The 57,671-nt window shown below is 57.7% G+C and carries 55 protein-coding genes and 1 tRNA gene (1 of these 56 running past the window's edge); 17 read left to right on the forward strand and 39 right to left on the reverse strand.

Features of this window, described 5'->3' with window-relative positions:
• The coding region (locus AKL27_RS28100) for a hypothetical protein (RefSeq protein WP_198155882.1) at positions 1 to 222 on the forward strand (222 nt) is incomplete at its 5' end.
• Positions 223 to 651: 429 nt separating this feature from the next.
• On the opposite strand, the gene AKL27_RS03900 is transcribed toward AKL27_RS28100, so the two are convergent.
• The 8 genes from AKL27_RS03900 to AKL27_RS03935 all read right to left on the reverse strand — a co-directional run bounded on the left by AKL27_RS03900 (position 652) and on the right by AKL27_RS03935 (position 9,632).
• Positions 652 to 1,833, reverse strand: a complete 1,182-nt coding sequence (locus AKL27_RS03900) for a ribonucleotide-diphosphate reductase subunit beta (RefSeq protein ID WP_050461483.1) — start codon at positions 1,831 to 1,833, stop codon at positions 652 to 654.
• A 122-nt stretch (positions 1,834 to 1,955) separates the two neighbouring features.
• Complete coding sequence (locus tag AKL27_RS03905; RefSeq protein WP_050461484.1) at positions 1,956 to 4,865, reverse strand: ribonucleoside-diphosphate reductase subunit alpha; 2,910 nt, start codon at positions 4,863 to 4,865, stop codon at positions 1,956 to 1,958.
• 304 nt (positions 4,866 to 5,169) lie between these two features.
• A complete protein-coding gene (gene ampD / locus AKL27_RS03910; protein ID WP_050461485.1) occupies positions 5,170 to 5,838 on the reverse strand; it encodes a 1,6-anhydro-N-acetylmuramyl-L-alanine amidase AmpD in 669 nt (222 codons plus the stop codon).
• A gap of 1 nt (position 5,839) precedes the next feature.
• Positions 5,840 to 6,100: a PP0621 family protein gene (locus tag AKL27_RS03915; protein ID WP_050461486.1), complete on the reverse strand. Its 261-nt coding sequence runs from the start codon at positions 6,098 to 6,100 to the stop codon at positions 5,840 to 5,842.
• Positions 6,097 to 6,906: a cytochrome C assembly family protein gene (locus tag AKL27_RS03920; protein WP_050461487.1), complete on the reverse strand. Its 810-nt coding sequence runs from the start codon at positions 6,904 to 6,906 to the stop codon at positions 6,097 to 6,099. The genes AKL27_RS03915 and AKL27_RS03920 overlap by 4 nt, the downstream gene beginning before the upstream one ends.
• Before the next feature lie 134 nt (positions 6,907 to 7,040).
• Entirely contained in the window at positions 7,041 to 7,844 is an 804-nt protein-coding gene (locus AKL27_RS03925; RefSeq protein WP_050461488.1) for an ABC transporter ATP-binding protein, read from the reverse strand.
• Between the two features lies 1 nt (position 7,845).
• Entirely contained in the window at positions 7,846 to 8,661 is an 816-nt protein-coding gene (locus AKL27_RS03930) for an ABC transporter permease (RefSeq protein WP_050461489.1), read from the reverse strand.
• Between the two features lie 11 nt (positions 8,662 to 8,672).
• On the reverse strand, positions 8,673 to 9,632 hold the full coding sequence (locus tag AKL27_RS03935; protein WP_050461490.1) for an ABC transporter substrate-binding protein: 960 nt from the start codon (positions 9,630 to 9,632) through the stop codon (positions 8,673 to 8,675).
• Positions 9,633 to 9,964: 332 nt separating this feature from the next.
• Here AKL27_RS03935 and ffh point away from each other — a divergent pair, with 332 nt between their 5' ends.
• From ffh to AKL27_RS03950, 3 genes are all read left to right on the forward strand, one after another.
• Positions 9,965 to 11,332 (forward strand): signal recognition particle protein, encoded by a 1,368-nt coding sequence (ffh, locus tag AKL27_RS03940; RefSeq protein WP_050461491.1) that lies wholly within the window; start codon positions 9,965 to 9,967, stop codon positions 11,330 to 11,332.
• A gap of 177 nt (positions 11,333 to 11,509) precedes the next feature.
• A complete protein-coding gene (locus tag AKL27_RS03945) occupies positions 11,510 to 11,887 on the forward strand; it encodes an SWIB/MDM2 domain-containing protein (protein WP_050461492.1) in 378 nt (125 codons plus the stop codon).
• Positions 11,888 to 12,044: 157 nt separating this feature from the next.
• A complete protein-coding gene (locus AKL27_RS03950; protein ID WP_050461493.1) occupies positions 12,045 to 12,470 on the forward strand; it encodes a hypothetical protein in 426 nt (141 codons plus the stop codon).
• A gap of 14 nt (positions 12,471 to 12,484) precedes the next feature.
• Here AKL27_RS03950 and AKL27_RS03955 read toward each other — a convergent pair whose 3' ends face one another.
• Positions 12,485 to 13,180 (reverse strand): lytic transglycosylase domain-containing protein, encoded by a 696-nt coding sequence (locus tag AKL27_RS03955; RefSeq protein ID WP_157056788.1) that lies wholly within the window; start codon positions 13,178 to 13,180, stop codon positions 12,485 to 12,487.
• Positions 13,146 to 14,870: a proline--tRNA ligase gene (locus AKL27_RS03960; RefSeq protein WP_050461495.1), complete on the reverse strand. Its 1,725-nt coding sequence runs from the start codon at positions 14,868 to 14,870 to the stop codon at positions 13,146 to 13,148. The genes AKL27_RS03955 and AKL27_RS03960 overlap by 35 nt, the downstream gene beginning before the upstream one ends.
• Positions 14,871 to 15,102: 232 nt before the next feature.
• Here AKL27_RS03960 and AKL27_RS03965 point away from each other — a divergent pair, with 232 nt between their 5' ends.
• The gene (locus AKL27_RS03965) at positions 15,103 to 15,672 is read left to right on the forward strand and encodes an RNA pyrophosphohydrolase (protein WP_050461496.1); all 570 of its coding nucleotides are present in this window, start codon (positions 15,103 to 15,105) and stop codon (positions 15,670 to 15,672) included.
• Positions 15,673 to 15,678: 6 nt separating this feature from the next.
• Positions 15,679 to 16,272 (forward strand): CNP1-like family protein, encoded by a 594-nt coding sequence (locus AKL27_RS03970; RefSeq protein ID WP_050461497.1) that lies wholly within the window; start codon positions 15,679 to 15,681, stop codon positions 16,270 to 16,272.
• 50 nt (positions 16,273 to 16,322) lie between these two features.
• On the opposite strand, the gene proB is transcribed toward AKL27_RS03970, so the two are convergent.
• From proB to rplU, 4 genes are all read right to left on the reverse strand, one after another.
• Positions 16,323 to 17,441 carry a glutamate 5-kinase gene (proB, locus tag AKL27_RS03975; RefSeq protein ID WP_050461498.1) on the reverse strand — a complete coding sequence of 373 codons (1,119 nt, stop codon included), beginning with the start codon at positions 17,439 to 17,441 and terminating at the stop codon, positions 16,323 to 16,325.
• A gap of 74 nt (positions 17,442 to 17,515) precedes the next feature.
• Positions 17,516 to 18,625: an Obg family GTPase CgtA gene (gene obgE, locus AKL27_RS03980; protein ID WP_050461499.1), complete on the reverse strand. Its 1,110-nt coding sequence runs from the start codon at positions 18,623 to 18,625 to the stop codon at positions 17,516 to 17,518.
• 100 nt (positions 18,626 to 18,725) lie between these two features.
• Complete coding sequence (gene rpmA / locus AKL27_RS03985) at positions 18,726 to 18,983, reverse strand: 50S ribosomal protein L27 (RefSeq protein WP_050461500.1); 258 nt, start codon at positions 18,981 to 18,983, stop codon at positions 18,726 to 18,728.
• A 33-nt stretch (positions 18,984 to 19,016) separates the two neighbouring features.
• Positions 19,017 to 19,328 carry a 50S ribosomal protein L21 gene (gene rplU / locus AKL27_RS03990; RefSeq protein WP_050461501.1) on the reverse strand — a complete coding sequence of 104 codons (312 nt, stop codon included), beginning with the start codon at positions 19,326 to 19,328 and terminating at the stop codon, positions 19,017 to 19,019.
• Positions 19,329 to 19,576: 248 nt separating this feature from the next.
• Between rplU and ispB the strand changes: the two genes are divergently transcribed.
• From ispB to yacG, 9 genes are all read left to right on the forward strand, one after another.
• Entirely contained in the window at positions 19,577 to 20,566 is a 990-nt protein-coding gene (gene ispB / locus AKL27_RS03995) for an octaprenyl diphosphate synthase (RefSeq protein WP_050461502.1), read from the forward strand.
• A gap of 31 nt (positions 20,567 to 20,597) precedes the next feature.
• Positions 20,598 to 20,674: transfer RNA gene (locus AKL27_RS04000), tRNA-Pro, on the forward strand.
• 29 nt (positions 20,675 to 20,703) lie between these two features.
• Positions 20,704 to 21,990: an HlyC/CorC family transporter gene (locus AKL27_RS04005; protein WP_050461503.1), complete on the forward strand. Its 1,287-nt coding sequence runs from the start codon at positions 20,704 to 20,706 to the stop codon at positions 21,988 to 21,990.
• Positions 21,991 to 22,215: 225 nt separating this feature from the next.
• Positions 22,216 to 23,895 carry a type IV-A pilus assembly ATPase PilB gene (gene pilB / locus AKL27_RS04010; RefSeq protein WP_157056789.1) on the forward strand — a complete coding sequence of 560 codons (1,680 nt, stop codon included), beginning with the start codon at positions 22,216 to 22,218 and terminating at the stop codon, positions 23,893 to 23,895.
• A 19-nt stretch (positions 23,896 to 23,914) separates the two neighbouring features.
• Positions 23,915 to 25,147, forward strand: a complete 1,233-nt coding sequence (locus AKL27_RS04015; protein WP_050461505.1) for a type II secretion system F family protein — start codon at positions 23,915 to 23,917, stop codon at positions 25,145 to 25,147.
• On the forward strand, positions 25,147 to 25,995 hold the full coding sequence (locus tag AKL27_RS04020) for a prepilin peptidase (protein WP_050461506.1): 849 nt from the start codon (positions 25,147 to 25,149) through the stop codon (positions 25,993 to 25,995). The genes AKL27_RS04015 and AKL27_RS04020 overlap by 1 nt, the downstream gene beginning before the upstream one ends.
• On the forward strand, positions 25,996 to 26,664 hold the full coding sequence (gene coaE, locus AKL27_RS04025) for a dephospho-CoA kinase (protein ID WP_083438861.1): 669 nt from the start codon (positions 25,996 to 25,998) through the stop codon (positions 26,662 to 26,664).
• Between the two features lie 116 nt (positions 26,665 to 26,780).
• Complete coding sequence (zapD, locus tag AKL27_RS04030) at positions 26,781 to 27,536, forward strand: cell division protein ZapD (RefSeq protein WP_050461507.1); 756 nt, start codon at positions 26,781 to 26,783, stop codon at positions 27,534 to 27,536.
• Positions 27,537 to 27,548: 12 nt separating this feature from the next.
• Entirely contained in the window at positions 27,549 to 27,737 is a 189-nt protein-coding gene (gene yacG / locus AKL27_RS04035; RefSeq protein WP_050461508.1) for a DNA gyrase inhibitor YacG, read from the forward strand.
• Positions 27,738 to 27,792: 55 nt separating this feature from the next.
• Here yacG and AKL27_RS04040 read toward each other — a convergent pair whose 3' ends face one another.
• The 7 genes from AKL27_RS04040 to AKL27_RS04070 form a co-directional block, all read right to left on the reverse strand.
• Complete coding sequence (locus tag AKL27_RS04040; protein ID WP_050461509.1) at positions 27,793 to 28,194, reverse strand: NUDIX domain-containing protein; 402 nt, start codon at positions 28,192 to 28,194, stop codon at positions 27,793 to 27,795.
• A complete protein-coding gene (locus AKL27_RS04045) occupies positions 28,194 to 29,066 on the reverse strand; it encodes an ATP-binding protein (RefSeq protein WP_050461510.1) in 873 nt (290 codons plus the stop codon). Before AKL27_RS04045 ends, AKL27_RS04040 begins: the two co-directional genes overlap by 1 nt.
• Positions 29,067 to 29,297: 231 nt before the next feature.
• Positions 29,298 to 30,533: a bifunctional glutamate N-acetyltransferase/amino-acid acetyltransferase ArgJ gene (gene argJ, locus AKL27_RS04050; protein ID WP_050461511.1), complete on the reverse strand. Its 1,236-nt coding sequence runs from the start codon at positions 30,531 to 30,533 to the stop codon at positions 29,298 to 29,300.
• Positions 30,534 to 30,587: 54 nt separating this feature from the next.
• On the reverse strand, positions 30,588 to 31,355 hold the full coding sequence (locus tag AKL27_RS04055) for a DUF2272 domain-containing protein (RefSeq protein ID WP_050461512.1): 768 nt from the start codon (positions 31,353 to 31,355) through the stop codon (positions 30,588 to 30,590).
• Positions 31,356 to 31,366: 11 nt separating this feature from the next.
• On the reverse strand, positions 31,367 to 31,687 hold the full coding sequence (gene sugE, locus AKL27_RS04060; RefSeq protein WP_050461513.1) for a quaternary ammonium compound efflux SMR transporter SugE: 321 nt from the start codon (positions 31,685 to 31,687) through the stop codon (positions 31,367 to 31,369).
• 121 nt (positions 31,688 to 31,808) lie between these two features.
• Positions 31,809 to 34,571, reverse strand: coding sequence for a preprotein translocase subunit SecA (gene secA / locus AKL27_RS04065; protein WP_050461514.1), 2,763 nt, complete (start codon positions 34,569 to 34,571; stop codon positions 31,809 to 31,811).
• 241 nt (positions 34,572 to 34,812) lie between these two features.
• Positions 34,813 to 35,793, reverse strand: coding sequence for a M23 family metallopeptidase (locus AKL27_RS04070; RefSeq protein ID WP_050461515.1), 981 nt, complete (start codon positions 35,791 to 35,793; stop codon positions 34,813 to 34,815).
• 53 nt (positions 35,794 to 35,846) lie between these two features.
• On the opposite strand from AKL27_RS04070, the gene AKL27_RS04075 reads away from it, so the two are divergent.
• A complete protein-coding gene (locus tag AKL27_RS04075) occupies positions 35,847 to 36,353 on the forward strand; it encodes a DciA family protein (protein ID WP_050461516.1) in 507 nt (168 codons plus the stop codon).
• A gap of 119 nt (positions 36,354 to 36,472) precedes the next feature.
• On the opposite strand, the gene lpxC is transcribed toward AKL27_RS04075, so the two are convergent.
• The 17 genes from lpxC to mraZ form a co-directional block, all read right to left on the reverse strand.
• Complete coding sequence (gene lpxC / locus AKL27_RS04080; RefSeq protein WP_050461517.1) at positions 36,473 to 37,408, reverse strand: UDP-3-O-acyl-N-acetylglucosamine deacetylase; 936 nt, start codon at positions 37,406 to 37,408, stop codon at positions 36,473 to 36,475.
• A gap of 135 nt (positions 37,409 to 37,543) precedes the next feature.
• Positions 37,544 to 38,050 (reverse strand): peroxiredoxin, encoded by a 507-nt coding sequence (locus AKL27_RS04085; protein ID WP_050461518.1) that lies wholly within the window; start codon positions 38,048 to 38,050, stop codon positions 37,544 to 37,546.
• A 141-nt stretch (positions 38,051 to 38,191) separates the two neighbouring features.
• Positions 38,192 to 39,385 (reverse strand): cell division protein FtsZ, encoded by a 1,194-nt coding sequence (gene ftsZ / locus AKL27_RS04090; RefSeq protein WP_050461519.1) that lies wholly within the window; start codon positions 39,383 to 39,385, stop codon positions 38,192 to 38,194.
• Positions 39,386 to 39,530: 145 nt separating this feature from the next.
• Positions 39,531 to 40,763, reverse strand: coding sequence for a cell division protein FtsA (gene ftsA / locus AKL27_RS04095; protein WP_050461520.1), 1,233 nt, complete (start codon positions 40,761 to 40,763; stop codon positions 39,531 to 39,533).
• 10 nt (positions 40,764 to 40,773) lie between these two features.
• Positions 40,774 to 41,544 carry a cell division protein FtsQ/DivIB gene (locus AKL27_RS04100; RefSeq protein WP_050461521.1) on the reverse strand — a complete coding sequence of 257 codons (771 nt, stop codon included), beginning with the start codon at positions 41,542 to 41,544 and terminating at the stop codon, positions 40,774 to 40,776.
• Between the two features lie 29 nt (positions 41,545 to 41,573).
• Positions 41,574 to 42,572: a D-alanine--D-alanine ligase gene (locus AKL27_RS04105; protein ID WP_050461522.1), complete on the reverse strand. Its 999-nt coding sequence runs from the start codon at positions 42,570 to 42,572 to the stop codon at positions 41,574 to 41,576.
• A complete protein-coding gene (murC, locus tag AKL27_RS04110) occupies positions 42,572 to 43,996 on the reverse strand; it encodes a UDP-N-acetylmuramate--L-alanine ligase (RefSeq protein WP_050461523.1) in 1,425 nt (474 codons plus the stop codon). The genes AKL27_RS04105 and murC overlap by 1 nt, the downstream gene beginning before the upstream one ends.
• Complete coding sequence (murG, locus tag AKL27_RS04115; RefSeq protein ID WP_050461524.1) at positions 43,993 to 45,072, reverse strand: undecaprenyldiphospho-muramoylpentapeptide beta-N-acetylglucosaminyltransferase; 1,080 nt, start codon at positions 45,070 to 45,072, stop codon at positions 43,993 to 43,995. Before murG ends, murC begins: the two co-directional genes overlap by 4 nt.
• Complete coding sequence (gene ftsW, locus AKL27_RS04120; RefSeq protein WP_050461525.1) at positions 45,069 to 46,331, reverse strand: putative lipid II flippase FtsW; 1,263 nt, start codon at positions 46,329 to 46,331, stop codon at positions 45,069 to 45,071. The genes murG and ftsW overlap by 4 nt, the downstream gene beginning before the upstream one ends.
• Positions 46,328 to 48,355, reverse strand: a complete 2,028-nt coding sequence (gene murD, locus AKL27_RS04125; RefSeq protein ID WP_050461526.1) for a UDP-N-acetylmuramoyl-L-alanine--D-glutamate ligase — start codon at positions 48,353 to 48,355, stop codon at positions 46,328 to 46,330. The genes ftsW and murD overlap by 4 nt, the downstream gene beginning before the upstream one ends.
• 37 nt (positions 48,356 to 48,392) lie before the next feature.
• On the reverse strand, positions 48,393 to 49,562 hold the full coding sequence (gene mraY / locus AKL27_RS04130) for a phospho-N-acetylmuramoyl-pentapeptide-transferase (RefSeq protein ID WP_050461527.1): 1,170 nt from the start codon (positions 49,560 to 49,562) through the stop codon (positions 48,393 to 48,395).
• 1 nt (position 49,563) lies between these two features.
• The gene (locus AKL27_RS04135; protein WP_050461528.1) at positions 49,564 to 51,003 is read right to left on the reverse strand and encodes a UDP-N-acetylmuramoyl-tripeptide--D-alanyl-D-alanine ligase; all 1,440 of its coding nucleotides are present in this window, start codon (positions 51,001 to 51,003) and stop codon (positions 49,564 to 49,566) included.
• A complete protein-coding gene (locus AKL27_RS04140; protein WP_050461529.1) occupies positions 51,003 to 52,532 on the reverse strand; it encodes a UDP-N-acetylmuramoyl-L-alanyl-D-glutamate--2,6-diaminopimelate ligase in 1,530 nt (509 codons plus the stop codon). The genes AKL27_RS04135 and AKL27_RS04140 overlap by 1 nt, the downstream gene beginning before the upstream one ends.
• Entirely contained in the window at positions 52,532 to 54,310 is a 1,779-nt protein-coding gene (locus AKL27_RS04145; protein WP_050461530.1) for a peptidoglycan D,D-transpeptidase FtsI family protein, read from the reverse strand. Before AKL27_RS04145 ends, AKL27_RS04140 begins: the two co-directional genes overlap by 1 nt.
• Positions 54,307 to 54,579 (reverse strand): cell division protein FtsL, encoded by a 273-nt coding sequence (gene ftsL, locus AKL27_RS04150; protein ID WP_050461531.1) that lies wholly within the window; start codon positions 54,577 to 54,579, stop codon positions 54,307 to 54,309. Before ftsL ends, AKL27_RS04145 begins: the two co-directional genes overlap by 4 nt.
• Positions 54,576 to 55,538, reverse strand: a complete 963-nt coding sequence (rsmH, locus tag AKL27_RS04155) for a 16S rRNA (cytosine(1402)-N(4))-methyltransferase RsmH (protein ID WP_050461532.1) — start codon at positions 55,536 to 55,538, stop codon at positions 54,576 to 54,578. Before rsmH ends, ftsL begins: the two co-directional genes overlap by 4 nt.
• A gap of 12 nt (positions 55,539 to 55,550) precedes the next feature.
• A complete protein-coding gene (mraZ, locus tag AKL27_RS04160) occupies positions 55,551 to 55,979 on the reverse strand; it encodes a division/cell wall cluster transcriptional repressor MraZ (RefSeq protein ID WP_050461533.1) in 429 nt (142 codons plus the stop codon).
• A gap of 627 nt (positions 55,980 to 56,606) precedes the next feature.
• Here mraZ and AKL27_RS04165 point away from each other — a divergent pair.
• Positions 56,607 to 56,891 carry an HU family DNA-binding protein gene (locus AKL27_RS04165; protein ID WP_050461534.1) on the forward strand — a complete coding sequence of 95 codons (285 nt, stop codon included), beginning with the start codon at positions 56,607 to 56,609 and terminating at the stop codon, positions 56,889 to 56,891.
• 311 nt (positions 56,892 to 57,202) lie between these two features.
• On the opposite strand, the gene AKL27_RS04170 is transcribed toward AKL27_RS04165, so the two are convergent.
• Positions 57,203 to 57,671: the final stretch of an enoyl-CoA hydratase/isomerase family protein gene (locus AKL27_RS04170; RefSeq protein ID WP_050461535.1), read on the reverse strand. It continues 683 nt past the right edge of the window; only the last 469 of its 1,152 coding nucleotides appear in the window; its start codon lies off the right edge, out of view; it ends in the stop codon at positions 57,203 to 57,205.

Here is a 57,671-nt window from a genome sequence, read left to right on the forward strand (position 1 = left end):
GGCTTTGCTGCTGCCTTCGCTACTGGCTTCTTGGCCGCAACTGCTTTTTTAGGAGCTGCTGCCTTGGCTGCTACTGGTTTCTTAGCGGCTGCCGCTGGTTTTTTCGCAGCAGGCTTCTTCGCTGCCGGTTTCTTTGTTGCTGTTGCCATTTTGTTTCTCCTTCTTCACGTGATGGAAAAAATCAAGCTTGATTTAAGAAATCCTCCTGCTCCATCGCGATGACGCAGGCGGATTATTCATCGGCACAAGCAAACCTCTGCTTGCGCTAATGAATTCGGCACCAGCTGAACTGCTGCATCCCCTCACCTATGCAGCACTTCAGCTATCTCGGTTGTGGCTGCGCCCTCACGGGGCTCGAAGCACCGTGCCGCACACGCGGCACGCACAACCAAAAAAAACGCCAGCGGATTACACGCTAGCGTCGGAATAGCACCCTCGAAAAACCTTCAGGTTTTTCAAAGGAAAAGCCGCCTTACCCGACCTGGTCAGGTTAAGCGGCGATAACAGATAAGATCGCAGATAAGATCGATTCGCTCTGTCCATTAATTTGGTGAAAGCCTTTCAGTTTTTGACAGTCCGGGTATCTTGCAAGCTACCCGACTGTTTCTGTGCTTCACGTGTCTCGATGAAGAGCACTTACGAGACTGCACATCATTCCCAGTTCAACGCGCCTCCGGTTTGATATTCGATGACTCGGGTTTCAAAGAAGTTGCGCTCCTTCTTCAAGTCGATCATTTCGCTCATCCACGGAAACGGATTTTCTTCTTGCGCGAACAGCGGGTCAATTCCGATTTGCTGTGCGCGACGATTAGCGATGAACCGTAAGTAACCTTTGAACATCGGCGCATTCAAACCTAGCACGCCTCGCGGCATTGTATCCTCTGCGTAGCGATATTCCAACTCTACCGCGCTTAAAAACAACGATTTAATTTCATCGCGGAATTCAGGCGTCCACAAATGCGGGTTTTCCATCTTCACCGTGTTGATCAAATCGATCCCGAAATTGCAGTGCATCGACTCGTCGCGCAAGATGTACTGATACTGTTCCGCCGCGCCCATCATCTTGTTCTGACGGCCCAGCGCAAGGATTTGCGTGAAGCCAACATAGAAGAACAGACCTTCCATGATGCAGGCAAACACGATCAGCGACTTCAATAATTTCTGATCGTTTTCAGTCGTGCCGGTTTTGAATTCCGGATCGGTCAGCGTGTTGATGAACGGGATCAGGAACTCGTCCTTGTCGCGAATCGACTTCACTTCATGGTACGCGTTGAAGATTTCCGCTTCGTCCAGACCCAGCGATTCGACGATGTACTGGTAGGCGTGCGTATGAATCGCTTCTTCAAACGCCTGACGCAGCAGGTACTGACGGCATTCCGGTGCCGTGATGTGACGGTAGGTGCCGAGCACGATATTGTTGGCGGCCAGCGAGTCGGCCGTCACGAAGAAGCCCAGGTTGCGCTTGACCAGACGACGCTCATCGTCGGTCAGACCATTCGGGTCTTTCCACAATTCGATGTCGCGCTGCATGTTGATTTCCTGCGGCATCCAGTGGTTGGCGCAACCGGCCAGGTACTTGTCCCATGCCCACTTGTACTTGAACGGCACCAGTTGGTTGACGTCAGTATGGCCATTGATGATGCGCTTGTCGGCGGCATTGACGCGGCTGGTGACATCGACCTTCGGCTCGTCCTTGGTGACAAAGGCCGGATTCAGCGCGGTGTCAGTAAACTGCGCACGCTGCTGGCTGGCCTGCTGCAAGTTCGGTTGCGGGGTCGCGCGCGGCGCGGCGGATGCTGGTTTGGCAGCCGCTTCATCATCCCAAGAAAGCATAGTGGATTCCTTTACTCATATCTGTTCGTACCACCCGGCTCTGGCCGGGCAAGAAGCGTTGCCGTCACAACTGACGGCAACGACGGGCGGATCAACCGCCCTGGATCAGCGGGTCGCCGATCTTATTGGCAAGCTTCGCATTCCTCGAAGCCGGCGTCACCCGGACGCAACACGCACGCCGGACCGTCAGTTTCGATTTCAGCAGGTGCTGCCGCCACGGCGGAAATACCGCCGGTGCTGCCGTCAACTGACACGGCGTTGAGCGCGCCGGTCTTGGAGGTCGACTTCTCCATGTGGGTAGCGCCAATGGTGCGGAGGTAATAGGTCGTCTTCAGACCCCGCAGCCATGCCAGCTTGTATGTTTCATCCAGACGCTTGCCGGAAGCACCGGCCATATAGATGTTGAGCGACTGTGCCTGATCGATCCACTTCTGACGACGCGATGCCGCTTCCACCAGCCACGACGGTTCGACTTCGAAGGCGGTAGCGTAGATATCGCGCAAATCTTGCGGAATGCGGTCGATCTTGGCCAGGCTGCCATCGAAATACTTGAGGTCGGAGATCATGACTTCATCCCACAGACCGCGCGACTTCAGATCACGTACCAGGTATTCATTGATTTCTGTAAATTCGCCGGACAGGTTCGACTTCACATACAGGTTCTGATAGGTCGGTTCGATGCAAGCCGAGACGCCGATGATGTTCGAAATCGTCGCTGTCGGGGCAATCGCCACGCAATTCGAGTTGCGCATGCCGAACTCGGCAATGCGGGCCCGCAACGAAGTCCAGTCCAGTGTCGACGACATGTCGGCTTCCAGATAACCGCCACGCTCTTCAGCCAGCAGCTTCAGCGAATCCTGTGGCAGGATGCCGCGATCCCACAGCGAGCCGCGATACGAGCTGTAACGACCACGTTCTTCAGCCAGTTCGGTCGAAGCCAGGTAAGCGAAATAGCAGACGGCTTCCATCGAACGGTCGGCAAACTCAACGGCATCAGTCGACGCATATGGCACGCGCTTGATGTGCAGACAGTCCTGGAAGCCCATGATGCCGAGGCCGACCGGACGGTGACGCAGGTTCGAGTCACGTGCCTTCTTGACTGCATAATAGTTGATGTCGATCACGTTATCCAGCATGCGCATGGCAGTGCGGATGGTTTTTTGCAGTTTGACGTGGTCGATTTCGCCGTTGACCAGGTGGGCCGGCATGTTGACCGAGCCCAGATTGCAGACCGCGATTTCCGATTCGTTGGTGTTGAGCGTGATCTCGGTGCACAGGTTCGAGCTGTGGACGACGCCGACGTGTTGCTGCGGCGAACGGATGTTGCATGGGTCCTTGAAGGTGATCCATGGGTGACCGGTTTCGAACAGCATCGACAGCATCTTGCGCCACAGATCCAGTGCCTGCACCTTCTTGAACAGACGCAGTTCGCCACGGGCAGCCTTGGCTTCGTAGCCCAGATAGGCTTCTTCGAAGGCTTTACCGAACTTGTCGTGCAGGTCAGGCGCATCGGATGGCGAGAACAAGGTCCACTCGCCCTTTTCCATGACGCGCTTCATGAACATGTCAGGAATCCAGTTGGCGGTATTCATGTCATGCGTACGACGGCGGTCATCGCCGGTGTTTTTACGCAGTTCCAGGAATTCCTCGATGTCCATGTGCCAGGTTTCGAGGTAGGCGCAGACTGCACCCTTGCGCTTGCCACCCTGATTCACTGCCACGGCAGTGTCATTGACCACTTTCAGGAATGGCACCACGCCTTGCGACTTGCCGTTGGTACCCTTGATGTGGGCGCCGAGCGAACGCACTGGCGTCCAGTCGTTGCCCAGACCGCCGGCGTACTTGGCCAGCAGGGCGTTTTCCTTGATGGCTTCGTAGATGCCGTCCAGATCATCGGCCACGGTCGTCAGGTAGCACGACGACAGTTGCGAACGCAGCGTGCCGGAGTTGAACAGGGTCGGGGTCGAGCTCATGAAGTCGAACGACGACAGCAAGTCGTAGAACTCGATGGCACGGGCTTCACGGTTGACTTCGTTGAGCGCCAGACCCATCGCCACGCGCATGTAAAACGCTTGCGGCATTTCGATGCGGGTACCGCGGATATGCAGGAAGTAACGGTCGTACAGCGTTTGCAGACCGAGGTAACCGAATTGCAGGTCGCGTTCCGGCTTGAGCGCTTCGGCCAGTTGCTTCAGGTCGAACTGCGCCAGCTTGGTGTCGAGCAATTCTGCATCGATACCCTTCTTGATGAATTTCGGGAAGTAATCCAGGTACTCGGCAGGTGCATCCGCCTGAGCCACCTCCTTGCCGAACACTTCCTTGCGCACGGTATGCATCAGCAGACGGGCAGTAACCTGACTATAAGCAGGGTCTTTTTCCATCAATGCGCGCGCTGCCAGAATCGACGACTTGTGCAATTCTTCCACCGGTACGCCGTCGTACAGGTTCTTGAAGGTTTCGGCCAGAATGGCATCGGCGTCAGCATGCTTTTCCAGACCGACACAAGCGGCCGTGATCAGATTGCGTACTTCGCTGATATCCAGCAGACGGGTCTTGCCGTCTTCCACCACGTGCAGTTGCGGCGCCACGATGTCGGCCTTGCCGGCACCTTGCTGTGCGCGCTCTTCCATCCGCTTGGCGCGATACAGCACATAAGCGCGGGCCACATCATGTTCGCCCGAGCGCATCAGCGCCAGTTCGACCTGGTCCTGGATATCTTCAATATGGAACGTACCGCCGGTTGGCTGACGACGCACCAGCGCCGACACCACGTTGGTCGTCAACTGCTCGACCATTTCGCGCACACGCGCCGAAGCCGCACCCTGGCCGCCGTTGACTGCCAGAAAAGCCTTGGTGACTGCGATCGAGATTTTCGATGGTTCGAAACCGACTACCGCGCCATTGCGGCGGATGATCCGGTATTCGCCCAGACCTGATGACGATTTGACCGTCGCTGAGTCGGCGCTGGCCGAGGTTGGGACAATGCCGTGTTCTGCTGGCGATTTGGCGGAAATTTCTTGTGTAGAGCGCACTGAGCCTCCTGAATCTGTGAATGTCGGGCAGCAGAGCTGCCCACCTTACTAATAAGAGTCCCGATTTCCGGGGGTCTCTGAAATGCCGAGGGGCCGCTGACGCTGGAAAACCTGCGCTGGCGGAACCTGCAATATGAATCGGTGTTGAGAGATACAGTCGGGATGTTGCAGCATTGAATGCAACCATTTACCTTCTTGAAGCACCACCTGTACAAACTGAAGAAGTCTTTCCAAAAACACTACATCTAGTCACTACCCAACGATTTGCACTAATTCTAGTAGCAGCAAGTGGCAGATGCAACCGCTATTTTCGGATATTTTTATTTGCTTCCTGCTTGACTTTCGGCGACCCAGAACGGAAGCGCAGTTGCGCGTGGCGGGGCCGGCGCTGCCAGTCGGCGGCATAGCGGTCCCAGTCGAAAAACGGACCGGGGTCGGTCTTTCTGCCGGGGGCAATATGTTCGTGCCCGGTGACATCGGCGAAGCCGTAGCGATGCTGCAAAGCAATGGTGAGTTGCAGCAGTACCGCATATTGTGCGTCGGTAAAGGGTTCGAAGTCGGTCCCCTCCAGCTCGATGCCAATCGAAAAGTCATTGCAGCGCTCGCGGCCATTGAAGCTGGAAATGCCGGCATGCCATGCCCGTGCACTGGCGGAGACGAACTGCAGCAACTGGCCGTCGCGCTGAATCACGAAATGCGCCGATACCCGCAGACTGCGCAACTGATCAAAATAGGCATGCGCCTCGTAATCGAGCCGGTTGCAAAACAGGTCGCCGATGAACGGCCCGCCGAACTGGCCCGGCGGCAAGCTGATGTTATGAATCACCAGCAACTCGGGCACGGCGTCATCGGGACGTCCATCGCAATTGGGCGAAGCATGCTGCTGCGCCTGCGGGCACCAGCCATCGGCATCAATGGTCAGCGGTGCGGCGTGCAGGTCCGGAACAGAGTGGCGGTCAGGCCGTTGCGACATATCAGGGAGCAGACAAGCGTAGATGTTCGACGCTGCAAAATACCTGGCCGCTGGCATCGGTCACCGCTTCGGATGCCGGGAAGTGGATATTGCAATGGGCGCACTGCACCATATGCTCCACCTCGGGCACCTGCGACTTCGACTGCCGCGACCCGGCGCTGCCGGCGGCACCACCCATGCCGCCCGGCATGATGGTTTTCTTTGCACGTTTGAGCCAGACCACAACGGCCAGGGCCACTACCAACCAAATCAGATATTTCATACCAGTACCCGGTGCAGCACGACTTCAAGCACAAAACGGCTGCCCACATAGGCCAGCAGCAAAATGGCGAAACCGGTCAGCGTAAAACTGAGCGCGGTACGACCGCGCCACCCTTGCCAGCGACGTCCCGCCAGCAATAAACCAAACAAGGCCCACGACAACAACGTAAAGATTGTCTTGTGGTCCCAGCGGAATGCCTTGCCGAACAATTGCTCGGAAAACACCACGCCCGACAATACCGTCAGCGTCAACAGGACAAACCCGAAGGCGATCAGACGAAACAGAATTTTTTCCATTGTCAGCAAGGCCGGCAGCCGGTCCAGCGCCAAACCGAACCAGCCGGCCTTGGCCGGTCCCGGCCGGGTATGCAGACGCGATTCCTGCAACACCATCAAGACCGCATGAAAAGCGGCAATGGTCAGCGTGCTGTAGGCCAGTATCGACACCGCGATATGACCGAGAAACCAATCCGACTTGCCGGTCAGCATCACCATGTTGCCGGGGAAGATGGTCGGCAGGATGACGGCCACGGCCGCCACCGGTAGCACCAGCACGCGCAGACTGTCGAGCGAGAAGTTGCGATTTTCCAGCCAGTAAGCGGCCACCGATACCCACATGGTGGCCGACAGCATCACGCCGAATCCAACCCGCACCGCTTCCGGCGCGAACATGTCGGACAACAGGGCTCCGCCATGCAGCAGCCAGCCGAGCAGTGTCCCCAGAGAAATCGGCAAGCGCCGCTCCGAGGGCAGGAAGGCGCAGGTCAGATACAGCAGCGCGGCCAGGATAAAAAAATAGGTTTGCATCGGCTAGGTTCTGTCAGCAAGATGGTAAGTGCGAACAGGTCCGAGTTTACACTATGTCGCAGCACAACAGACGCCGGCCCCTGATTCCGGGGCCGGTATCTGCCTGCTTCTGTACAGCGCGTCAGTCTCGGGCGTCAGTCGACCGCTGCGGCGCGCATTTCGTCATGATGATGGCGCTGCTGCTCCTCCATCACGAGTTGGCCGAGTTCGCGCTTGAGGGCATTGAACTCGGGATCGGCCGGATCGCGCAGACGCGGCAAGGTAACCGTGATGTCGCGCTTGATGGTGCCGGGACGATAGGTCATCACGACAATGCGGTCGGCCAGATAGATGGCTTCCTCGATGCTGTGCGTCACGAAGACGATGGTTTTCTTGAATTCATCCCAGATGCGCAGCAACTCATCCTGCAAGTTGCGGCGCGTCAGGGCATCGAGGGCGCCAAACGGTTCGTCCATCAGCATGATCGGTGAATCCAGCGCCAGTACCCGGGCAATCGCCACGCGTTGCCGCATGCCGCCCGACAAGTCTTTGGGAAAGCGGCTGCGGAAATCGATCAGCCCCAGTTTCTCCAGCAATTGCGAGACCCGCTCCTGGATCGCCTGCTTGCCCACGCCCTTGATTTCAAGACCGAATGCCACATTTTCCTCGACCGTCATCCACGGAAACAAGGCGTACTCCTGGAACACCATGCCGCGATCCGGCCCCGGTTCCGTCACCGTCTTGCCATTGGTGACGATGCTGCCGGTGCTGGGCAGGGCAAAACCGGCAATCGCGTTGAGCAGGGTCGACTTGCCGCAGCCGGAGGGCCCCAGCAGACAGACGAACTGGCCGTCCGGGATGGTCAGGTTGATGTCCTTGAGCGCCACCACTTCGCGATCACTGCTTTTGAATACCTTGTTGACGCCGGATATGACGATTTGCGATGCAGATGCGCTCATCCTAGCTCTCCAATCCGCGGTGCCACCGCAACATGTAATTGTTCAGACGGCTCATTCCCATATCGATCGCCAGTCCCAGCAAACCGATCGTGATCATGCCGGCAATGATCTTGTCGGACCAAAAGTACTCGCGTGCTTCCATGATCCGGAACCCGAGGCCATTACTGACCGCAATCATTTCGGCCACGATCACCACGATGAACGCGGTGCCGATACCGATCCGCACACCCGACAGGATGTACGGCACCGACGCCGGCAGCATCACCCGCATGAACAGCGTGCGCTGGCTGGCGCCGAGATTGCGCGCTGCCCGCAGATAAATGCTGTCGACCTGCCGCACGCCGGCGATGGTATTCATCAATACCGGGAAAAACGCACCGAGCGAGATCAGGAACAGGGCTGGCGGATTGCCCAGACCGAACCACAGAATCGCCAGCGGGATATACGCAATCGGCGGAATCGGCCGGATCACCTGTACCGTCAGGTTCATCAGCGCGTAAACCCGCTTGCTGGATCCCATCAGCAAACCGAGCGGCAATGCCAGACCGGCACCGATCAGAAAACCGACTACCACGCGATACAGACTGCCGATCGCATCGTGAATCAGCTCCCCCGAAAACAGCCACGCCAGCCAACTGCCGCTGTCGGGACTATAGGGCGTCAGTGGCGACAGATATTCAAACCACTTGCGCACCACTGCCCATGGCGACGGCAACACCAGCGGATTGATCCAGCCCAGCGATGAAGCGGTTTGCCAGATGGCAATCGCCAATACCGGCACCAGCAATCCGCTCATGCCCTCCTTGAACTTGCTCATGTGCGTATTCCTTATTTGATGTTCAGGCTCTTTTTGGCTTGATCCAGCAAATCGGTCTTCACCCAATCCTTGGCGACCGGCGGTTTGGCCATTTTGCCGGTACCGTATTTGGCCATGGTGTCGGTCGTGACCTGAATGTGTTCCGGCGTGATGTCATAGGAGTAAGGCGAATTGCCGATGGCATCGAGGAAGTCTTCCTTGGTGATCTGATTCTTGAAGATCACTTCGCGCACATACTTCTCGGCGACGTCCTTGCTGTCGATGAAGGTCTTGGTCGCCTCGACGAAGCAACGCATGAACTTCTCGGCCAGCGGCCGTTTCTCTTTATAGAATTTTTCGGTCATGACCATGGTCCGTACCGGTTCGCCGATCGGGGTATCGTACGGCTTCATGACTTCGAAACCGAAACCCTTGTTGATGGCCTGCGAGGATTGCGGTTCGCTCTGCATCATGGCGTCGATGTTTTTACCGAGCAATGCCTGATTCAGATCGGCAAAGGCCAGGTAAACAATTTGCACGTCTTTCGGCGTCAGGCCGTTTTGTCCGAGTTCGGCATCCAGCAGTACTTCATGAATACCGCCGCGGGTCACCCCCACTTTTTTACCCTTGAGATCCTTGACCGACTTGATACCGGAATCCTTGGCTGCCACCAGACGTGCACCGCCCTTGGCAAAACCGGCCACGACATAGATCGGCGCGCCATTGGCACGTCCGGAAATAGCCGCTTCGGAGGCAGTCGCACCGACATCGAGTTCACCGGCCAGAATCGCCTGCATGACATCCGGGCCTTTGGCGAAGACATGTTCTTCGACCTTGATGCCACATTTCGGTGCAATTTCCTTGATGTACGACACGGCGCCATAATGCGCGAATTTCAGATTACCCAGACGCACGACTTCTTGTGCCTGAGCGGATGCAGCCAGGGCCGCGCTGGCAGTCAACAGGGTTGCTGCAATCAGTTTTTTATTCATTGATCTCTCTCCTTATGGTTATAAGTACAAAGTATTGCTCTTGTATCTCGCCCCTCTTTTGGAGGAGCAAGTCAGATTAGAACCTATCCGTACGCTCTCTGCTGGCGACGTTACAGAATCCTCGCCACTGTATACACAATTAAACAGGCGAGAACAAGTCAGGAGTTTCCCTTACTCAAGCAACGAGAACAAGCCAGGAGTTTATCCGGCACTTCGCGGCCACTCCGTTTCAGCAAAGCGGCAGGCTGCCTTTGATCAGGTAAAATGACCGATTACCACGCCATCCGGTCGCCGATCGGAGGGCCGCCTCCTTTTGAAGATATCCGCACATCATGCTCGACAATCTGACCCAACGCCTTGCCAAAGTCGTTAAAACCATGCGCGGTGAAGCGCGCCTGACTGAAACCAATACCGCCGAAATGTTGCGCGAAGTGCGGCTGGCCTTGCTGGAGGCCGACGTTGCCTTGCCGGCAGTGCGTGAGTTCATCGCCAAGGTCAAAGAAAAGGCCGTCGGCGAAGAAGTCATCGGTTCGCTCACGCCGGGACAGGCGCTGGTCGGCGTCGTGCAGCGTGAACTGGCGAGCCTGATGGGTGCCGATCTCGGCCCGGAAGCGTCGCAATTGAATTTCGCCACCCAGCCGCCCGCCATCATTTTGATGGCAGGTCTGCAAGGTGCCGGTAAAACCACTACCGTCGGCAAGCTGGCCAAGTATCTGCGCGAAAACAAAAAGAAAAAGGTCCTGACGGTTTCCGCCGACGTCTATCGCCCGGCCGCTATCGGCCAGTTGCAGACCGTCACCGAACAGGTCGGCGCCGATTTCTTCCCGTCGCAGCCGACCGACAAACCGGTCGACATCGCGCTGGCAGCGCTGGATTACGCCAAGCGGCATTTCCATGACGTGCTGATCATCGATACCGCCGGTCGTCTGGGCATTGATGAAGCGATGATGCAGGAAATCCGTGCCGTGCACGCCGCCGTCAAGCCAATCGAAACCCTGTTCGTGGTCGATGCCATGCTGGGTCAGGATGCCATCAACACGGCCAAGGCCTTCAGTGACGCCCTGCCCCTGACCGGTATCGTACTGACCAAGCTCGACGGTGACTCACGTGGCGGTGCTGCATTGTCGGTACGTCATATCACCGGCAAGCCGATCAAATTTGCCGGCGTGGCCGAAAAACTGGATGGCCTGGAAGCCTTCGACCCGAGCCGCATGGCCAACCGTATTCTCGGTATGGGCGACATCCTGGCGCTGGTGGAAGAAGCGAAAAAGGGTGTCGACGTCGCTGCGGCACAGGATCTGGCGCACAAGATCAAGGGCGGCGGCAAATTCGATCTCAACGATTTCAAGGCCCAGCTCGGTCAGATGAAGAAAATGGGCGGCCTGTCCAGCCTGCTCGACAAGCTGCCGGCGCAGATGCAGCAAGCGGCCGGCAATGCCAATATGGATCAGGCCGAAAAACAGGTGCGCCGCATGGAAGGCATCATCAATTCCATGACCATGCAGGAACGCAGCAAACCGGAACTGATCAAGGCTTCCCGCAAGCGCCGTATCGCGACCGGTGCCGGTGTTCAGGTGCAGGAAGTCAACCGCATGCTGGCACAGTTCGAGCAAATGCAATCGATGATGAAGAAGCTCAAGGGCGGCGGCATGATGAAAATGATGCGCGGCATGAAAAACATGATGCCGGGCATGCGCTGACAGCCGCGCAAGCCGCTTTCTACAGGCGAAAAACAAGGATTTGGCAAACGGTGTTGCCTGGCGGAAGTTTTGGGTGTGAAAGCCTCAAAAAACACTTGCATCGCCGGGAAAACCCCACCACTATTAGCGTTGCGTGATTGACGCACCTAACCAATTCCTTGTCAAGGAGGCTTACAGATGGCCACAGCCAAAAAACCAGCAGCCGCAGCGAAGAAGCCCGCAGTAAAAGCCGCTCCAAAAGCAGCACCGAAAGCAGCAGCCAAACCGGCAGCAGTCAAGAAAGTTGCAGCAGCAAAGCCGGCACGTACTCCGAATGCAGCCTTCATGAAGCCCCTGACACCATCCCCGGCACTGGCGGAAGTGGTTGGCGCCAAGCCGCTGCCACGCACCGAAGTGACCAAGAAGGTTTGGGAATACATCAAGAAACACAATCTGCAAAATCCGGAAAACAAACGCAATATCGATGCCGATGACAAACTGAAAGTTGTTTTTGGTGGCAAGAAGCAAGTATCGATGTTTGAAATGACCAAGCTGATTTCCGGCCATCTGAAATAAGCGTTACAGGTTTTGCAAGCTTGATTGCAAAACAAAAACGCCCGCGCAATGCGGGCGTTTTTGTTTTGTCGGACGACTGCCATGGCAGATAGGCCGAACTTAGTGCCTCGCCATGCGGTCTAGTGCTTATCGATACCATGGATGGAAGGATGTAATCATGACATTTCACAATCGACAATCCTCTGCGCACAGTCACCTGCGCAGTCTGGCGCTGGTCGTCATGCTCGGCCTGCTGTCTGCGGGCAGCGCTCAGGCCGCCGGCAGCAAATCGACAGCAGCCGACGCCAGATACCAGAAAGAGCGCGCCGCCTGCCTGAACGGCCAATCCAATGAAGACAAGAAAACCTGCCTGCGCGAAACAGAAGCCGCGTATCTGCAGGAAAAACAAGGCAAGCTCGGTGATGCCGATCAAACCCAATACCGGCAAAACGCACTGGCACGCTGCCGCTCCCTGCCAGAGCAGGATCAGGCCGATTGCCGGCGTCGCATCGACAATCCGACCGCCGTTGAAGGCAACGCCCAGGAAGGTGGCATTCTGAGAAAATCGGTCACCATCATTCAGGAACCCGCCAGCAAGGAATAATGCGGGGTTGGCGCTCAGGAAATATCACGCTGCCGCGAGAGCATCGGTTTAGCCTGATATTCCCAGCGCCGCCATGCCTTCAGCACTGCGTCCGGATAAGCTGATTCGCCGCGACTGCCGTTATAACGCCCCAGCGCCAGAAAGTAATCGCCGGCTTCCTGATCCAGATACATGCGCAAGATGGCGCAGCCATAGCGTAAATTGCTTTGCATATGGAACAGCTTGCTGCGGTCTCCATCACCGACCACACGCGTCCAGAATGGCATCACCTGCATATAGCCGGTAGCCCCTGCCGATGAAATCGCATACTTGCGAAAGGCAGACTCAACTTCAATCACGCCCAGCACCAGTGCCGTATCCAGCCCGGCGCGACGAGATTCATACCAGGTGGTTTCGAGAAATTCGATACGGGTCTGCAGATCGGGAATGATGTCGCGCAAACGCATGGACATGTCACCGAGCCAGTTCAGATAACGGATGCGCTGATCAATATCGGGGAACTGTATTTGCGGCGGACTGCCGTCAGTGACGGCGCGGGCCAGTGCCATACGCACGCCATCGGCAATGGCTTCTTCCTGTTGATTACCGGCATGAGCAGAACCTGTCGCCAGCAACAGCGACAGGCCGCTCAGGCACAACACACGTCGCCGACGCGTGCCGTGCCAGTCGGCACGATCAGGCCAGTTTGCCTTGGATGAAGGCGAGCGCATCTTGCAGCGGCACATTGGTGGCAGCAGCATCACGTCGTCCCTGATATTCAATCTGGCCATCCTTCAGCCCGCGATCACCGATCACGATACGATGCGGTACGCCAATCAGTTCCCAGTCAGCAAACATGGCACCCGGACGTTCGCCGCGATCATCCAGCACGACATCCACGCCGGCCGCCACCAACGCTTCGTACAACTTGTCGATTTCGGTCTTGACCGCTTCGCTGCGGTCATAGCCCATCGGACACAGCACCACTTCAAACGGCGCCAGCGACAATGGCCAGATGATGCCCTTATCATCGAAATTCTGCTCGATGGCGGCACCCAGAATACGGGTGACGCCGATACCGTAACAGCCCATCTGCAGTGGCTGCGGCTTGCCGGTTTCATCCAGATAGGTTGCCTTCATCGATTCCGAGTAAGTGGTACCGAGCTGGAACACGTGGCCGACTTCAATGCCGCGCTGAATGGCCAGCACGCCCTTGCCATCCGGCGACGGATCACCTTCGACCACGTTGCGCAGATCGGCCACGATTGGCTCCGGCAAATCGCGGCCCCAGTTGGCGCCGGTATAGTGGAAATCGACTTCATTGGCGCCACAGACGAAATCACTCATGTTGGCGACGGTACGGTCGGCCACCACCTTGACCGGCTTTTTAGTACCGATCGGGCCAAGATAACCCGGCGGGGTGCCGAACCATTCAACGATTTCCGCTTCGTTGGCAAAGCGATAACCACTCAGGCCGGCAATTTTCGAAGCCTTGATTTCATTGAGTTCATGATCGCCGCGCAACAACAACAGCCAGACTTCCTTCTCGGCCGGCGCCGCTTTTTCCACCGTCAGCACAATCGACTTGATGGTTTGTGCCAGCGGCAGTTGCAACAATTCGGCCACCGCTTCGCACTTGGCTTTGCCCGGTGTCGCGGTTTTGGTCAGCGCCGCCGTTGCCGCCGGACGCGCCGCATTGAGCGGCATGGCTTCTGCGGCTTCCATATTGGCCGCGTAATCCGAGGTCGGGCAATATACCAGAGCATCTTCGCCGGTCGCCGCAATCACGTGGAATTCATGCGAACCGGAACCGCCGATGGCGCCGTTGTCTGCCGCCACGGCACGGAACTGCAAACCGAAACGGGTAAAAATGCGGACATAGGCGTCATACATGATCTGGTACGACTGCTTCAGGCCATTCACATCCTTGTCAAAGGAATAGGCATCCTTCATAGTGAATTCGCGGCCGCGCATCAGTCCGAAACGCGGACGGCGCTCATCCCGGAATTTGGTCTGGATATGATAAAAATTGACCGGCAGTTGCTTGTAGCTGCGCAATTCGGTACGCGCCACATCGGTGACCACTTCCTCAGAGGTCGGCTGGATGGCGAAATCGCGACCGTGACGGTCTTTCACGCGCATCAACTCCGGCCCCATCTTGTCCCAGCGTCCGGTTTCCTGCCACAGCTCGGCCGGCTGCACCACCGGCATCAGCAATTCGACGGCGCCCGAGCGGTTCATTTCCTCGCGCACAATGGCTTCCACCTTGCGGATCACGCGCAATCCCATCGGCATGTAGGTGTAAATGCCGGACCCGAGACGCTTGATCATGCCGGCCCGCATCATCAGCTTGTGACTGACGATCTCGGCATCGGAAGGAGCTTCTTTCAGAGTAGAAATAAAAAAACGGGAGGCGCGCATGACGATGGGTTCTTTTTAAAAGAGGAAGGTTATAATCGACGTAATTTTAAAGGATTAGCTGGCTGATGCGCCCACTCTTTGCACAATTGACCCATGTTTCACCCACATCCAGTATGAGATGTGCCGGCTCCTGATGTGCGCCCACGCAAAACATTAGCAACGCACACAGTAATGATGCGGGCCGGATTGGGCAAAAGAGGACGCCCTGCCGCAGAAAGTTTTGAGGACCCCTATGCTGGATCGAGAAGGCTTTCGCCCGAACGTCGGCATCATCTTGCTCAATGCCCAGAATGAGGTATGGTGGGGCAAGCGAGTAAAAGAGCATTCGTGGCAATTTCCACAAGGCGGCATCAAGCATGGAGAGACGCCGGAACAGGCCATGTTCCGGGAGTTGGAAGAAGAAATCGGTCTGAAGGCGGAGCATGTCAAGATCATCGGTCGCACCCGCGACTGGTTGCGCTATGAGGTTCCCGATCATTTCATCAAGCGCGAAGTGCGTGGCCATTACCGCGGCCAGAAACAGATCTGGTTTTTGCTGCGCATGGTAGGCCGCGATTGCGACGTCAATCTGCGCCTGACGTCGCATCCCGAATTCGATGCCTGGCGCTGGCATGACTACTGGGTACCGCTGGACGTCGTGATTGAATTCAAACGCGAGGTCTACCAACTTGCCCTGAAGGAACTATCCCGTTTCCTGGCACGTCCGCAAGCAGTATTGCGACGTCCTGCATCATTGTTGCCCGGCGCTGCCTGCGACAATGAAAACCACGCCGAGTCACCGACTCCGCACACTGATAAGTGAATACCCATGTTTTTGCCATGCCTGTTTGATCGTGCAAGTGACACCAGCGCAAGCTGGCGTCGTGGTCTGTTGCGCAGTGCCGTCGCCAGCATCTTGCTATGCTCTGCTGCGGCCAGCTTTGCGCAACAACTGGGAAGTTTCGAAGAAGAGTTCGACGACGAAGAAAAGCCGTGGCAGGAAATTGCGGTGCAATTGCCACCGGCACCGCAGGCAGCCAATATGGCTGAGTTCTATGTGAGTCCGACAGCGACCTCCACCTCGGCGGTCGATTTGCATTCGCTGACAGTAGGCAGCGACGGCATCATCCGCTACACCATTGTCACCAAGATGGCGGGCGGTGCCATCAATACCACTTATGAAGGGATTCGCTGCCAGACCGGCGAGAAAAAGCTGTACGCCTTCGGACAGGCAGACGGCACCTGGTCGCGTTCGCGTCAGAACAGCTGGAAGCGGATTGCCGACGTCGGCCCCAACCGGCAGGATGCTGCGTTGTATAAAGATTATTTCTGCCAGGGCTTAATGATCAACGGCACCGAAAAAAGCATCATTGCCCGCTTGCGCGATAAACGTCCCATCGACTACACCCGCAACAGCGACTGACAAAAAATCATGGCCGGCGACAATCAGAATCCTTGCCGCCGGCCATGATTTCAGAGCAACACCAGATTATCGCGATGAATCAATTCTGATTCTTCCACAAACCCCAGTATCGCCAGAATTTCCGATGACGAGTGACGAATGATGCGACGCGCGTCAGAGCTGGCATAGTTGCTCATGCCACGTGCAATCGCACGACCGGCACTATCGACGCAAGTAATCACATCACCGCGGCCGAACTCGCCAATCACTTCGGTAACGCCGATAGGCAGCAGGGACTTGCCGTCGGCCGTCAGCTTTTGCACTGCGCCGGCATCGAGCACTACCCGGCCAGCAGTTTGCAAGTGATCTGCCATCCACTGTTTGCGCGCCGTCAGTTGCGCGGTTTGCGCCGTCAACTGGGTACCGATGGCTTCGCCTCCGGCCAGTCGCGTCAAGACCTGATCTTCCCGCCCCCACGCAATTACGGTGTGAGCGCCTGAAGTAGCGGCACGCTTGGCCGCCAGTATCTTGGTCAGCATGCCGCCACGGCCGATACCGGTACCGGCGCCGCCTGCCATGGCTTCCAGGGACAGATCACCAGCCTTGGCTTCATGCACGAATTGCGCCGCCGGATCCTTGCGCGGATCTGCGGTGTACAAGCCGCGCTGATCGGTCAGAATGATCAAGACGTCGGCCTCGATCAGATTGGCCACCAACGCGCCGAGCGTATCGTTATCACCGAACTTGATTTCATCGGTGACCACGGTATCGTTTTCATTGATGATCGGTACCACGCCGAAGCGCAGCAGCGTGAACAAGGTCGAACGTGCATTGAGGTAACGCTCGCGGTCTGCCAGATCAGCGTGGGTGAGCAAGACCTGCGCCGTGCCCAGACCGAAAGAACGAAAGCTGCTCTCGTAGATTTGCGCCAGCCCCATTTGCCCAACCGCCGCGCAAGCCTGCAATTCATGCACGCCCGTCGGTCGCTTTTCAAAGCGCAAGCGCTGCATGCCTTCGGCAATCGCGCCGGAACTGACCAGTACCACTTCCTTGCCGAGCGCGCGCAATTGCGCAATCTGCTCAGCCCATTTGGCAATCGCTGCGCTGTCCAGACCTTTACCATCATTGGTCACGAGCGACGAGCCGACTTTGATAATGATGCGCTTGGCTTGCTGTATTACGGAATGCATAGGGTTATCTGAAGAAGCGCCACAGAACCTGGCAAAGAAAGACTGCCGTCGGACGACGACAGTCTCAACAGAAATTAATCAAGCACCTTGAAGCGAGGATCATCCGGATCGATGGACGAAATGCCGCGCGCCTCTTCAGTCATCTGCGTCTCTTCTGCACGATGTTCCTTCTGCCGCTTGGCATCCAGATAGGCGTAGATTTCGGTAATCAGATCTTCGCAACCTTCACGCGTCAATGCCGAAATTTCGAATACCGGGCCCTTCCAGCCGAAGCGCTTGACGAAGTCCTTGACGCGCTTTTTGCGCTCTTCTTCCGGCACCATATCAAGCTTGTTCAATACCAGCCAGCGCGGTTTCTCGAACAGGGAATCATCGTACTTCTTCAATTCCTTGACGATTGCCTTGGCTTCCTTGACCGGATCAACCGTGTTTTCAAACGGCGCCAGATCGACGATATGCAACAGCAAACCGGTGCGCTGCAAATGGCGCAGGAACTGCACGCCCAGACCGGCACCGTCAGCCGCGCCTTCGATCAGACCCGGAATGTCGGCGATCACGAAACTCTTTTCGTGGCTCACGCGCACCACACCCAGATTCGGATGCAACGTAGTAAACGGATAATCGGCAATCTTTGGACGCGCATTCGACACTGCCGAAATGAACGTCGATTTACCTGCGTTCGGCATGCCCAGCAAGCCGACATCCGCCAGTACTTTCAATTCGAGACGCATTTCGCGACGTTCGCCTTCCTTGCCTTCGCTCTTCTGACGCGGCGCACGGTTGGTCGATGTCTTGAAATGGATGTTGCCCCAGCCGCCTTCGCCGCCCTTGGCCAGCAACACGACTTGTTCGTGCTCGGTCAGATCGGCAATATGCTCGCCGGTGGCGTTGTCCACGATCAGCGTGCCGACCGGCATGCGCAGGAAAATGTCGTCCGCGCCCTTGCCGTAGCAGTCCGCTCCGCGACCATTTTCACCGTTGCGCGCCTTGTGCAGCTTGGCATAACGGTAGTCAATCAGGGTGTTGACGTTACGGTCAGCGACCGCCCAGATACTGCCACCTTTGCCGCCGTCGCCGCCATCAGGACCGCCGAACGGTCTGAATTTTTCGCGGCAAAAACTCGCAACACCGTTGCCGCCATCGCCAGCGATGACTTCGATTTTTGCTTCGTCGATAAACTTCATGATTATTTTTTGCCGCTAAAAATCAAAAAGGCCCTACCAGAGGCAGAGCCTTTTAATGAAAGGCTTGCGCCTTATGTAATGACTTGCAGTGAGCCGGTGATCAGGCTGCGACGACAGTCACGTACTGGCGCTTTGCAACGCCTTTGATAACAAACTGAACCTTGCCTGGTGTCAGTGCGAACAGGGTGTGATCCTTGCCCATACCGACGTTTTCACCAGGATGAACCTTGGTGCCGCGTTGACGGATGATGATGCCGCCTGCGTTGATGGCCTGGCCACCGTAGACCTTGACGCCGAGTCGTTTCGACTCTGAATCACGGCCGTTGCGCGTAGTGCCGCCGCCTTTTTTATGTGCCATTTAATGACTCCTTGATCTAAGTTTGACCTGCGCTTAAGCGCTGATCGAGACGATTTGCAGTTCGGTGTAGTTTTGACGATGGCCTTGACGCTTCTGATAATGCTTACGACGACGCATTTTGAAGATCTTGACTTTATCGTGGCGACCTTGAGCTACTACGGTAGCAAGCACCTTTGCACCCTCGACCAACGGCGCACCGAATTTCACGGTATCGCCTGCGCCCACTGCGAGCACTTGATCCAAAGTGATTTCGGAGCCAATGTCTGCCGGTATCTGTTCTACTTTAAGTTTTTCACCAGCAGCAACTTTATATTGTTTGCCGCCGGTTTTTATGACCGCGTACATGTGAAACCTCTATCGAATAATTGAGTAAATTTTCTTTTCTCTCCTGCTTGCGCCCTTGAAAACAGCCAGGCGAATCGGGAAAACCTCCAATTATACATAGACTTAGCACGGCCGTCAAAAGTCCTTGACTTCCCCATACAACACCGGACTATTCATGTCACTGAAGCAATTCGGTCAACAGACAGGCAGGTGTGTTCCTGCGTGTCATCGTATAATCACCGCAATCACGATTTTTCACAGGTTTCGCCTTGTCTGCCGCACTCCACTCCGCTACGCACAATACCATCACCCAACCGATTGCCGCCGATATGGACGCCGTCAACGTCGTTATCCGCGAGCAACTTTATTCGGAAGTGCCGCTGGTCAATCAGGTTGCCGAATACATCATCAGCGCCGGCGGCAAGCGCATCCGCCCGGTACTGGTATTGCTGATGGCCAACGCCTGCGGCTATCGCGGCGCTACGCACCACTCGCTGGCGGCGGTGATTGAATTCATTCATACCGCAACCCTGCTGCACGATGATGTGGTTGACGAATCGTCAATGCGGCGCGGCAAGCAGACTGCCAATGCCCTGTTCGGCAATGCCGCCTCGGTGCTGGTGGGCGACTTCCTGTATTCGCGCGCCTTCCAGATGATGGTCGGCGTCAATAATGCCCGCGTCATGCAAATCGTGGCCGACGCCACCAATGTGATCGCCGAAGGTGAAGTGCTGCAGTTGCTGAACATGCACAACCCGGACGTCAACGAAGCGGCATATCTGCAAGTGATCCGCTCCAAGACCGCCAAGCTGTTCGAAGCTGCCGCGCAGCTCGGCGCGCTGATTGCCGGCGCCTCCGATGCCGACATCGACGCCGCCGGCGAGTACGGCCGGTCGCTTGGCACCGCGTTTCAACTGATCGACGATGTGCTGGATTACTCCGGCAATGCCGCCGAAATCGGCAAGAACGTCGGTGACGACCTGCGCGAAGGCAAACCCACCCTGCCGCTGATTTATCTGATGGAACACGGCACACCGCAACAACGCGATCTGGTACGGGCTTGTATCGAAAACGGCGACGAGCAGCATTTCGACCAGATTCTGGCCGCAATCACCTCCTCCGGCGCCCTCGATTACACCCGCCAGGAAGCAGAAAAAGCGGCACGCCGCGCCGCCGATGCGATCAGCGCCTTGCCCAATAGCGAGTACAAAGATTCTTTGCTAGAATTATCGACGTTCGCGGTTGATCGCAATCACTGAGCACCATTCCCCGCACAGTGATTCTGGTTAGCGGGGTGTAGCTTAGCCTGGTAGAGCGCTACGTTCGGGACGTAGAGGCCGGAGGTTCGAATCCTCTCACCCCGACCAACATTACATCAACTATATACGGCGACTCTTTGAATACCGTGCCCTTATGGGTGCAGATTCTTGCACTGATTATCCTGATCCTGTGTTCGGCCTTCTTCGCGATGGCCGAAACGGCGCTGATGGCAGCCAATCGGCATCGCCTGCGACACATGGCCAGACGCGGCAACAAACGCGCCGCCACCACCTTGTGGTTGCTGGAGCGCACCGACAAGCTGCTGTCACTGGTACTGATCGCCAACACCCTCATCAATGCTCTGGCCACGGCGCTGGTCACGGCGATTGCCATCTCCACCTTCGGCAATCACGAAAAAGTCATCACTATCGCCACCGCCTGCGTCGCCTTTCTGCTGATCGTCTTTGCTGAAATCGGCCCCAAGATCATCGGCGCCACCTATCCCGAACGCATTGCGCTGCCGACCAGCTTCATTCTGAAACCGTTGATGGCTATCGCCAAACCGCTGATCTGGTTCGTCAATCTGTTCGTGTCGACGTTTCTCGGTTTGTTGCGCATCAAGACCGGATCTCATGCCCGAGAGCAACGTTTCTCGCCGGAGGAACTACGCTCGATTGTGCTTGAGGGCGGCAATTTCATTCCGCAAAAACACAAAAGCATTTTATTGAATCTGTTTGATCTGGAAAAAATCTCGGTGGAAGACGTCATGACACCGCGCGCCCAGGTCGAGGCGCTCAATCTTGCCGTCTCCGTCGATGAAATCCGGCACCAGCTGGCGACCTGCTATCACAACAAGTTGCCGGTCTACGAAGGCGAAATCAACCAGATCATCGGCATTTTGCATGTACGCAAGGCGGTGACGCTGTTCAATCAGGAAGATGAAATCACCACCGAAGATTTCCGCGCCTTGCTGACTCCTCCCTATTTCATCCCGCAAGACACGGACGTCTTCACCCAACTGCAATATTTTCAGGAAAACCACGAGCGACTCGGCATCATCGTCGACGAATATGGCGAAGTGCAAGGTCTGGTAACGCTGGAAGACATCATCGAAGAGATGATCGGCGAATTCACCACCTCCACGCCGGGCGCTGCCCGGGCTGACAGTTTTGCCTGGGATGACAATGGCGTGTGCCTGCTGGAAGGCGCCACCACCTTGCGTGACGTCAACAAGCGTCTGGGCCTGGCGTTTCCTCTGGATGGCCCCAAAACCCTCAACGGCTTGCTGCTGGAATGGTTGCGCGACATTCCGGAAGCCAACGTCTGCGTCAAGATCGCCGGCTGTGTGATCGAGATCGTGCAGGTTCAAAATCAGTCAATCAAAGTGGTCAAGCTGATCGCGCCTGCCAGCACGGCAGCATAAGCCCTGCCATACGCCTGCACCGCGCTGCCGGCAAGGGCCAGCTGGTCAGGTTTATTCACATTGCAATATTTACAAAAAGACAATAAATGTGCATCATCGGAGCAATCAAAGTTGCTTCGGGGTAATTGATTTTTGTACACCGCCGCAATTTTCCTCACCGCCGCGTGCACGAATCAATTTACCTGTTCGCCTATGCCTGCCTATCCCAGCGAATCTGATCTGCCCATGACCGGACTGCCACGTTCACTGGTGCAAGCCGGTCACCTGAATGCCGCGAAGGCAGACTTGCTGCTCAAGAAGTCCGCCATGGACAACATCCCCTTCATCGATGTCTTGCTGCAAAGTGGCGATATCGAATCGCGTGCGCTGGCCATGTATTGCGCCGATACCTTCGGCTATCCCTTCATCGATCTCACCACATTCAACGCCAGCTTTTGTCCGAGTCAACTGATTGATGCCCGGCTGCAGCGCAATCAGCGGGTCGCGCCACTGGCAAAACTCGGCAACCGGCTGTCGGTCGCGATGTCGGATCCAACCAATACGCAGGCATTGGACCAGATCAAATTCCAGACCCAGATGACGGTCGAACCGATCGTGGCGGAGCACGCGCCGCTATTGCGCCTGATCGCCCAGATTACACAAAGCACCGAGCAAACCCTCAATGACATCGTCGGCAGCGAACGCGAAACGCCGGTGGCCGCCGGTCTGGCAGCCATCAACATGAGCAACGCCGACGTCGACGATGCGCCGGTCGTCCGCTTCCTGCAAAAAGTATTGACCGACGCCATCAACATGGGCGCCTCCGATCTGCACTTCGAGCCATTCGAACGCTTCTACCGCATCCGCTTCCGGGTTGACGGCGTACTGCGCGATATTGTGCAACCGCCGCTCGCCATCAAGGACAAGCTGGCATCCCGCATCAAGGTGATTTCCAATATGGATATTGCCGAGAAACGCGCGCCTCAGGATGGCCGGCTGAAACTGGCCATTTCGAAAACCCGTGCCATCGACTTCCGGGTCTCGACCTTGCCCACCCTGCACGGCGAAAAAGTGGTGATGCGGATTCTCGATTCGCGGCAGGCCCAGATGAGCATCGAAACCCTCGGCTATGAACAGGATCAGAAAGATCTGTTGCTCGATACCATCCAGCGCCCCTACGGCATGATTCTGGTGACCGGACCGACCGGCTCCGGCAAAACCGTATCGCTGTATGCCTGCCTGAATATTCTGAACCAGCCCGGCATCAATATCGCCACCGCCGAAGATCCGGCCGAGATCAGCCTGCCCGGCATCAATCAGGTGAATGTCAACGAACGCGCCGGCCTGACCTTCCCGGTGGCGCTGCGCGCATTCCTGCGGCAAGACCCGGACATCATCATGGTGGGCGAGATCCGCGACCTGGAAACCGCCGATATTGCCATCAAGGCAGCCCAAACCGGACACATGGTGTTCTCCACGCTGCATACCAACGATGCGCCATCGACCCTGACGCGCCTGATCAACATGGGTATCCCGCCTTTCAATATCGCCTCATCGGTCATCATGATTACCGCGCAGCGGCTCACACGTCGCCTGTGCACTTGCAAACAGCCGGCGGAAATTCCTCACCATGTGTTGCTGGATGCCGGGTTCGAAGAATATGAACTGGACGACACCTGGTGCGCCTATGCCCCGATGGGTTGTGACAACTGCAGCGGCACCGGCTACAAGGGCCGGGTCGGCATCCACCAGATCATGCTGATCACCCAGGAAATCGAACGCCTGATTCTGGCGCAGGCCACCAGCCAGGAAATCGAAGCGCAGGCCCGTCTGGAAGGCATGGAAACATTGCGCCAGGCCGGGTTGAAGAAGATCAGGCAAGGCCTGACCAGTCTGGACGAAGTCATCAGTTGCACCAATCTGTAATCACCACCGGAGCTTCGGCATGCCCCCTGTACGCGACCGACCCGAACCACAACCGACGACTGCCGACTTGCTCTATCGCTGGGAAGGCAAGGACAAGCGCGGCAAACAGGTCAGCGGCGAGTTGTATGCCAGCGGCAACGCTGCAGTCAACAGTACCTTGCAACGTCAGGGCATCTGGGTCACGCGCGTCAAAAGAAAACGCGTCTATTTCGGTCAGGATGTCACGGAAAAAGACATTACCCTGTTCACCCGTCAGCTCACCACCATGCTCAAGGCCGGGGTGCCGCTGCTGAAAGCGTTCGACATTGTCGGCAAGGGGCAAACCAAACAGGTTTTGGCGCGCCTGATCCGGACCATTCGCGACGATGTCGAAACCGGCACCAGTCTGCACCAGGCATTTCGCCGTCATCCACGCTATTTCGACGCCCTCTACTGCAGTCTGATCCATGCCGGCGAACAAGCCGGCATGCTCGATAACATGCTCGCCAACCTCTCGTCCTACAAGGAAAAGGTACTCGCGATCAAAGGCAAGGTGCGCTCGGCCATGATCTATCCGCTGGCGATCATGGCGTTTGCGCTGAGCGTGACCGCCATCATCCTGATCTGGGTCGTGCCATCGTTTCAGGAAGTGTTCAAGAATATGGGAACCGATTTGCCGACACCAACGCTGGTGGTAGTGGCAGTCTCGGGTTTTCTGATCCGGCACGGACCGATTGCACTCGGCGCCCTGCTGGCCGGTGCCTGGTTTGTTCGGCGCCGCATCCGGCGTTCGCCGGCGCTGCAATCCAAAGTTGATAAATTCGCATTGAAATTACCCGTATTCGGCACGGTCTTGCGCAAGGTGGCGCTGGCGCGCTGGTGTCGCACACTGGCAACCATGTTCAGCGCCGGCGTGCCGCTGGTCGATGCACTGGAACCGGTCGGCGCCGCCTCCGGCAACGCGGTCTATGCCAGCGCCAGCAAAACCATTCAATCCGCAGTCAGCAGCGGCAGCAGTCTGACCACCGCCATGGAAAACACGCATGCGTTTCCATCACTGGTCAGTCAAATGGCCTCCATTGGCGAAGAATCCGGCTCGCTCGATCAAATGTTGAGCAAAGTGGCCGATTTCTACGAAATTGAAGTCGATGATGCCATCAATGCGCTCACCAGCCTGATGGAACCCTTTATGATGCTGGTACTGGGCGTGCTGATCGGCGGCCTGGTCATCGCCATGTACTTACCGATTTTCAAACTAGGATCTGTCGTGTAATGCAGGACATTTTTCTCTCAGGCAGCCCCGGCCATCTCTGGACCAGTATTCTGGCCGGCGTATGCGGCCTGTTGATCGGCAGCTTCCTCAACGTGGTCATCTATCGCCTGCCAAAAATGATGCAGCGCGAGTCGGATAATTACGTGGCCAACGCCAACGGCGTGCCACCACCGCATACCAGCCGTTATAACCTGCTGCTGCCGCGTTCGGCTTGTCCGCATTGCCAGCAACCGGTCACGGCCATGCACAACATTCCGTTGTTGAGTTACCTGTGGCTGCGCGGCCGCTGCGCCCACTGCCGCACCGCCATTCCGGCCAGCTACCCTGCCGTGGAGTTGCTGACAGCACTGGCAGCCGGGGCGCTGATCTGGCACTTTGGCTTGAACCTGACCGGCATCAGCGCGGTAGTCCTGACTTGCTTCCTGATCGTCTTGAGTGTCATCGACCTGCGCACCTTCCTGCTGCCCGATGATCTGACATTGCCGCTGTTATGGCTCGGCTTGCTGCTCAATCTGAACGGCTTGTTCGCACCGCTCGGTGCCGCAGTGATCGGGGCTGCCGCCGGCTATCTGGCACTATGGGTGATCTTTTGGATATTCAAACTGCTGACCGGCAAAGAAGGCATGGGCCAAGGCGACTTCAAACTGCTGGCGGCGCTCGGCGCATGGCTGGGATGGCAGGCACTGCCATTTGTACTGCTGTTTGCCTCCTGCATGGGTGCAATTGTTGGTATTGTATTGCTGGCGCTGAAGAAGCATCGGGCTGACACTCCGATTCCGTTCGGCCCTTATCTCGCAGCAGGTGGTCTGCTGGCCCTGCTGTACGGCAACATGATTGTGGACTTCTAAGTGACGACTTCTTCGCATAACAAGGCCGCTGCGACGCCGCCCCCGACATCGCGGTTTGCGGTAACCCTTACCGGTGGCATCGGCAGCGGCAAGACTACCGTGGCGAACATGTTCGGCGAACTCGGTGCGGCGCTGGTCGATACCGACGCCATCGCCCATCGCCTGAGCGCCCCCGGCGGTCTCGCGATTGCCGCCATCAGCGCCACCTTCGGCACCGAATTCATCAATCAGGAAGGCGCCATGGATCGCGCCAAAATGCGTGCCCACGTTTTCAGCGACAGCACTGCCCGCAAAAAACTGGAAGCCATCCTGCATCCGTTGATCCGCAGCGAAACGGCGCGCGAAGCAAGTGAGGCGCAGGGTGACTACGTGATGCTGGTGGTACCGCTGCTGGTCGAATCGGCGGACTGGAAAAAACGCGCGGGACGCGTGCTGGTGGTCGATTGCAGCGTCGAGACGCAAATCGCCCGGGTGATGCTGCGCAACCAGCTGTCGCGCACTGAAGTCGAAGCCATTATCGCGGTGCAGGCATCGCGCGCGCAGCGACTGGCAGCAGCTGACGATGTGATCGAAAATGATGCCGATGCGGCGGCGTTGAAACCGCAGATTGCCCGCTTGCATGCAGAGTATGCGAGGCTGGCAAAAACAAATGACGTACAGCATTTGTAATTTTGCGCTGCATGGGTCAGAATCACGTAAATCCCAAGCATGTTTCGACAATACTGGCTACTATGGCGTTGATCGGTGCTTGGTCGAATCCGGTTCAACTTTAAAGGGACGCAGCTTTGATCGTTTACGAATACCCTTTCAACGAGCGTATTCGCACGCTGTTGCGGTTAGAGGATCTGCACGAGAAATTCGTGTTCTTCCTGCATCAGGAAAGTCCGCTGCAACATCATGTCGCCCTCTCCACGATTTTCGAAATTCTCGAAGTCGCGGGACGCGCTGACCTCAAATCCGATCTGCTGCAAGAACTGGAACGTCAAAAGCAAATCCTGCTGGCCTACCAGTCCAATCCCAACGTCGAACCCGAAATGCTCAATGCGATCCTGGCCGAGGTCGATCGCGCCAGCGCTGCGTTGTCGGCATCACAAGGCCGGACCGGGCAGAATATCCGCGAAAACGAATGGCTCATGAGCGTGCGCGGTCGCACCATCATTCCCGGCGGCGCCTGCGAATTCGATCTGCCGTCCTACTACGCGTGGCAAAAACGGACACCGGAACAGCGCTTCAATGACATCTCCAACTGGTTTGCCTCGCTGCAACCGCTGTGCGACGCGATTTCCATCGTCTTGCGCCTGCTGCGCGAATCGGGCCATCCGGTCAAGATCAATGCCGAAGGCGGCAGCTACCAACAGATGCTGCAAGGCAAGATTTATCAGATGCTGCGTCTGGTGCTGGATGAAAATCTGGGCGCAATCCCGGAAATATCAGCCAATAAATATATGTTGTGGGTGCGTTTTACGTCCCAGGATGGCGACATGAAACCGAAGCCGTTCGAGGGTGAAGTCCCGTTCGAACTGGCGCTTTGCGGATTTTGAGACAGAACTGAAATGGTAACGATAGTAGATTGCCCGACATGCGGCACCAAGGTCGAATGGACCGAGAAGAACAAGTTTCGCCCGTTTTGCTCCGATCGTTGCAAGCAAATCGATCTGGGCGCGTGGGCCGAAGAAAAGTACGCCATTCCGGCAGTCAACCTGCCTGAAGAACTGGATGACGAGGGCAAGCCGCTGCAGTAATCGCCGGCTCATGCCGCTGAACCTTGTTCATCCGGCACCTCAACGCAGCATCACCTCAATCGCGCAAGCGGGTAATCCATTCAATCAATGGAATCGTGGCCGGCAACAGCGGCGTCACATCGACGCTGCCTTGCCAGGCGAATGCTTGCCCTTCCAGGCTTTGCGGCTCGCCTTCCCACTCCCGGCTGATGTAGAAATGCAGGCGCACGTGCGCATGTGGATACACATGCTGCACGCCACACCAAGGTTCAGCCGAGATGATCCGGATGCCCAACTCTTCCAGAAACTCGCGTTTGAGCGCATCGCTGATGGCCTCGCCCGATTCAACCTTGCCACCCGGAAATTCCCAGTAGCCGGCATATGGCTTGCCTTCCGGGCGCTGTCCCAGCAAGACATCGCCGTTCGGCTTCATCAGAATGCCGACCGCGACATCAATGGGGGCTGCAACAGCTGTCATCAGGCGCTTCTCTTGCCGGCGTAATCCTTGGCAAACTGCCATGCCACGCGGCCCGACCGGGAGCTGCGTTGCAAGGCCCAGCGCAAGGCATCACCACGGGCTTCTTCGATCTGCGCGGCATCACAACCGAAATGACGCAGCCAGTGCGCGACGATGTCCAGATAATCATCTTGCTTGAATGGATAGAACGTCACCCACAAGCCGAAACGCTCCGACAACGAGATCTTTTCTTCGACCGTTTCACCCGGATGCAAATCGCCGTCATCGGTATGGGTATAGGTCGAGTTATCCGACATGCGTTCCGGCATCAGATGGCGGCGATTGGAGGTGGCGTAAATCAGGACGTTGTCCGATTGTGCCGCCACACTGCCGTCGAGCGCCACCTTGAGCGCCTTGTAACCGCTTTCACCTTCTTCGAACGACAAGTCATCGCAGAAAATGATGAAGCGCTCCGGCCGTCCCGAGACCAGGTCGACGATGTCTTGCAAGTCATGCAAATCATCCTTGTCGACTTCGATCAGACGCAAACCGCGATCCCCATACTGATTCAGGCAAGCCTTGATCAGCGACGACTTGCCGGTGCCGCGCGCGCCGGTCAGCAACACGTTGTTGCCGGGACGCCCTTCAACGAATTGCCGCGTGTTCTGATCGATCTGTTCCTTTTGCGGGCCGATATTATGCAAATCCGACAATGCAATATTGGAAATATGTCCGACCGACTGCAAATACCCCCCGCCCTGACCTTTGCGTTGCCGCCAGCGAAACGCCACGCCGCTGTTCCAGTCAGGTTGCTGGCCGCTCTGCGGCAAAATGGTTTCCAGCCTGGCCAACAAAGCCTCGGCACGTTGCAAGAATTGATCTAATTGAGTCATGGCAAAAGAAAAGAGTTAATCGACAAAGCCCATTCTGACGCATCGCAAGCAAGCGTAGCTTGAATAAAATTTGTCAAAGCACAAGGCGCATGCGACCACCATATCGAAGAAAGCAATTTCGTTCAGCGCCGTAGCGAGCACGTCAAGCTCGCCGCGAGAAGCGCAGCCGTACTCAGGTACGGCGAGCATCGCAGTGGCGAGATTGTCGCGCGCAGCAGGCGCTCAACGAATTCAGGAACGGTAGTCGGCGTTGATGGATACATAGTCGTGGGACAAGTCGCAAGTCCACACGGTAGCAGCGGCGTTGCCGCGCGCGAGTTTCACGCGTACGGTAATTTCGCTTTGCTTCATGACGCGCTGGCCATCGGCTTCCTGGTAGTCGGGATTGCGACCACCGTTTTTGGCGACCCAGACGTCATCGAGATACATATTGAGTTGCGAGACGTCGAGATCGTCGACGCCGGCGTAACCAATAGCGGCCAGGATACGGCCAAGATTCGGATCGGATGCGAAGAATGCGGTTTTCACCAGTGGTGAATGGGCGATGGAGTACGCAATCTTGCGGCACTCTTCAACGCTGCGGCCGTCTTCCACGGTCACGGTAATGAATTTGGTGGCGCCTTCGCCGTCGCGGATGATTTGTTGCGCGAGGTGTTGCGAGATGGCGGTCACGGCTTCTGCCAGCGCGGCGTATTCCGGGCTGGCGGCACTGGTGATCTCCAGTTCGCCGGCACCGGTGGCGATCAGCATGAAGGAATCATTGGTGGACGTGTCGCCGTCGATGGTGATGCAATTGAACGACTTGTCGGCGGCATCTTTGACCAGTTGATTCAGGATGGCCTGCGGCACTTTGGCATCGAATGCGAGGAAGCCGAGCATGGTTGCCATGTTGGGCTTGATCATTCCGGCGCCTTTGCTGATGCCGGTGAGGGTCACGCTCTTGCCGGCAATCGTCACGGTACGCGAGGCCGCTTTCGGCTGCGTATCGGTAGTCATGATGGATTCGGCAGCGTTGAACCAGTTGTCGGCGCGCAGATTGGCGATGGCTTGCGGCAAGCCGGCAGTGATGCGATCGACTGGCAGCGGTTCGAGAATCACCCCGGTGGAAAACGGCAGAATTTGTTGCGGCGAGCAATCGAGCAGTCCGGCCAGCGCGGCACAGGTGGCGTTGGCATTGGCCAGACCGGCTTCACCGGTGCCGGCATTGGCATTGCCGGTGTTGATGACCAGCGCGCGGATGGCCTGAGTGGCATCAACTTGCGCCAGATGAGCCTTGCAGACTTGCACCGGGGCAGCGCAGAAACGATTGAGCGTAAACACGCCGGCCACCGTCGCGCCAGGTGCCAGTTTCAGTACCAGCAAATCTTTGCGGTTGGCTTTGCGTACGCCGGCTTCGGCGTAACCCAACTCAATACCGGCAACAGGTTTCAGATCGGCGGAAACGGGAACGGGAGAATTGACGGCCATGATGTTTTATCTGCAAGGTTAAGAGAGATCAGTATTGTAAACGTATCGACGGTGCTACATCAGGTTCTTGGCGACCACGAACCAGGGCCGGCGCGCAATCGGGATCAGATGGGCGGCGCTGTCGATGGGAATCAGCGATTCGGAAACCGAATTGAATACATTGCCGCCGATCACGCCGGCCCAGCCTTGATCCGGGTGTACTTCAAATACCAGGTCGCAGTGCCCGGGCAAGCCGGGTCGAATATCGTCAATGCTGGTGGCCTGATTCGATTCACGCGGGGCGCAGATCAGGTCGCCGGGGACGATGCTGGTGCTGGCAACCGGTTGCAGGACAAACAAGGGATTCGGCAGCGTTTGTCGTTGTTTCAGATAGCTGAGATAGTTGAAATGCACATCGCTGGCCTGAAACGCCTCTTGCGGCACGCCGCCCTGTTGCATCAGATAAGAAATGAACGCGGCTGACCATGCCTGCTGGGTATCGGCGCCGGTAAAATTCTTGCCGACGGCTTGCCAGTACAAACCCACGCGCTGTACGGCTTCGCCTTCATCTTCGAGCAAACCAAGGCGGGGAGCGCTGAGTACTTCGCCGCGCATATCGATTTGCTGGCGATCGAAAAAGGCCCATTCGGTTTCCGCTGCGGCCAGCAGAGCGGTACGGCTCGGCGGTTTTTCCACAACGGCAGCGGCGATCGCCGGCGGCCTGACAGCAAGCGACTGCGCCGGCTTGTCAGGAGCAGGACCCGGGCTGCCGCACGCAGCCAGCAACGTGGCGGCAAACACCGAAAGCATGGCGGCGACACCGCGCCGGATCTGTACAAACATAGGTGAGCGACTCATTCAGGAGAAACAATCTTGAGACCGATGATACCGACGATGATCAGCGCCAGACATGCCAGACGCGGTGCCGATGCTGATTCGCCGAACAAGGTGATGCCGAGGATCACGGCGCCAACCGCGCCGATGCCGGTCCAGATGGCATAGGCGGTGCTGAGCGGCAGACTCTTGACCGCCAGCGCCAGCAAACCGACGCTGATCACCATCGCGGTAATCGTTCCCACGCTGGGCCAGAAGCGACTGAAGCCCTCGGTATATTTCAAGCCAACGGCCCACGCCACTTCAAACAATCCCGCCAACACCAGAATAATCCAGGCCATTCCTTTTCTCCTGCCATCCGTAAAACAAAAAAGCCGCACCCGGTTTCCCGAGAGCGGCTTTCCGGCTCGGAACCGGTTCGAGATCTTACTACGAGATCGCAAACCGGTTCAGCGGCCCGGGCTATACCAGTTTACCGTGGCATTGCTTGTATTTCTTGCCGCTGCCGCACGGGCAAGGATCGTTGCGGCCGACCTTCGGCAAGGCATTGCCCTGCGACTGGTCGGGTGCGCTGGCCACTGCGGTCGGCGCCAGCAACTCTTCGGGCGCGGCATTGGCGTCGAAGTCAGCGTGCTGGTAATGCACGTTTTCCACGTGCGATTGCGACAACTCTTCTTCCGCGGCTTCAATTTCTTCGCGGCTTTCGATGCGCACGGTCATCACGATCTTGATCACTTCGTTCTTGATCAGATCCAGCATCTGGGCGAACAGTTCGAACGCTTCGCGCTTGTATTCCTGCTTCGGATTCTTTTGGGCGTAACCGCGCAAATGAATACCCTGACGCAGGTGATCCAGCGCCGCCAGATGTTCGCGCCAGTGGCTGTCGATACTTTGCAGCATGACACTGCGCTCGAAACCGCTGAAGGCTTCCTTGCCGACCACGTCAACCTTGGCGGCATACGTTGCCGTTGCCGCTGCCAGCACCCGCTCCAGAATTTCTTCTTCGGTCAGATCCGGTTCGGCTTCCAGCATGGCGGCCAACGGTACGTTCAATTGCCATTCGCTGTTCAGCGCGGCTTCCAGCGCCGGGATATCCCATTGCTCTTCCACCGATTCTGCCGGCACATAAGTACGGAACAGGTCGGTGAACACACCTTCGCGCAGCGACGCGATCATTTCCGATACGTCGGACGCTTCCAGCAATTCGTTACGCTGCTGATAGATAACCTTGCGCTGGTCGTTGGCGACATCATCGTATTCCAGCAATTGCTTGCGGATGTCGAAGTTGCGCGCTTCCACCTTGCGCTGCGCAGATTCGATGGAACGCGACACGATACCGGCTTCGATCGGTTCGCCTTCCGGCATCTTGAGACGGTCCATGATGGCGCGCACGCGGTCGCCGGCAAAAATGCGCAGCAAGGCGTCGTCGAGCGACAGATAGAAACGCGATGAACCCGGATCGCCCTGACGACCGGAACGGCCGCGCAACTGATTGTCGACGCGACGCGATTCGTGACGTTCGGTACCGATGATATGCAAACCGCCGGCATTGACCACGTGATCATGCAGCGATTGCCATTCGTCACGCAACGTCTGGGATTGGGACAGCTTGTCGGTATCAGACAATGCACCGTCAGCTTCGATGATCTGGATCTGCTTTTCAACATTGCCGCCGAGGACGATGTCGGTACCGCGACCGGCCATGTTGGTGGCGATGGTGATCATCTTCGGCCGACCGGCCTGCGCAATGATTTCCGCTTCGCGCGCATGTTGCTTGGCGTTCAGCACGTTGTGCGGCAGGTTGGCCTTGGCCAGAATGCCCGACAACAATTCCGAATTTTCAATCGAAGTGGTACCAACCAGCACCGGCTGACCGCGTTCGTAGCAATCCTGAATGTCGTGCAACATCGCCTGATACTTTTCCTGCGATGTCTTGTAAACCTGATCCTGGCGATCCTTGCGGGCGCTCGGACGATTCGGCGGGATCACCACCGTTTCGAGGCTGTAGATTTCCTGGAATTCGTAAGCTTCGGTGTCGGCCGTACCGGTCATGCCGGACAGCTTGCCGTACATGCGGAAGTAATTCTGGAACGTGATCGAGGCCAGCGTCTGGTTCTCGTTCTGGATCTTGACGCCTTCCTTGGCTTCCACTGCCTGATGCAGGCCGTCGGACCAGCGACGACCGGTCATCAGACGACCGGTGAATTCGTCGACGATGACGACTTCGCCGTTTTGCACCACGTAGTGCTGATCCTTGTGATACAGCGTATGCGCGCGCAACGCGGCGTACAGGTGATGCACCAGCGAAATGTTGGAAGCGTCATACAAGGAAGCGCCTTCCGGCAGCAAACCCATGCCGGTCAGGATTTCTTCGGCCTTTTCGTGGCCGGCTTCGGTCAGCAGGACCTGATGGCCCTTTTCATCCTTGGTGTAGTCACCGGGAACGTCGACCTTGCCCTTGCCGTCCGGCGTTTCTTCGCCGATCTGCAATGTCAGCAGCGGCGGCACGGCGTTGATCTTGTGGTACAGATCGGTGTGATTTTCAGCCTGACCGGAAATGATCAGCGGGGTTCTGGCTTCATCGATGAGGATCGAGTCAACTTCATCGACGATGGCGAAATTGAGCGCGCGCTGCACGCGGTCGGCGCCATCAAACACCATGTTGTCGCGCAGATAATCGAAACCGAATTCGTTGTTGGTACCGTAAGTGATGTCGGACGCGTAAGCACCCTGCTTCAGGTCATGCTCCATCTGCGACAGGTTGATGCCGGTGCTCAGACCGAGCCAGCCGTACAGTTTGCCCATCCATTCGGCATCGCGCTGGGCCAGATAATCATTGACGGTAACCACGTGCACGCCCTTGCCCGACAAGGCATTCAGATAGGCCGGCAGCGTCGCCATCAGGGTCTTGCCCTCACCGGTGCGCATTTCCGCAATCTTGCCGAAATGCAGCGCCATGCCGCCGATCAGCTGCACATCGAAATGGCGCATCTTGAGCACGCGCTTGCTGGCTTCGCGGCAGACGGCAAATGCTTCCGGCAGAATGTCATCGAGCTTCTCGCCGTTGCCGACACGCGTCTTGAACTCCTGCGTCTTTGCCTGCAGTTCGGTATCCGAGAGCGTCTCTATGCCAGCTTCGAGCGCATTAATTTGACGGACAATCTTTTGATATTGTTTGAGCAAGCGCTGATTGCGGCTGCCGAAAATCTGGGTCAGTAATGACATGCTTGGATTCTAAAAATGCGCCGAAAAATGACTCCGTACGGAAACAATCCGCATACGGAACCGGAAGGAGGCCAATAAACCTCGGATTTTAGCACGCCAGCCTGTGGCGACAGTGGTTCCGCCCCCTGACCTACGCCGGCACGCAGCAAACTCGTTCATTCGCACGACATATTGTCAGAAGACAGCCCAATAGATTGGGACTGAGGTCAAAGATTCAATACTGCGCTCAATCAGACAAAAATTACTTGCCAGCAACAAATACCGGCAACGGCTTGGGCGGTGCCTTGCCGGGTGGCGCGCCCAGCGCCAGAAACTTGCGCGGATCCTGAGCGACGCCGCGAATGCGCACTTCGAAATGCAGATGCGGTCCGGTCGAGCGCCCGGTAGTGCCGATTTCCGCGACACGCTGGCCGCGCTTGACGATATCGCCGACTTTGACAAACAACTGCGAGGCATGGGCATAGCGGGTGATGATGTCATTGCCATGATCGATTTCCAGCATGTTGCCGAACTGGTAATGATATTCCGAGGCGATCACCACGCCGGCGGCGGCGGCAACGATAGAAGTACCGGTCGGGCCGGGAAAGTCCAGGCCTTCGTGAAAGGCATTATGACCGGTGAACGGATCGAGCCGCCAGCCGAAACTGGACGAGTTGTATGCCACATTGACCGGCTGATTGGTGGGCAACAGACGCGATTTGATCTTGTCCGACATCAGCGTCGACTCCACCGCATTCATGTAATCCGAGCGGCGTCCGACATCGAGCGACAGCGCATCCAGCATCTTCTGCAACTCACTCATGCCGAGCTCGCGGCCGGGACCGGCCAGCGTCGAGTTTTCCATGCCGCCACGACCAGGCAATTCCTTGAAATTGAATTCTTCGGGCCGCACGCCAGCCAGCCCCTGGACCCGCTCGCCCAACGCGTCGAGACGCATCAGCTGGGCCTGCATTTCACCAAGCTTGACCGCCATCACGGCCAGGTTTTCTTTCAGGAACTTGTCTTTGCGATCATCTTCCTGCTGCGTCATCGACACCAGCAGCTTATGCAGCATCGGCGACGATTCGCCATTGCTGGCCTGACGCAACACGGCATAAGACAAGGCTGCCGACGCGGCGACGATCACTGCCAGCAACACCAGCACCAGCGCCACTACATGTTTGGAACCGAGCGTCACCGACCGTGCTCTGGCCAGACGCGGGTGCATCAGAATAATTTGCATCTTTACTCCTTTGACTCCGATCTCTCAAGGGTGGGATGTGATAAGGTTCAGCGATGAAGTATCCATCAACCTTTACCCCCTTCAGACAGGGTGGTTCGACCTCGTACGCAACGCGCAAACCCAAGGACGCGACCGATTTTTTGCGTGCCAACGACACCATGGCTTCGCTGATGCCTGCCCTTACCCGCATGGCAGCGCTACAGAAAAATTGCTCGGCGGTATTGCCCGCCATGTTCAAAGCGTGTGACGTGATGCAGTTCGATACCGGACAACTGGTGCTCAGTACGCCCAATGCGGCGCTGGCAACCAAGCTCAAACAGCAGTTGCCGAAACTGCAAGATCAACTGCTCAAGGATGGATGGCAGATTAACGCCATTCGTATCAAAGTGCACGTCGGCAAGAATTATGTTCCGGCAGTTGCACAAAAACAATGTTTTCTGACCGATCATGCCGTTTCTGCCTTTGCCGATCTGAGCGGCGCGCTGGAAGATTCGCCGCGCAATCAGGCATTGAAGACTGCGCTGGAAAACATGGTACGCCGCCATCGCGACATCAAATAGCAGGAAAAGGGAAGAAAACGCCCGTCTGTTCGTGCCCTGAGGCAACCCGGCGCAATCCGGCCGGAGCGCAGGCGAAGGGCCTGATCCGCACTGCGGAACAGGCCGAATCAACGATCAGCTTAGTTGAGCGCCCACTCTTGCTGGGCTTGGATGACATAGGTCGGCGGAGCCGATTCCAGCGTATCGAAAGACACGATCTCATAAGCATCAGGCTGCTCCAGCAAGGCACGCAGCAACTGATTGTTGAGGCCGTGGCCGGATTTGTGAGCGTCGTAGCTGGCCAGCAGCGGATGACCGATCAGGTATAAATCCCCGATGGCGTCAAGGATCTTGTGCCGCACAAATTCATTGTCGTAACGCAAGCCATCGGCATTCAGGATCCGATACTCATCCATCACGATTGCATTTTCGAACGAACCGCCGCGCGCCAGTCCCATGCCGCGCAGCGTTTCCACATCCTGCATGAAACCGAAGGTGCGCGCGCGCGCAATTTCCTTGACGTAAGACTCGAGCGCAAAATCGATTTCCGCCGTCTGGCCGGTGCCGTCGACTGCGGGATGATTGAACTCGATGAAGAATTTCAGCTTGAAACCGTTGTAGGGCGACAGACGGGCCCACTTGGCCTTGTCGCCTTCACCTTCGCGCACTTCGACCATCTTTTTGACGCGGATGAATTTCTTCGGCGCATTCTGCTCTTCGAGTCCGGCTTGCTGCAGCAGGAACACGAACGAAGATGCGGAGCCGTCCATGATGGGAATTTCTTCGGCAGTCAGATCGATATACATGTTATCGATACCGAGACCGGCGCAGGCCGACAGCAAATGCTCGACCGTGGAGACACGGGCGCCATCTCTGGACAAGGTGGATGCCATGCGGGTATCCCCGACGCCGGTTGCAGATGCGGGGAATTCGACGACCGGGTCCAGATCGATGCGGCGGAACACGATGCCGGTGTCGACTGCGGCCGGGCGCAAGGTCAGTTCAACCTTGGTTCCCGAGTGCAGACCGACGCCAACCGTCTGGACACGTTTTTTAATGGTGCGTTGTTTCAACATCCCGCCATTATAGCCAAGATGCCTTACGCTCTGTGAGCGGCTTGCAGAGTGTTGCAAAAACATCCGCGCTGACGGACCGCGGGCGTCCGGCCATATTGCCCGCGCTGTTCCGTCAAGCGGATCGCAACCGGCAGATCAGCCCAGTTGTGCCAGCAATGTTTCGGCGTTCGAAACTTCGAACTTGCCTGGTGCTTCGATGTTCAATTGCTTGACCACGCCATCTTCGAGCAACATCGAATAGCGTTGCGAGCGTGTACCCATGCCGAATTTGCTGAAATCGGCATCCAGGCCCAGCGCTTTGGTGAACGTGGCGCTGCCATCGGCCAGCAAACGGACGATGCCGGTGGCTTTTTGATCGCGGCCCCATGCGCCCATCACGAATGCGTCGTTGACCGACAGCGCCCAGATCTCATCCACGCCCTTGGCCTTGAATTCGTCTGCGAGCTTGATGTAACCAGGCAAATGCTTGGCCGAACAGGTCGGTGTGAAAGCGCCGGGTACGGCAAACACGGCAATTTTCTTGCCCTTGACCAGATCAGCTACGTTAAAAGTATTCGGACCGAGCGCACAACCAGCGGTTTCGGTTTCGATGAATTCTGCCAGGGAGCCTTCCGGGAGGCGGTCGCCAACTTTGATTGTCATGATGATTTCCTTCGGTGAAATGAAGCGGGTAAAAAAATGCCGCGCACCAGGCGCGGCTCGGGCACTGCTACGATAAACCGTAGTATGCCCTGATCTTGCAACAACTGCTGACCCCGCACCGAAATGCAGGATCGTTTGCCATCAGTCAGCTTGCTTGCGCAGAAATGCCGGAATGTCGTAAGTTTCCATGCCATTCTTTTCCAGTGCACGCACAGTGTCGGAAGCCGACTCGCGACGCCATACCGCCGGCGCCTTCAGGCCACCGAAAGCGGCGCCGGTCTGTGCCGCGCCGTGACCGGCGTGCGTACCACCAGTGCCAGCCATCATCGGCTCATTGTGCGTACCGGTACGCAGCATTGGCGTTTGCACCAGTTGCACGTTTTTGCGCGCACGGCCCAGACCAGTTGCCACCACGGTCACACGGATGTCGTCGCCCATGCTGTCGTCGTACGCGATACCCTGCGCGATCGATGCATCGGCGGCGGCGAACGCGCGCACGGTTGCCATGACTTCCTTGATTTCCTTACCCTTGAGGTTACGGCTGGCGGTCACGTTGACCAGCACGCCGCGCGCGCCGGACAGATCGATACCGTCGAGCAGCGGTGAAGCCACTGCCTGCTCGGCTGCCACGCGGGCGCGATCAACGCCGCTGGCAGTCGCGGTACCCATCATTGCCTTGCCTTGTTCACCCATGATGGTCTTGACGTCATTGAAGTCGACGTTGATATGACCCGGCACGTTGATGATTTCAGCAATACCGGCAACGGCATTGTTGAGCACGTCATCGGCATGACCCAGCCACTCGATCATGCTGTCGTCTTCGTAGATCTCTTCCAGCTTTTCGTTGAGGATGATGATCAGGGAGTCGACGTGCTGCGCCAGTTCTTCCAGACCCTGATCAGCGATGTCCATGCACTTCTGACCTTCGTACGAAAACGGCTTGGAAACCACCGCCACTGTCAGCGCGCCCAATTCCTTGGCCACTTGCGCCACCACCGGTGCAGCACCGGTGCCGGTACCGCCGCCCATGCCGGCAGCGATAAACACCATGTGCGCGCCGCGCAGTGCATCTTCGATACGCGCGCGTGTTTCTTCTGCCAGACGACGGCCGACATCCGGCTTCATGCCTGCACCCAGACCGGTCTCGCCGATCTGGATCACGTTGTCGGCCTTCGACATCTTCAATGCCTGGGCATCAGTATTGGCTGCAATGAACTCAACGCCGGACACGCCCTTGTTGATCATGTGCTGCACTGCATTGCCACCCGCACCGCCGACGCCAACGACCTTGATGATAGTGCCAAGCGTGGCATTGTCGAGCATATCTATTTCCATGATGACTCCTTTAAATATATGTTGGTGCAGCTTGCAGTTGGTAGTCATCACGCGGTGTGACGACTAGCAACTGAGAACTGCGAATTGCTCAATTTAACTAAACAAAAATACTGCCTGAATAATCTGAATGCCTGAACCGTGAAGCTTAAAAATTGCCGAGAAACCATTCTTTCATGCGTTGCCAGATTGCTTTTACCGAACCTTCCTGACGAGTCACGATGTACCCGCGCAGATACTGCTTTTTCGCTTCCAACAACAACCCCAGTACCGTTGAATAACGCGGGCTGCGCACGACATCTGCAAGCTGACCGCTATACTCCGGCGTCCCCAATCGCGCTGGCTTGAGGAAAATATCCTCGGCCAGCTCTATCATTCCCGGCATCATCGCCGAACCACCTGTCAGTACGATGCCCGAAGACAACACCTCTTCGTAGCCCGACTCGCGCACGACCTGATGCACCAATGCAAACAACTCTTCCACCCGCGGCTCGATCACCGCTGCCAGCGCCTGTCGCGACAAGGTGCGCGGATTGCGGTCACCGAGGCCCGGCACTTCCAGCGTCTCGGTCGGGTCTGCCAATATCTGCTTGGCAACGCCGTAACGCAGTTTGATTTCTTCCGCTTCCAGCGTCGGCGTGCGCAAGGCCATGGCAATATCGTTGGTGATCTGATCACCGGCAATCGGAATCACTGCGGTGTGACGAATCGCACCTTCCGTGAATACCGCCACATCGGTGGTACCGCCACCAATGTCCACCAGCACCACACCGAGTTCACGTTCATCCGGCGTCAGCACTGAATCAGCAGAAGCCATCGGCTGCAAGATCAGATCCGACACTTCGAGTCCACAACGGCGCACGCACTTGACGATGTTTTGCACGGCAGAAACGGCACCGGTGACGATGTGCACTTTAACTTCCAGTCGGATGCCGCTCATGCCGATTGGTTCACGTACATCTTCCTGATTATCGACAATGAATTCCTGCGGCACCGTATGCAGCAATTGCTGGTCAGTCGGGATGTTCACCGCCTTGGCCGTTTCGATAACGCGCGAGACGTCGGCAGCGCTGACTTCCTTGTCCTTGATCGCGACCATGCCGCTCGAATTGAAGCTGCGGATATGACTGCCGGCGATCCCGGTGTAGACATTTCTGATCTTGCAGTCGGCCATCAGCTCGGCTTCCTCGAGCGCGCGCTGAATCGATTCCACGGTCGCCTCGATATTGACCACCACGCCCTTTTTGAGTCCCTTCGACTCGGACTGGCCAAGGCCGATCACTTCATGGCGGCCGTCTGGCAATACCTCTGCCACCACCGCCACCACTTTGGAGGTGCCGATGTCGAGGCCGACGATCAAATTTTTTGCGTCTTTTGTCATATCGTTCCGCTCATTTTTTCTTTCCGTTCAATGCAGCCAGTACCAGACCGTCCGCCTTCAATGCCAAACCATTCGGATAGCGCATGTCCACGTTTTCAATCTTCCCCTGCAAGCGCTCCAGCAATTGCGGATACACCGATACCAGGCGACTGATGCGTTCTTTCAACAGTGCATCACCCTGCTCGCGTCCCAACTCCACCGTCATGCCGTTATCGAGCTTGACGCTCCAGGCGTAACGATTCGACAAGTGCACCGCTTCCGGCGTCAGCCGGATCGGCGCAAACCAGTTACGAAATTGCGCAAACCGTGCCACCACTTCCTTCTCGCTGCCGTCCGGTCCTTCGAACTCCAGCAATTCGCCGTCGTCTTCGGCTTCGGCCAGATTGGCGGTGAAGACATCCCCCTTCACCGACAACAGCCGCCCATCATCACCCCAGGTGCCCAATGCGCGGTGTTCTTCCACGGTCACGATCAGCTTGTTCGGCCATTCGCGTCGCACCATCGCCTTGCGCACCCAAGGTACCGACTCAAATGCCGCGCGTACGGCATCCAGATCGGCAGTAAAAAAATTGCCTTTGATACGTGGCACCGCACTGGCGCGGATGGTCAGTGAATTGACCCGCCGCAACGGTGTGTCGGCCATGCCCTCGACCCGAATCGTCTTGAGCGTAAACATCGGCCGCTGCGCCACCCACCACAAACCGCTCGCCAGCAACACCAACAACACCAACGCGATCAGGGCGTTGGTGGTTGCGTTGAGCAGTTTGACGTCATGCCACATAGTCGCTATCTGTTGTTAACCGTTGACTTCTACGCTGACGCCGGCGGCGTCCAATCCTTGGATGGCGTGCAATCAAGCGCCGCCAGCTTCAGGATTTCGCAACACAAATCTTCATAGCTCAAACCGTCCTCACGCGCCGACATCGGCACCAGCGAATGTCCGGTCATGCCCGGCGACGTATTGATTTCCAGCAAAAACGGTTCGTTATCGCTTTCGCGCAACATGAAGTCGACCCGCGACCAGCCACGGCAACCGAGGGCATTGAAAGCCTGCACCGCCAGTTCCTGGATCCGCTGCGTCAGCGCGGCATCAAGCGGCGCCGGGCACAGATACTTGGTTTCATCGCCGAAATACTTGTGCTGATAATCGTAATTGCCTTCCGGTGCACGGATTTCAATCACCGGCAAGGCGCGCGCCTGACGGCCTTTGCCGAGTACCGGCACGGTCAGTTCGCGGCCGCGCACGAATTCTTCGGCCAGCACCACGTCGTCATATTTGGCGCACAGGGCAAAGCCTTCCTGCATGTCGGAATAACCGGCGACCTTGCTGATGCCGATGGTCGAACCTTCGTGCGGCGCTTTCAGCATCAATGGCAAACCCAGTACATCCGGCACCTCACGCAAGGTTTCGCGTGACGTCGCGAGACCGTCCAGCACCACGAAGCGCGGTGTCGGCAATTCATGGCCGAGCCAGATGCGCTTGGTCATGATCTTGTCCATCGCAATCGCCGATGCCATCACGCCGGGTCCGGTGTACGGAATGCCCAGTTGTTCCAGCGCGCCTTGCAGGCTGCCGTCTTCACCGTAGCGACCATGCAAGGCGATAAACACGCGATCAAATTTCTCTGCCGCCAGTTCCGCCAGACTGCGCTCGGCCGGGTCGAACGGATGGGCATCGACGCCCTTGCTGCGCAAGGCTTGCAATACGCCGGTGCCAGACATCAGGGATACTTCACGCTCGGCCGAACGACCACCGAACAAGACGCCCACCTTGCCGAACTGCTTTGCCAGGTTCTGTTCTGTACTCATCACGCCTCCCGCGCGGCCGGATCCGCCGCTTGCGCCGTCAGTTTGGCCGGTACGCCGCTGATCGAACCTGCGCCCATGGTCATCACCACATCGCCATCGCGCACCACGGTCAAAATAGTGTCGGGCATATCGGCGATATCTTCCACAAACACCGGTTCCACCTTGCCGGCCACGCGCAGCGCATGCGCCAGCGAACGGCCGTCAGCGGCAACAATGGCTTGTTCGCCGGCGGCATAGACCTCGGCCAGTACCAGCACATCGGTGGTCGACAACACTTTGACGAAGTCTTCAAACAAATCGCGCGTGCGGGTGTAGCGATGGGGCTGGAACGCCAGCACCAGACGCCGCCCCGGATAAGCACCACGCGCGGCTGAAATGGTGGCCGCCGTTTCCACCGGGTGATGACCATAGTCATCCACCAGCGTGAACGAACCGGCCGGCTTGCCTTCGGCATCGCGCAAGGCGACATCGCCATAGCGGGTAAAGCGCCGGCCGACGCCATTGAATTCGGTCAGGGCTTTTTGCGTTGCGGCATCGTCGACATCCAGCTCGCGCGCAATCGCAATTGCGGCGCACGCGTTCTGGACATTGTGCATGCCGGGCTGATTCAGGCTGACCTGCATCGGCGCGTAGCCGTCCTGGATCGCCGTGAATTCCATCTTGCCTTCGACCGCTTTGGCATCAATGGCACGGATATCGGCATCTTCATGGAAGCCGTAGGTCAGGATCGGCTTGGAAATCATTGGCATGATTTCACGCACATGCGGATCATCCAGGCACAACACCGCGACGCCGTAGAACGGCAAGCGCTGGGTGAATTCGACAAACGCCTGCTTGAGCTTGGCGAAGTCGTGGTTGTAGGTTTCCATGTGATCGGCATCGATATTCGTGATGACTTCGATCACCGGCGTCAGATTCAGGAACGAGGCATCCGACTCGTCGGCTTCGGCCACGATGAAGTCGCCCGAACCGAGTTTGGCGTTGGCGCCGGCGCTGGTCAGACGACCACCGATCACGAAGGTCGGATCCAGTCCGCCCTGCGCCAATACGCTCGCCACCAGACTGGTGGTGGTGGTCTTGCCATGGGTACCGGCAATCGCGATCCCTTGCTTGAGACGCATCAGCTCACCCAGCATGACCGCGCGCGGCACGATCGGCACATGCTTCTTGCGCGCCGCCAACACCTCCGGATTGTCGCCCTTGACCGCAGTCGAGGTCACGATAGCGTCGGCATTCTCGATATTCTCTGCCGCATGGCCGTAGACAATCCGCGCGCCCAGTTGTGCCAGCCGTTGGGTAGCGGCATTGCTGCCGAGATCGGAACCGGAGACGCCATAGCCGAGGTTGAGCATCACTTCAGCGATGCCGCTCATGCCAGAGCCGCCGATGCCGACGAAATGGATATTTTTAACGCGATGTTTCATTGCTTCACCAATCTTTCCAGTACCTGCGCGATCGCTTCGTTGGCGTCGCGCCGGCCTTGTTCATATGCTGCCTGCGCCATTTGCAGGCAGGCTGCGCGGTTCAGCGATTGCAGCAATGCTGCCAGGCTGTCCGGCGTCAATTCTGTTTGCGGCACATGCAATGCTGCTTGCTTGCCCGCCATCCACTTTGCGTTGTCACGCTGATGCGAGGTGGTCGATGCCACCAGCGGCACCAGCACGCTGGCCACACCGGCGGCCGTCAATTCCGACACCGTAATGGCGCCGGCACGGCAAATCACCAGATCGGCATCCGCATAACGACGCGGCATGTCATCAATGAAATCCACCACTTCCGCCTGCACTTGCGCGTCGGCATAGGCCTTGCGCAATACTTCAACATGTTGCTTGCCGGACTGATGCGTCACCACCGGACGCAGATGTTGCGGCAAGCGCGCCAGTGCTGCCGGCACACAATCATTCAACGCTTTGGCGCCAAGACTGCCGCCTACCACCAGGATGCGCAACGGTCCGCTGCGGCCGGCATAACGTTGCTGCGGCAACGGCAACGCCAGAATTTCCTGACGCACCGGATTGCCGGTCACTTCAGCCTTGCCGGCAGCGCTGCCGAAATCGGCCGGGAAACCGAACAGCACCCGCGTCGCCAACGGCGCCAGCGTCTTGTTCGACAACAACAAGGCGGCATCGGCATTCACCAGCACCAGCGGCACGCCGCGCAATCTGGCCATGGCGCCACCCGGCACCGTGACATAACCGCCCATGCCCAACACCACATCCGGCTGGCGCTTGGCCAAAATCCGCCAGCAACTGCCGAAACTGGCCAGCAAACGCCACGCACCGCGGGCGGTATGCATCAAACCCTTGCCGCGCAAACCGGCAAAGGTGATCGAATCCATCTCTACCCCGTGGCGCGGTACCAGATCGCGCTCCATGCCATGCGTGGTGCCAAGCCAGGTAACGCTCCAGCCGCGCGCGCGCATGGTGTCGGCAATCGCCAGTCCCGGGAAAATATGGCCGCCGGTACCGGCCGCCATGATCAACAGTCGCTTGTGCGTCATAGGCGACCTCCGCGCATCAAGACCCGGTTTTCATAATCGATGCGCAACAAGATCGCCAGACCGACGCAATTGAGCAGCACACCGGAACCGCCGTAGCTCATCAACGGCAAGGTCAATCCCTTGGTCGGCAGCAAGCCCAGATTGACGCCCATGTTGATGAAGGTCTGCACCCCGATCCAGATGCCGATACCCTTGGCCACCAGTCCGGCAAATGTCAGATCCAGCGCAATTGCCTGACGACCGATTTCAAATGCGTGCTTGATCAGCCAGTAGAACAACAGCACCACTACCAGCACACCGGCAAAACCCAACTCTTCACCGATCACCGCCAGCAAGAAGTCGGTATGCGCTTCCGGCAGATAGTGCAATTTCTCGACACTGCCGCCGAGCCCGACGCCAAACAACTCGCCGCGCCCGAAGGCAATCAGCGAGTGCGATAACTGGTAAGCCTTGCCGAGGGCGTTTTCTTCCACCCAAGGGTTGAGGTAAGCAAAAATCCGTTCCCGACGCCATGGCGACAACACGATCACCAGCGAGAAAATCCCTACCAGCGTGGCGCCGATGCCGCCAAACCAGACGCCATTGATACCGCCCAAAAACAAGATACCCATGGCGATGCAAACGATCACGCCGAACGCGCCGAGGTCAGGTTCCAGCAGCAACAGCAAACCGACCACGCCGACCGCCAGTGTCATCGGCATGAAACCCTTGGTCAGCTTGTGCATCACTTCTTGTTTGCGCACCGTGTAATCGGCGGCGTACAAGACGATGAACAGCTTCATCAATTCCGACGGTTGCAAGTTGAATACCTTGAACGACAACCAGCGCTTGGCGCCATTGACGCCCTTGCCGACGCCCGGAATCAACACCATGGCCAACAGAATCAGCGTGCCGACAAACAGATACGGCGCCCATTTTTGCCAGGTTTCGATCTTGATCCGGAACACCAGCAAACTCACCACCAGCGACACGCCGATGAACATTGCCTGCCGCACCAGAAAGTGCGAGGTCTTGTAGTTGGCGTACTTGGGCGAATCGGGCAATGCAATCGACGCCGAATACACCATGACCATGCCGAACAACATCAACAACAGCACCACCCACACCAGCGGCTGGTCGTACTCCATCATTTTGGAGCGCTGTTCGAAACCGGTGGTCCCCTTCATGCCATTGCGCTGCGGGTCGCGGGATACCGTAAACGGCGACTGCGCCGCTTTCAGCCCGAACCATGCACCAATCGAAGGGAACGAAAATTTCATGCCACCACCTCACCGCGTGACAACGCCAGTTCCCGCACGGCATCAACGAATACCTGGGCCCGATGCGCATAGTTGCGGAACATATCGAGACTGGCGCATGCCGGCGACAGCAACACTGCCTCGCCCGGCTGCGCCATCTGGCCGGCCTTTTCCACCGCTTCTTCCAATGTTGTGCAATCGATCAGGTCGATCCCGGTATCGGCAACGGCAGCGCGGATCGCCGGCGCATCGCGGCCGATCAGAAATACTGCGCGCCCGTATTTCGATAACGGTTCCGCCAACGGCGAAAAATCCTGGCCCTTGCCGTCGCCACCGGCAATCAGCAGCAGCCGGTTTGGCTTGCCGCCATGACCGAGCCCGTTGAGGGCCGCGACGGTAGCGCCGACGTTGGTTCCTTTGCTGTCGTCGTAATATTCGACATCTTGAATCGTCGTGATCAGTTCGACCCGGTGCGGCTCGCCCGTGTATTCCCGCAAGCCATGCAACAACGGCGCCAGCGGCAAGTCGATGGCGCGGCACAGCGCCAGTGCAGCCAGCGCATTGAGGGCATTGTGCAAACCGCGGATACGCAATGCATCCACCGGCATCAGACGTTTGACCACCACCGGCAATTCCACCGGTTTTTGATCTTTCTTGCTGCGACGTTTGCCTTCCGGCTTTTCGTCATCCTCTTGCACCACCGCATTGGCCAGCCACAGCATGCCGTTTTCATCGTACAAGCCAAAGCTGTTGGCCTTGGCCGGTGCGGCCAGACCGAAACTGCTGAGCACCGCATCGGGCGCTGCCATCTGCATGACCAGCGGATCGTCGCGATTGAGCACGCGCACGGTGCGTTCGCCGAAAATACGCGCCTTGTCAGCGGCGTAGGCTTCCATGCTGCCATGCCAGTCCAGATGGTCCTGGGTCACATTCAGCACCGTAGCGGCATCGGCCTGCAAACTGTAAGTGGCATGCAACTGGAAGCTGGACAATTCCAGCACCCACACCTGCGGCAAGATGCCGCGATAGATTTTGGCCGGCGGTGCCGGCGGCGGTGGCGGCACAAACGTCAGCGGCGCATCATCGTCGAGCGGTGCCGGTACTGCTTCCGGCTCATCGTCAAATTCTGATTCGGGCAATGCCTCTGTAATATCTGCATCTGCTTCGGCAACCACCGTTTCCACATCAGGCTGCTCCGGCGACGGCTCTGCGAGCGCTGCCGTGGCGACCTCATGCTCGTCTGCCACCGGCTCTGCCGCTGGCGCGATTGGCGCATCCGCCTGTGCAATGTCTTCTATTGTTTCAGTGCTGGCCGTCTCGGATGTTTCCGGCAGCACCGACGTGCTGGCAGTATCAGGCGTGATCGCCAACGCTTGCGTTTTGGCTGCGGCCTCTGCTACGGCCTGCTCTTCTGCCGCAACCTGCGCTTGCAGTTCTGCGGCAGCCGCAGTTTCAGCAGCCAGCGTTTCCGCAGCCTGCGCCGCTTCCAGTGCATCCTGCTCGGCGCGCACCACTGCGTAGGCCTGATCTTCGATCAGTGCTTCGCGCAACACATCCAATGCTGCCGGGCTGATATTACCGGCGACCTTGACGCTCAGGCCGGCGCGCTGGCACAGCATGCCGGTCAGGCTGGTCACGGTGGTCTTGCCGTTGGTGCCCGTAATCGCCAGCACTTTCGGCATGTAAGCTTGCTCGTCGCGCAAGGCGGCCAGCGCCTGCGCAAACAATTCGATTTCACCCCACAGCGGAATGCCTTTTTCGGCTGCCGCGTTTGCCAGCAATCCGAGATCGCGCTCCGGGAACAGACCGGGACTGACGGCAACGAAGTCAATCTCTGCCAGCAACCCTGCATCAAGCGGCTGGCCACCGACGAATCCGGCCTCGGGAGCCGCTGCACGCAAGGCATCCAGACGCTCGGTCAGCGTCGCTGCATCGCGGGTATCGGCAACGCGCACACGGGCACCGCAGTGGACCAGCCACCGCGCCATCGCCAGACCGGATTCACCGAGTCCGAGTACCAATGCGTGCTTGTTTGCGTAATTCATCAATTTCATTCAAATAAACCAACAACAACCATGCCGGTCAACGCAGCTTCAGCGTCGACAAACCGAACAACACCAGCATCATGGTGATAATCCAGAACCGCACTACCACTTGCGTTTCTTTCCAACCTTTTTGTTCATAGTGATGGTGCAGGGGCGCCATCAACAAAATCCGCTTGCCGGTGCCATAGCGCTTTTTCGTGAATTTGAAATACGCCACCTGCAACATCACCGACAAGGTTTCCACCACGAAAATGCCGCCCATGATGAACAGCACGACTTCTTGTCGCACGATCACGGCGATGGTGCCCAGTGCGCCGCCAAGTGCCAGTGCGCCGACGTCACCCATGAATACTTGCGCCGGATAGGCGTTGTACCAGAGGAAAGCCAGCCCGGCACCGGCCATCGCGCCGCAGAAAATCAGCAATTCGCCGGCGCCCGGAATATGCGGGATAAACAGATACTTGGCGTAGTTGGCGCTACCGGTCAGATACGCAAAAATACCCAGCGCCGAACCGACCAGCACCGTTGGCATGATTGCCAGACCATCGAGGCCGTCGGTCAAATTCACGGCATTACTGGTGCCGACAATCACGAAATACGTCAGTGCAATGAAACCCCACACGCCGAGCGGATAGCTGATGGTCTTGAAGAACGGTACGATCAGATCGGCCTTCGGCGGCAAATCCATGCTGAAACCGGACTGCACCCAGCTCACAAACAATTCCAGCACCTTCATGTTGGTGCCTTCGGAGACCGAAAACGCCAGATAGAACGCGGCCACCAGACCGATGATCGATTGCCAGAAAAACTTGTCGCGCGAACGCATGCCGTTCGGGTCCTTGTAGACCACCTTGCGGTAATCGTCAGCCCAGCCGATGGCGCCAAAACCGAGCGTGACGATCAGCACGATCCAGACAAAACGGTTACTCAGGTCAGCCCACAGCAAGGTCGAAATACCGATACCGATCAGAATCAGCACGCCGCCCATGGTGGGGGTGCCGGACTTGATCAAATGTGTTTGCGGACCATCGGTGCGCACCGCTTGTCCGACTTTCAGACGCGTCAACATGCGGATCACGGCCGGCCCCGCAATCAGGCCGATCAGCAACGCCGTCAGCGTCGCCGATACGGCGCGAAAGGTAATGAAACCGAAAACGCGCAGGAAACTGAAATCCTGCTGAAAATTCTGCGCCAACCAAAGCAGCATGTTAATGATTCTCCTGTTGCGGTTGCGCGCCAGATTGCGCGCCAACCAAATGCTGCACTACACGTTCCATTTTCATGAAACGCGACCCCTTGACCAACACTGTGGCACCAACCGTGGCGGCCTGCGTGGCGGCGCCGTTGATGGCTTCGATGTCTACAAAATGTTGCGCCCCGGCGCCGCTTGCCGGGGTTGCTGCCGCCGCATTGAAGGCAGCGACGGCGTGCCGGCTCAACTCGCCCAACACGAAGAAATGATTGATTCCGCGCTGTTGCGCGTAAGCCCCGATTTCTTCATGAAAACGCTGCCCTTCGTTGCCGACCTCGCCCATATCGCCCAACACCAGTACGCGCGGTGCGGCGGCTTGCGCCAACACGTCAATCGCGGCCCGCACCGAATCCGGATTGGCGTTATAGGTATCGTCGATCACCAATGCGCCACTGGCAGCCGTCTTGCGCTGCAAGCGGCCATTGACCGGCGCGAATGCTTGCAAACCCTGCACCACGGCTTGCGCGGCAATGCCGGCGCCGAGCGTGCACGCAATTGCCGCCAACGCATTGCGCACATTGTGTTCACCGGCGGCGGCCAGTTGGATCTCGAACGCCTGCGCCTGACGTGTGCCGTCGGCGCGCACACGCACTTGCAACAGACTGCCGAATGCCTGCGGCTGATAATTGGCGCTGACATCAGCAGCGTCTGACAAACCGAATGTCAACACGCAGCGACTGCCGGCGGCGCGCTGCCACAAGGCGGTATATTCATCGTCGGCAGGAAAGACGGCGACGCCATCGGCGGCCAGCGCTTCAATCACGGCACCGTTTTCGCGGGCGACGGCTTCGACTGTCGCCATGAATTCCTGATGCTCGCGCTGAGCGTTATTGACCAGTCCCAGCGTCGGCCGCGCAATGTCTGACAACACGGCAATTTCGCCCGGATGATTCATGCCCAGCTCAATCACTGCCGCCTGATGCTGCGGCTGCATGCGGAACAAGGTCAGCGGCACGCCGATTTCATTATTGAAATTGCCGCGCGTGGCCAGATAACGATCCTCGCCAAACGCTGCTGCCAGAATCGCGGCAATCATTTCCTTGACCGTGGTTTTGCCGTTGCTGCCGGTGACGCCGATGACCGGCACCGCAAACTGACGTCGCCAGTGTTGCGCCAGACGGCCCAGCGCGACGCGGGTATCGCTCACGACGATGGCGGCCACTTGCAGATCCTGCGGCAGCCGGTCGACGATCACCGCCGCCGCGCCTTGTGCCACGACCGCCGGCAAGAAATCATGGGCATCGAAACGATCGCCGCGCAAAGCGACGAACAGATTGCCCGGCACCACGGCCCGGCTATCGGTAGTAATACCGCGCAATGTCGCGCTGGCATCACCGCTTACCTCAAGCACCAGATCGCCCAGCCATTGCTGCAACTGTGTGAAAGTCACCTGCATCAGGCACCTCCCATCATGGTGGCGCGCGCCGCCAGTGCCAGCGCGACGTGATCGGCATCCAGGAATGGAAATTTCTTGCCGCCGATTTCCTGATAGGTTTCATGTCCTTTGCCGGCCAACAGCACCACATCCGGCTTGGCGGCATGCCTCACGGCCCACAGAATGGCGCCGGCGCGGTCGGTCATGACCCGTGGTTCGCGCTTGCTCATGCCGCTCTTGATATGTGAAATGATGATGTCCGGGTCTTCGCTGCGTGGATTGTCGCTGGTCAGAATGACGTGCTCCGCCAGTTCCGCAGCGCAACCCATCTGCGGCCGCTTGCCCGGATCGCGGTCACCACCGCAACCGAACACGCACCACAGTTCGCCGTTACGCTGCTGCGCAACCAGCCGCAACGCGTTCAGGGTCTTTTCCAGTGCGTCCGGCGTATGGGCATAATCGATCACGATCAACGGTGCATCGTGGCCGCCAAACTGTTGCATCCGGCCCGGCACCGGCGTCAGCGTCGCCAAGGTCGTCAGCGCGCTGTCCCAGGCAATGCCCTTGGCCAGCAACACCCCCAGAATACCCAGCACATTACTGACGTTGAAGTGTCCGACCAGTTGAGTCTTGACTTGCCCCGAACCGAACGGCGACTCAATATGAAACGCGGTGCCGGCATGACTGCTGCGAATCGCCGAGGCGCGCAGGACTGGCACCTCGCCAGCTGCGGCATCGGTCAGCGAATAGCCGGTGACCGGTGTATTGCGTGCTTGCAGATACGGCACCAGCCGCTGCCCCATCGGATCATCCAGATTCACGACCGCATGCTGCAAACCCGGCGAGTCGAACAACTGCACTTTGGCCGCTTCGTAGGCCAGCATGTCGCCGTGATAATCGAGATGGTCGCGCGTGAAATTGGTAAACAAAGCGACATCGACGTGCAAACCGTTCATGCGCCCCTGATCCAAGCCGATTGAGGATGCTTCGATGGCCAGCGCCCCGACATGGGCGGTGCGCAATTCGGCCAGCTTGCGTTGCAGCAGCACGGCATCGGGCGTGGTGTAGCCGGTCACATCGAACGCCTGCGGCTTGCCGTTGCGGAACACGCCGACGCCGAGCGTACCGATCACGGCCGCCGGCGCTGCCGGTGTTGCCAGCCGTGACAAGGCCATGCCCAGCCAATAAGCGCAGGAAGTCTTGCCGTTGGTGCCGGTGACGGCAACTGTATACATGGCACTGTCAGGCTGGCCGTAATAAACATTGGCAACAAAGCCGGCGGCCTGCTTCAGTCCGGGCACGGCCAGATGCGGCAAGGCATCCTTGTCGTCCCATTCGAAACCACCGGCTTCGTATACGATCGCACTGGCGCCGCGCTCAATCGCATCGGGAATGAAACGACGGCCATCGGCGGTGTCGCCGGGATAGGCAAAAAACACATCGCCCGGTTTGACGTGGCGGGAATCAGCAACCAGCGCCGGCTGCGCGCCGGCGGTAACCTGTTGCAGCCAGGTCAGCATATCTTGCACGGAAAGCGTGTCAGCAGACATCACATGCTCTCCTCGATGACATCCTTGGGGATGATGATGTTGGTCACGCTCGAATCCGGCGCAACGTTCAATGCCCGCAACGCATTGGCGGCGACATTGGCAAAGACCGGACCGGCCACGGTGCCGCCGTAGTGGCTGCCGTTGCTGGGTTCATCGATCATGACCGCGATGATGATGCGCGGGTCCGACATCGGTGCGATACCGGCGAACGACGCTACATACTGTTTGACGTACTTGCCGCCGACGATCTTGTACGCAGTACCGGTCTTGCCGCCCACGCGATAGCCCGGCACCTGCGCTTGCGGCGCAGTACCGCCCGGCGCCACCACTGTTTCCAGCATGCGTCGCATCTGCAATGCCGTATTTTCGGAAATCACGCGATGCCCTATCGGAGAATCGTTCACCTTCTGGAACGATAAAGGAATGATGTCGCCGTTGCGCGCAAAGATCAGGTACGCATGCGCCAACTGGATCAGGGAAACCGAAATACCGTGGCCGTAACTCATGGTGGCCTGTTCAATCGGTCGCCACGACTTGAACGGCCGCACCCGGCCGGCAACCGCACCGGGGAAGCCGAACTTGGGTTGTTGTCCGAGGCCGACGTTGGTAAACATTTCCCACATTTCCTGGGGCGGCATTTGCAGCGCTATCTTGGCAGTGCCGATGTTGGACGATTTCTGGATGATTTCGGCCACTGTCAGCGGTCCGTGCGCGTGCGAATCGCCAATCGTGGCGGTACCGATGGTCATTTTGCCGGGCGAGGTCTGAAAGACGGTGGCCGGCGTCACGCGATGGGTATCCAGCGCCAGCGCCACCGTGAACGGTTTCAGCGTCGAGCCCGGCTCAAACGTGTCGGTCAGCACCCGGTTGCGCAATTGGGCGCCGGTCAATACCGAGCGGTCATTTGGATTGTAGGTCGGCAAATTGGCCAGCGCCAGCACTTCACCGGTCTTGACGTCGAGCACGATGATGCCGCCGGCCTTGGCCTTGTTTTTCTCGACCGCCTCCTTCAATTGCGTGAAGGCAATATATTGAATCTTGCTATCGATCGACAGAGTCAGGTCCTTGCCGTCGTGCGGTTCACGCACCGCTTCGATATCTTCAACAATGCGACCCAGACGGTCCTTGATCACGCGCCGGCTGCCGGTAATGCCGGCCAGCGTCTTTTGCGAGCCCAGTTCCATCCCATCTTGCCCGGCATCTTCAACGTTGGTGAAGCCGACCACGTGGGCCATGACTTCGCCTTCGGGATAGAAGCGTTTGTATTCCTTGCGGGTTTCGATGCCGGCGATGCCCAGCTTGACGATCTTGTCGGCGGTGTCTTGCTCGACCTGCCGTTTGAGATAAACAAAACTGCGGTCGGAATCCAGCTTTTTGCGCAATTCGGCTTCACTCATGCCCAGCAAACCAGCCAGTTCACGCAATTTTTCGCGCGGCGCTTCCTGTACATCGTCCGGAATCGCCCAGATTGCCTTGACCGGCACCGACGACGCCAGCACCTGACCATTGCGGTCGGTAATCTTGCCGCGCGTGGCCGGCAACTCCAGCGTCCGGGCGTAGCGCGACGCACCTTGTTTTTGCAGGAAGTCGGTAGAAATGCCTTGCAGCCAGAGGGCCCGGCCGGCGAGCGTCAGAAATGCCGCGAACAACACGAACAAGACTACCCGTGAACGCCAGGTCGGCAATTTGACTTGCAACACCGGGCTGGCCGAAAAGGCTACGCCTTTGGACGCGGCAACGCGGGCGTTGACATTGGTGCGGGGAGGCATGCGCGTCATTTGGCCCCCGCAGTCAGATATTGGGTGCGGGCTGCGGTCAGCGCGGTCATGTTGAGATCGCGCTTGGCCAATGCTTCAATGCGGGAATTCTTGCCCAGCGTGGATTGATCGAGCTGCAATTGCGCCCAGTCGATATCCAGCTGGCGCGCGGCCGACTGCGCACGCTCCAGTTCGATGAACAGGCGGCGAGCCTGATATTGGGCGTTCACTACCGACAGTGCGCACAGCACCAGCACTACGGTGATCAGGAAGCTGAGGCGGCCGGTCACGTGGCCCCCGGAGCAGGCAAACGTTCGGCGCTGCGCATCACCGCCGAGCGCGCGCGCGGATTGGCGGCGACTTCAGCATCGCTGGGCTTGATACGCGACAACAGCCGGCAAAGCGGCTGTGGCAAATCGACGGCACGAATCGGCAGGCGGCGGTCAGGCTGCGGTACGTTGGCTTTGGAAGCCATGAACCGTTTGACGATGCGATCTTCCAGCGAGTGAAAACTGATCACAACCAATCTCCCGTGCGGAGCCATATGCTGAAATGCCTGGTCCAGCCCTATCTCGAGTTCTTCAAGCTCTTTATTGATGAAAATCCGTATAGCCTGAAAGGTACGAGTGGCCGGGTCTTTGCCTTTCTCGCGGGTTTTGACGGCTTGTGCCACGAGCGCGGCAAGCTGTCGTGTGCCTGAAATTGGCTCGACTGCCCGGCGAGCAACAATCGTCTTTGCAATCTGAAGAGCAAACCGTTCTTCCCCATAATCTCGTATCACCTTTGCTATCGTCTGTTCGTCCGCTGTTGCCAGCCACTCCGCTGCCGACATCCCGCGCGTGGTATCCATGCGCATGTCCAGCGGGCCATCGAACCTGAAACTGAAACCCCGCGCCGCTTCATCTACCTGCGGCGAAGAAATGCCTAAATCCAGCAAAACACCATCTACCTGTGTCACACCGCGTTCTGCCAACGCTTCACTGAGCGTGGCAAAGCTGTCATGCACGATGGAAAATCGTGCATCCGTAATCGTTTGTGCCGTTGCAATCGCCTGCGGATCCTTGTCGAACGCAATCAGGCGCCCACGCGGGCTGAGGCGCTCCAGCAGCAGCCGGCTATGGCCGCCGCGACCGAAAGTACCGTCCAGATAAATGCCGTCCGCACGCGCACCTTCGATGGCCAACGCCTCTATCGCTTCTTCCAGCAACACCGTGCGGTGCTGCAAATCGGGCACCGATTGCAAAGTCATCTCGTCGTGCCGTCAGAATGAAAAATTACTCAACACATCGGGCATGCCCGCAGCAACTGCCTGCGATTCGCTTTCCGCAAGCTGCGCGGCATCCCAGATTTCGAAATGGCTGCCCATGCCCAGCAACATGACGTCGCGCTGCAAGCCAACCGCGCTGCGCAATTCAGGCGCAATCAAGATACGGCCGGCCGAGTCCAGCTCGACATCCGAGGCGTTACCAAGAAAAATGCGCTGCCAGGCGCGTGCCGACATTGGCCACGCAGCAATCTGTTCGCGGTGACTTTCCCAGACAGGACGCGGGAAAAACAGCAGGCAACCATGCGGATGACGGGTCAGCGTGACGCGACCTTCGCACTGCACGGCCAGGGCGTCACGATGCTTGGCCGGAATTGTCATCCGTCCTTTGGCATCGAGATTGAGTGCTGACGCGCCCTGAAACACTGTGTTGACCCTTTTTGCTATGCAACCGACATGGTTTGCGTGTCGTGTCAGAAGGGAGCAAATTCAAACATTTCGCCCCACAAAAAAACACTTTTTGACACTGCCGCCCACTTTAGAGGATGCACTAATACAGGTCAAGAGATATTCATCGGTGAAAAGAGTAACTTTTTTAATAAAGTCAAAGACTTAGCGCACATACCTAAAGCACGTCGAAAGTGCTTTCCCCTAAAAAATTAACAACTTATGCATGATACTGAATGTAGAACCTCAGATAAACACATGTGTTTGCGCCTGATCCGGGGCAAAAAAAATCTGCAGATTGCCGGTCAGCAAGCGGCAAATCGTTGTCGGGACTGGCTTGCACGCGGGCACCTCAAATCAGGAAAAAGTGCTTCGGTGCGATCCGCCGGCACCACCTTCGGGGTGCAGGGAAGAACATTCCGGGGAGGATAAATCAAGTGCCGGCGAACGACTTTCGGGCCTCAAAAAGTGCCTTCGGGGAGTCAATAATGAAGGCCTCAGGCCCGCCCCATCAGGACATTTCACGTAATGAGTCAATTCATCTTGCAGTTTCGCCACGTTCCAATGCTAAAATCTCGGCACCTTAACAGTGAAAGGAATTTTAAAGTGAACAAATCTGAATTGGTTGACGCAATCGCTTCTGATACTGAAATCTCCAAGGCCGCAGCTCAACGCGCGCTGGACTCGGTTGTTGAGAACATCATCAAAGCTGTGACCAAGGGCGACACAGTGCAATTGGTTGGCTTCGGCTCCTTCTCCACAGGCAAGCGCGCTGCACGTATCGGCCGCAACCCGCAAACTGGCGAAGAAATCAAGATCGCAGCGGCAACGACCGTCAAGTTTTCCGCAGGAAAATCGTTCAAAGAAGCAGTGAACAAAAAGAAAAAGTAATGATTAAATTTGAATGCCGTGAACCAGGAGTTCACGGCATTCAAATACCCCTCCGGTTTTACGCAGCACCCTTCCCCGCTTCGCCATCGCTTCCGTTCTGCCCGTTCCCCTGCCGTAGCCACGATATCAGCGCTGCCGTTGCCTGACGCCTGTGCATCTCGCCAGTCTTGCTGCGACCGCGCCAATCACGTCCTGCCGCCGTTCCACCCGACTTCCCGCATACGCTTTGCCACGATACCGATCAAGCACCGCCCAAAACAAAGGCCCCGGATTAACGGGGCCTTGGTCATGATGCCGTGCTGCCGGGAAAATTATCGTCCCAGATCAGCCAGCGGATGCTTGTCCGCGCTATACGGATCGGCAAAAAAACCTTCCACCCATGCAGCATTGGCATCGGCCAGACTGGCCGGCTGCCATTTAGGTTGCTGATCCTTTTCGATGATCAGGGCCCGGATGCCTTCGGCAAAGTCCGGCCGGGCAGCGCAATGCAGCGACACCACGAATTCCAGTCGGAATACTTCCGCCAGCGACAACCGCCGCACGCGCCGCTGCAATGCATACGACAACCATGCAGAACCCGGCGCACCGGCGCGCAGCGTGGCGATGGCCTTGTTGAGCCAGGCATCGTCGGTTTCATGCGCCAGAATCGCCGCCACCACTTCCGGCAACGTTGGTGCCGCGCACAAGGTATCGATCAAATCCAGATTGGCGCGCAGCGTCGACGGCGCAAACGTCACATCCGCCGGCACCTGCGCTTGTGCCTGTTGCAGCACCCGCGCC

This window comes from Herbaspirillum autotrophicum (genome assembly GCF_001189915.1).
Taxonomy (GTDB): Bacteria; Pseudomonadota; Gammaproteobacteria; order Burkholderiales; family Burkholderiaceae_D; genus Herbaspirillum; species Herbaspirillum autotrophicum.

What these genes read in the sequence shown, in the direction of transcription:
- murD (WP_050461526.1), bottom strand. Translation starts at nt 48,355, where the DNA reads ATGAATTACGCAAACAAGCACGCATTGGTACTCGGACTCGGTGAATCC.
- lpxC (WP_050461517.1), bottom strand. Translation starts at nt 37,408, where the DNA reads ATGTTGAAACAACGCACCATTAAAAAACGTGTCCAGACGGTTGGCGTC.
- AKL27_RS03965 (WP_050461496.1), top strand. Translation starts at nt 15,103, where the DNA reads ATGCTGGATCGAGAAGGCTTTCGCCCGAACGTCGGCATCATCTTGCTC.
- AKL27_RS04145 (WP_050461530.1), bottom strand. Translation starts at nt 54,310, where the DNA reads ATGACGCGCATGCCTCCCCGCACCAATGTCAACGCCCGCGTTGCCGCG.
- ampD (WP_050461485.1), bottom strand. Translation starts at nt 5,838, where the DNA reads ATGTCGCAACGGCCTGACCGCCACTCTGTTCCGGACCTGCACGCCGCA.
- AKL27_RS03945 (WP_050461492.1), top strand. Translation starts at nt 11,510, where the DNA reads ATGGCCACAGCCAAAAAACCAGCAGCCGCAGCGAAGAAGCCCGCAGTA.
- AKL27_RS04070 (WP_050461515.1), bottom strand. Translation starts at nt 35,793, where the DNA reads ATGCAAATTATTCTGATGCACCCGCGTCTGGCCAGAGCACGGTCGGTG.
- AKL27_RS03960 (WP_050461495.1), bottom strand. Translation starts at nt 14,870, where the DNA reads ATGCGCGCCTCCCGTTTTTTTATTTCTACTCTGAAAGAAGCTCCTTCC.
- AKL27_RS04105 (WP_050461522.1), bottom strand. Translation starts at nt 42,572, where the DNA reads ATGAGTACAGAACAGAACCTGGCAAAGCAGTTCGGCAAGGTGGGCGTC.
- AKL27_RS03930 (WP_050461489.1), bottom strand. Translation starts at nt 8,661, where the DNA reads ATGAGCAAGTTCAAGGAGGGCATGAGCGGATTGCTGGTGCCGGTATTG.
- rsmH (WP_050461532.1), bottom strand. Translation starts at nt 55,538, where the DNA reads ATGACTTTGCAATCGGTGCCCGATTTGCAGCACCGCACGGTGTTGCTG.
- AKL27_RS03925 (WP_050461488.1), bottom strand. Translation starts at nt 7,844, where the DNA reads ATGAGCGCATCTGCATCGCAAATCGTCATATCCGGCGTCAACAAGGTA.
- murG (WP_050461524.1), bottom strand. Translation starts at nt 45,072, where the DNA reads ATGACGCACAAGCGACTGTTGATCATGGCGGCCGGTACCGGCGGCCAT.
- AKL27_RS03950 (WP_050461493.1), top strand. Translation starts at nt 12,045, where the DNA reads ATGACATTTCACAATCGACAATCCTCTGCGCACAGTCACCTGCGCAGT.
- pilB (WP_157056789.1), top strand. Translation starts at nt 22,216, where the DNA reads ATGACCGGACTGCCACGTTCACTGGTGCAAGCCGGTCACCTGAATGCC.
- AKL27_RS04055 (WP_050461512.1), bottom strand. Translation starts at nt 31,355, where the DNA reads ATGTTTGTACAGATCCGGCGCGGTGTCGCCGCCATGCTTTCGGTGTTT.
- AKL27_RS04020 (WP_050461506.1), top strand. Translation starts at nt 25,147, where the DNA reads ATGCAGGACATTTTTCTCTCAGGCAGCCCCGGCCATCTCTGGACCAGT.
- rpmA (WP_050461500.1), bottom strand. Translation starts at nt 18,983, where the DNA reads ATGGCACATAAAAAAGGCGGCGGCACTACGCGCAACGGCCGTGATTCA.
- AKL27_RS04075 (WP_050461516.1), top strand. Translation starts at nt 35,847, where the DNA reads ATGAAGTATCCATCAACCTTTACCCCCTTCAGACAGGGTGGTTCGACC.
- murC (WP_050461523.1), bottom strand. Translation starts at nt 43,996, where the DNA reads ATGAAACATCGCGTTAAAAATATCCATTTCGTCGGCATCGGCGGCTCT.
- AKL27_RS03920 (WP_050461487.1), bottom strand. Translation starts at nt 6,906, where the DNA reads ATGCAAACCTATTTTTTTATCCTGGCCGCGCTGCTGTATCTGACCTGC.
- AKL27_RS04085 (WP_050461518.1), bottom strand. Translation starts at nt 38,050, where the DNA reads ATGACAATCAAAGTTGGCGACCGCCTCCCGGAAGGCTCCCTGGCAGAA.
- argJ (WP_050461511.1), bottom strand. Translation starts at nt 30,533, where the DNA reads ATGGCCGTCAATTCTCCCGTTCCCGTTTCCGCCGATCTGAAACCTGTT.
- AKL27_RS04135 (WP_050461528.1), bottom strand. Translation starts at nt 51,003, where the DNA reads ATGCAGGTGACTTTCACACAGTTGCAGCAATGGCTGGGCGATCTGGTG.
- AKL27_RS04040 (WP_050461509.1), bottom strand. Translation starts at nt 28,194, where the DNA reads ATGACAGCTGTTGCAGCCCCCATTGATGTCGCGGTCGGCATTCTGATG.
- proB (WP_050461498.1), bottom strand. Translation starts at nt 17,441, where the DNA reads ATGCATTCCGTAATACAGCAAGCCAAGCGCATCATTATCAAAGTCGGC.
- AKL27_RS04140 (WP_050461529.1), bottom strand. Translation starts at nt 52,532, where the DNA reads ATGTCTGCTGACACGCTTTCCGTGCAAGATATGCTGACCTGGCTGCAA.
- AKL27_RS04015 (WP_050461505.1), top strand. Translation starts at nt 23,915, where the DNA reads ATGCCCCCTGTACGCGACCGACCCGAACCACAACCGACGACTGCCGAC.
- ftsA (WP_050461520.1), bottom strand. Translation starts at nt 40,763, where the DNA reads ATGACAAAAGACGCAAAAAATTTGATCGTCGGCCTCGACATCGGCACC.
- mraY (WP_050461527.1), bottom strand. Translation starts at nt 49,562, where the DNA reads ATGCTGCTTTGGTTGGCGCAGAATTTTCAGCAGGATTTCAGTTTCCTG.
- ftsW (WP_050461525.1), bottom strand. Translation starts at nt 46,331, where the DNA reads ATGAAATTTTCGTTCCCTTCGATTGGTGCATGGTTCGGGCTGAAAGCG.
- secA (WP_050461514.1), bottom strand. Translation starts at nt 34,571, where the DNA reads ATGTCATTACTGACCCAGATTTTCGGCAGCCGCAATCAGCGCTTGCTC.
- AKL27_RS03935 (WP_050461490.1), bottom strand. Translation starts at nt 9,632, where the DNA reads ATGAATAAAAAACTGATTGCAGCAACCCTGTTGACTGCCAGCGCGGCC.
- ftsZ (WP_050461519.1), bottom strand. Translation starts at nt 39,385, where the DNA reads ATGGAAATAGATATGCTCGACAATGCCACGCTTGGCACTATCATCAAG.
- rplU (WP_050461501.1), bottom strand. Translation starts at nt 19,328, where the DNA reads ATGTACGCGGTCATAAAAACCGGCGGCAAACAATATAAAGTTGCTGCT.
- yacG (WP_050461508.1), top strand. Translation starts at nt 27,549, where the DNA reads ATGGTAACGATAGTAGATTGCCCGACATGCGGCACCAAGGTCGAATGG.
- obgE (WP_050461499.1), bottom strand. Translation starts at nt 18,625, where the DNA reads ATGAAGTTTATCGACGAAGCAAAAATCGAAGTCATCGCTGGCGATGGC.
- sugE (WP_050461513.1), bottom strand. Translation starts at nt 31,687, where the DNA reads ATGGCCTGGATTATTCTGGTGTTGGCGGGATTGTTTGAAGTGGCGTGG.
- AKL27_RS04045 (WP_050461510.1), bottom strand. Translation starts at nt 29,066, where the DNA reads ATGACTCAATTAGATCAATTCTTGCAACGTGCCGAGGCTTTGTTGGCC.
- AKL27_RS04100 (WP_050461521.1), bottom strand. Translation starts at nt 41,544, where the DNA reads ATGTGGCATGACGTCAAACTGCTCAACGCAACCACCAACGCCCTGATC.
- AKL27_RS03900 (WP_050461483.1), bottom strand. Translation starts at nt 1,833, where the DNA reads ATGCTTTCTTGGGATGATGAAGCGGCTGCCAAACCAGCATCCGCCGCG.
- AKL27_RS03915 (WP_050461486.1), bottom strand. Translation starts at nt 6,100, where the DNA reads ATGAAATATCTGATTTGGTTGGTAGTGGCCCTGGCCGTTGTGGTCTGG.
- AKL27_RS03970 (WP_050461497.1), top strand. Translation starts at nt 15,679, where the DNA reads ATGTTTTTGCCATGCCTGTTTGATCGTGCAAGTGACACCAGCGCAAGC.
- ffh (WP_050461491.1), top strand. Translation starts at nt 9,965, where the DNA reads ATGCTCGACAATCTGACCCAACGCCTTGCCAAAGTCGTTAAAACCATG.
- AKL27_RS03955 (WP_157056788.1), bottom strand. Translation starts at nt 13,180, where the DNA reads ATGCGCTCGCCTTCATCCAAGGCAAACTGGCCTGATCGTGCCGACTGG.